Annotated in this window: 55 protein-coding genes (2 of these 55 cut by a window edge); 50 read left to right on the forward strand and 5 right to left on the reverse strand. The window is 69.7% G+C overall.

The genetic code is table 11. From position 1 onward, the window contains the following. From pdxS to LR393_RS03645, 13 genes are all read left to right on the forward strand, one after another. Positions 1-265: the end of a pyridoxal 5'-phosphate synthase lyase subunit PdxS gene (pdxS, locus tag LR393_RS03585; protein ID WP_407937286.1), read on the forward strand. Its footprint begins 665 nt before the window's first position; the window shows 265 of its 930 coding nt (coding positions 666-930); its start codon lies off the left edge, out of view; it ends in the stop codon at positions 263-265. Next, entirely contained in the window at positions 259-876 is a 618-nt protein-coding gene (gene pdxT, locus LR393_RS03590; protein WP_345718922.1) for a pyridoxal 5'-phosphate synthase glutaminase subunit PdxT, read from the forward strand. Before pdxS ends, pdxT begins: the two co-directional genes overlap by 7 nt. 137 nt (positions 877-1,013) lie before the next feature. Next, the gene (locus LR393_RS03595) at positions 1,014-2,495 is read left to right on the forward strand and encodes an MFS transporter (protein ID WP_231481530.1); all 1,482 of its coding nucleotides are present in this window, start codon (positions 1,014-1,016) and stop codon (positions 2,493-2,495) included. A gap of 74 nt (positions 2,496-2,569) precedes the next feature. Beyond that, the gene (locus LR393_RS03600) at positions 2,570-3,328 is read left to right on the forward strand and encodes a YebC/PmpR family DNA-binding transcriptional regulator (protein ID WP_231481531.1); all 759 of its coding nucleotides are present in this window, start codon (positions 2,570-2,572) and stop codon (positions 3,326-3,328) included. Positions 3,329-3,421: 93 nt separating this feature from the next. Next, positions 3,422-4,003 carry a crossover junction endodeoxyribonuclease RuvC gene (gene ruvC / locus LR393_RS03605; RefSeq protein ID WP_231481532.1) on the forward strand — a complete coding sequence of 194 codons (582 nt, stop codon included), beginning with the start codon at positions 3,422-3,424 and terminating at the stop codon, positions 4,001-4,003. A gap of 243 nt (positions 4,004-4,246) precedes the next feature. Next, on the forward strand, positions 4,247-4,882 hold the full coding sequence (ruvA, locus tag LR393_RS03610; protein ID WP_231481533.1) for a Holliday junction branch migration protein RuvA: 636 nt from the start codon (positions 4,247-4,249) through the stop codon (positions 4,880-4,882). An 11-nt stretch (positions 4,883-4,893) separates the two neighbouring features. Next, positions 4,894-6,072, forward strand: coding sequence for a Holliday junction branch migration DNA helicase RuvB (ruvB, locus tag LR393_RS03615; protein ID WP_231481534.1), 1,179 nt, complete (start codon positions 4,894-4,896; stop codon positions 6,070-6,072). 267 nt (positions 6,073-6,339) lie between these two features. Beyond that, complete coding sequence (gene yajC, locus LR393_RS03620; protein WP_231481535.1) at positions 6,340-6,780, forward strand: preprotein translocase subunit YajC; 441 nt, start codon at positions 6,340-6,342, stop codon at positions 6,778-6,780. A gap of 57 nt (positions 6,781-6,837) precedes the next feature. Beyond that, positions 6,838-8,826 (forward strand): protein translocase subunit SecD, encoded by a 1,989-nt coding sequence (secD, locus tag LR393_RS03625; protein WP_231481536.1) that lies wholly within the window; start codon positions 6,838-6,840, stop codon positions 8,824-8,826. Continuing rightward, positions 8,826-9,977: a protein translocase subunit SecF gene (secF, locus tag LR393_RS03630; protein ID WP_231481537.1), complete on the forward strand. Its 1,152-nt coding sequence runs from the start codon at positions 8,826-8,828 to the stop codon at positions 9,975-9,977. The genes secD and secF overlap by 1 nt, the downstream gene beginning before the upstream one ends. A 2-nt stretch (positions 9,978-9,979) precedes the next feature. Further along, the gene (locus LR393_RS03635) at positions 9,980-10,519 is read left to right on the forward strand and encodes an adenine phosphoribosyltransferase (protein WP_345718921.1); all 540 of its coding nucleotides are present in this window, start codon (positions 9,980-9,982) and stop codon (positions 10,517-10,519) included. A gap of 371 nt (positions 10,520-10,890) precedes the next feature. Then, positions 10,891-13,440, forward strand: a complete 2,550-nt coding sequence (locus LR393_RS03640) for a RelA/SpoT family protein (RefSeq protein WP_269326644.1) — start codon at positions 10,891-10,893, stop codon at positions 13,438-13,440. Between the two features lie 230 nt (positions 13,441-13,670). Next, complete coding sequence (locus tag LR393_RS03645) at positions 13,671-13,970, forward strand: hypothetical protein (RefSeq protein WP_231481539.1); 300 nt, start codon at positions 13,671-13,673, stop codon at positions 13,968-13,970. 296 nt (positions 13,971-14,266) lie between these two features. Here LR393_RS03645 and LR393_RS03650 read toward each other — a convergent pair whose 3' ends face one another. The 3 genes from LR393_RS03650 to LR393_RS36150 form a co-directional block, all read right to left on the reverse strand. Next, a complete protein-coding gene (locus tag LR393_RS03650) occupies positions 14,267-14,866 on the reverse strand; it encodes a type IV toxin-antitoxin system AbiEi family antitoxin (protein WP_231481540.1) in 600 nt (199 codons plus the stop codon). Between the two features lie 102 nt (positions 14,867-14,968). Next, the gene (locus LR393_RS03655; protein WP_231481541.1) at positions 14,969-16,219 is read right to left on the reverse strand and encodes a DUF349 domain-containing protein; all 1,251 of its coding nucleotides are present in this window, start codon (positions 16,217-16,219) and stop codon (positions 14,969-14,971) included. A gap of 100 nt (positions 16,220-16,319) precedes the next feature. Then, positions 16,320-17,192: a peptidylprolyl isomerase gene (locus tag LR393_RS36150; RefSeq protein WP_231481542.1), complete on the reverse strand. Its 873-nt coding sequence runs from the start codon at positions 17,190-17,192 to the stop codon at positions 16,320-16,322. 191 nt (positions 17,193-17,383) lie between these two features. On the opposite strand from LR393_RS36150, the gene LR393_RS03665 reads away from it, so the two are divergent. Beyond that, on the forward strand, positions 17,384-18,082 hold the full coding sequence (locus LR393_RS03665; protein ID WP_231481543.1) for an MBL fold metallo-hydrolase: 699 nt from the start codon (positions 17,384-17,386) through the stop codon (positions 18,080-18,082). A 9-nt stretch (positions 18,083-18,091) separates the two neighbouring features. On the opposite strand, the gene LR393_RS03670 is transcribed toward LR393_RS03665, so the two are convergent. Then, complete coding sequence (locus LR393_RS03670; protein ID WP_231481544.1) at positions 18,092-19,405, reverse strand: Rv2578c family radical SAM protein; 1,314 nt, start codon at positions 19,403-19,405, stop codon at positions 18,092-18,094. Positions 19,406-19,639: 234 nt separating this feature from the next. On the opposite strand from LR393_RS03670, the gene aspS reads away from it, so the two are divergent. From aspS to LR393_RS03815, 30 genes are all read left to right on the forward strand, one after another. After that, positions 19,640-21,454 (forward strand): aspartate--tRNA ligase, encoded by a 1,815-nt coding sequence (gene aspS, locus LR393_RS03675; RefSeq protein ID WP_231481545.1) that lies wholly within the window; start codon positions 19,640-19,642, stop codon positions 21,452-21,454. Between the two features lie 110 nt (positions 21,455-21,564). Then, a complete protein-coding gene (locus LR393_RS03680; protein ID WP_231481546.1) occupies positions 21,565-21,885 on the forward strand; it encodes a hypothetical protein in 321 nt (106 codons plus the stop codon). 461 nt (positions 21,886-22,346) lie between these two features. Continuing rightward, complete coding sequence (locus tag LR393_RS03685; protein WP_231481547.1) at positions 22,347-22,538, forward strand: hypothetical protein; 192 nt, start codon at positions 22,347-22,349, stop codon at positions 22,536-22,538. A gap of 10 nt (positions 22,539-22,548) precedes the next feature. Continuing rightward, a complete protein-coding gene (locus LR393_RS03690; protein ID WP_231481548.1) occupies positions 22,549-23,940 on the forward strand; it encodes a replication-associated recombination protein A in 1,392 nt (463 codons plus the stop codon). 153 nt (positions 23,941-24,093) lie between these two features. After that, the gene (locus LR393_RS03695; RefSeq protein ID WP_231481549.1) at positions 24,094-24,450 is read left to right on the forward strand and encodes a DUF948 domain-containing protein; all 357 of its coding nucleotides are present in this window, start codon (positions 24,094-24,096) and stop codon (positions 24,448-24,450) included. 7 nt (positions 24,451-24,457) lie between these two features. Next, entirely contained in the window at positions 24,458-24,772 is a 315-nt protein-coding gene (locus tag LR393_RS03700; protein WP_231481550.1) for a DUF6167 family protein, read from the forward strand. 110 nt (positions 24,773-24,882) lie between these two features. Further along, the gene (gene alaS, locus LR393_RS03705; RefSeq protein ID WP_231481551.1) at positions 24,883-27,549 is read left to right on the forward strand and encodes an alanine--tRNA ligase; all 2,667 of its coding nucleotides are present in this window, start codon (positions 24,883-24,885) and stop codon (positions 27,547-27,549) included. 26 nt (positions 27,550-27,575) lie between these two features. Beyond that, positions 27,576-28,085: a Holliday junction resolvase RuvX gene (ruvX, locus tag LR393_RS36155; RefSeq protein WP_331282904.1), complete on the forward strand. Its 510-nt coding sequence runs from the start codon at positions 27,576-27,578 to the stop codon at positions 28,083-28,085. Positions 28,086-28,098: 13 nt separating this feature from the next. Further along, positions 28,099-29,238 carry an endolytic transglycosylase MltG gene (gene mltG / locus LR393_RS03710; RefSeq protein WP_231481552.1) on the forward strand — a complete coding sequence of 380 codons (1,140 nt, stop codon included), beginning with the start codon at positions 28,099-28,101 and terminating at the stop codon, positions 29,236-29,238. 13 nt (positions 29,239-29,251) lie between these two features. Next, positions 29,252-30,094, forward strand: a complete 843-nt coding sequence (locus LR393_RS03715) for a shikimate dehydrogenase (RefSeq protein ID WP_231481553.1) — start codon at positions 29,252-29,254, stop codon at positions 30,092-30,094. A 267-nt stretch (positions 30,095-30,361) separates the two neighbouring features. Continuing rightward, the gene (locus LR393_RS03720; protein WP_231481554.1) at positions 30,362-31,738 is read left to right on the forward strand and encodes a type IV pilus twitching motility protein PilT; all 1,377 of its coding nucleotides are present in this window, start codon (positions 30,362-30,364) and stop codon (positions 31,736-31,738) included. A gap of 11 nt (positions 31,739-31,749) precedes the next feature. Beyond that, positions 31,750-32,973 (forward strand): type II secretion system F family protein, encoded by a 1,224-nt coding sequence (locus LR393_RS03725; RefSeq protein WP_231481555.1) that lies wholly within the window; start codon positions 31,750-31,752, stop codon positions 32,971-32,973. A 157-nt stretch (positions 32,974-33,130) separates the two neighbouring features. Continuing rightward, positions 33,131-33,586 (forward strand): type II secretion system protein, encoded by a 456-nt coding sequence (locus LR393_RS03730; protein WP_231481556.1) that lies wholly within the window; start codon positions 33,131-33,133, stop codon positions 33,584-33,586. A gap of 110 nt (positions 33,587-33,696) precedes the next feature. Beyond that, a complete protein-coding gene (locus tag LR393_RS03735) occupies positions 33,697-34,965 on the forward strand; it encodes a type IV pilus modification PilV family protein (RefSeq protein ID WP_231481557.1) in 1,269 nt (422 codons plus the stop codon). Further along, entirely contained in the window at positions 34,965-35,639 is a 675-nt protein-coding gene (locus tag LR393_RS03740) for a PulJ/GspJ family protein (protein WP_231481558.1), read from the forward strand. Before LR393_RS03735 ends, LR393_RS03740 begins: the two co-directional genes overlap by 1 nt. A gap of 21 nt (positions 35,640-35,660) precedes the next feature. Next, positions 35,661-37,289, forward strand: coding sequence for a hypothetical protein (locus tag LR393_RS03745; RefSeq protein ID WP_231481559.1), 1,629 nt, complete (start codon positions 35,661-35,663; stop codon positions 37,287-37,289). 122 nt (positions 37,290-37,411) lie between these two features. Further along, positions 37,412-38,218 carry a prepilin peptidase gene (locus LR393_RS36160; RefSeq protein ID WP_231481560.1) on the forward strand — a complete coding sequence of 269 codons (807 nt, stop codon included), beginning with the start codon at positions 37,412-37,414 and terminating at the stop codon, positions 38,216-38,218. A 196-nt stretch (positions 38,219-38,414) separates the two neighbouring features. Further along, a complete protein-coding gene (gene pilM / locus LR393_RS03755) occupies positions 38,415-39,464 on the forward strand; it encodes a type IV pilus assembly protein PilM (protein WP_231481561.1) in 1,050 nt (349 codons plus the stop codon). Next, positions 39,464-40,186 carry a PilN domain-containing protein gene (locus LR393_RS03760; RefSeq protein WP_231481562.1) on the forward strand — a complete coding sequence of 241 codons (723 nt, stop codon included), beginning with the start codon at positions 39,464-39,466 and terminating at the stop codon, positions 40,184-40,186. Before pilM ends, LR393_RS03760 begins: the two co-directional genes overlap by 1 nt. A gap of 56 nt (positions 40,187-40,242) precedes the next feature. Next, complete coding sequence (locus tag LR393_RS03765) at positions 40,243-41,274, forward strand: hypothetical protein (protein WP_231481563.1); 1,032 nt, start codon at positions 40,243-40,245, stop codon at positions 41,272-41,274. 76 nt (positions 41,275-41,350) lie between these two features. Further along, entirely contained in the window at positions 41,351-42,577 is a 1,227-nt protein-coding gene (gene aroC / locus LR393_RS03770; protein ID WP_231481564.1) for a chorismate synthase, read from the forward strand. Next, complete coding sequence (locus tag LR393_RS03775) at positions 42,574-43,098, forward strand: shikimate kinase (RefSeq protein WP_231481565.1); 525 nt, start codon at positions 42,574-42,576, stop codon at positions 43,096-43,098. The genes aroC and LR393_RS03775 overlap by 4 nt, the downstream gene beginning before the upstream one ends. Beyond that, the gene (gene aroB, locus LR393_RS03780; protein WP_231481566.1) at positions 43,091-44,173 is read left to right on the forward strand and encodes a 3-dehydroquinate synthase; all 1,083 of its coding nucleotides are present in this window, start codon (positions 43,091-43,093) and stop codon (positions 44,171-44,173) included. The genes LR393_RS03775 and aroB overlap by 8 nt, the downstream gene beginning before the upstream one ends. 152 nt (positions 44,174-44,325) lie before the next feature. Next, positions 44,326-44,895 (forward strand): Uma2 family endonuclease, encoded by a 570-nt coding sequence (locus tag LR393_RS03785; RefSeq protein ID WP_231481567.1) that lies wholly within the window; start codon positions 44,326-44,328, stop codon positions 44,893-44,895. A 45-nt stretch (positions 44,896-44,940) separates the two neighbouring features. After that, on the forward strand, positions 44,941-45,222 hold the full coding sequence (locus LR393_RS03790; protein ID WP_231481568.1) for a hypothetical protein: 282 nt from the start codon (positions 44,941-44,943) through the stop codon (positions 45,220-45,222). A gap of 8 nt (positions 45,223-45,230) precedes the next feature. Then, entirely contained in the window at positions 45,231-45,482 is a 252-nt protein-coding gene (locus LR393_RS03795) for a Uma2 family endonuclease (protein WP_231481569.1), read from the forward strand. A gap of 26 nt (positions 45,483-45,508) precedes the next feature. Next, on the forward strand, positions 45,509-45,949 hold the full coding sequence (locus tag LR393_RS03800; RefSeq protein ID WP_231481570.1) for a type II 3-dehydroquinate dehydratase: 441 nt from the start codon (positions 45,509-45,511) through the stop codon (positions 45,947-45,949). A gap of 95 nt (positions 45,950-46,044) precedes the next feature. After that, a complete protein-coding gene (efp, locus tag LR393_RS03805) occupies positions 46,045-46,605 on the forward strand; it encodes an elongation factor P (protein ID WP_231481571.1) in 561 nt (186 codons plus the stop codon). A gap of 38 nt (positions 46,606-46,643) precedes the next feature. Then, positions 46,644-47,057: a transcription antitermination factor NusB gene (gene nusB, locus LR393_RS03810; protein ID WP_231481572.1), complete on the forward strand. Its 414-nt coding sequence runs from the start codon at positions 46,644-46,646 to the stop codon at positions 47,055-47,057. 202 nt (positions 47,058-47,259) lie between these two features. Beyond that, entirely contained in the window at positions 47,260-49,008 is a 1,749-nt protein-coding gene (locus LR393_RS03815; protein ID WP_231481573.1) for a GGDEF domain-containing protein, read from the forward strand. Positions 49,009-49,322: 314 nt separating this feature from the next. On the opposite strand, the gene bldD is transcribed toward LR393_RS03815, so the two are convergent. Further along, a complete protein-coding gene (bldD, locus tag LR393_RS03820) occupies positions 49,323-49,820 on the reverse strand; it encodes a transcriptional regulator BldD (RefSeq protein ID WP_231449190.1) in 498 nt (165 codons plus the stop codon). 214 nt (positions 49,821-50,034) lie between these two features. Between bldD and pyrR the strand changes: the two genes are divergently transcribed. The 6 genes in view from pyrR to pyrF are tightly spaced (each overlapping or abutting the next) and all read left to right on the forward strand, a layout consistent with a single transcriptional unit that may run on beyond the window. Next, positions 50,035-50,652 (forward strand): bifunctional pyr operon transcriptional regulator/uracil phosphoribosyltransferase PyrR, encoded by a 618-nt coding sequence (gene pyrR, locus LR393_RS03825; RefSeq protein ID WP_231481574.1) that lies wholly within the window; start codon positions 50,035-50,037, stop codon positions 50,650-50,652. After that, entirely contained in the window at positions 50,649-51,611 is a 963-nt protein-coding gene (locus LR393_RS03830; RefSeq protein ID WP_231481575.1) for an aspartate carbamoyltransferase catalytic subunit, read from the forward strand. The genes pyrR and LR393_RS03830 overlap by 4 nt, the downstream gene beginning before the upstream one ends. Then, a complete protein-coding gene (locus LR393_RS03835; RefSeq protein WP_231481576.1) occupies positions 51,611-52,918 on the forward strand; it encodes a dihydroorotase in 1,308 nt (435 codons plus the stop codon). The genes LR393_RS03830 and LR393_RS03835 overlap by 1 nt, the downstream gene beginning before the upstream one ends. Then, positions 52,915-54,051, forward strand: coding sequence for a glutamine-hydrolyzing carbamoyl-phosphate synthase small subunit (carA, locus tag LR393_RS03840; protein WP_231481577.1), 1,137 nt, complete (start codon positions 52,915-52,917; stop codon positions 54,049-54,051). Before LR393_RS03835 ends, carA begins: the two co-directional genes overlap by 4 nt. Continuing rightward, complete coding sequence (carB, locus tag LR393_RS03845; RefSeq protein WP_231481578.1) at positions 54,035-57,355, forward strand: carbamoyl-phosphate synthase large subunit; 3,321 nt, start codon at positions 54,035-54,037, stop codon at positions 57,353-57,355. The genes carA and carB overlap by 17 nt, the downstream gene beginning before the upstream one ends. Next, positions 57,352-57,671 carry the 5' end (the start) of an orotidine-5'-phosphate decarboxylase gene (pyrF, locus tag LR393_RS03850; RefSeq protein ID WP_231481579.1) on the forward strand. 535 nt of this gene lie beyond the right edge of the window, so only the first 320 of its 855 coding nucleotides appear in the window; its start codon is at positions 57,352-57,354; its stop codon lies beyond the right edge, outside the window. The genes carB and pyrF overlap by 4 nt, the downstream gene beginning before the upstream one ends.

Consider the following 57,671-nt stretch of genomic DNA (forward strand, 5'->3'; position numbering starts at 1 on the left):
CGTGCTGTTCACCGCCGGTGGCATCGCCACGCCCTCCGACGCCGCGATGATGATGCAGCTCGGGGCGGACGGCGTGTTCGTCGGCTCCGGCATCTTCAAGTCCGGCAACCCGGTGGCCCGGGCCGAGGCCATCGTCAAGGCCACCACGTTCCACGACGACCCCGACGTGATCGCCAAGGTGTCGCGCGGGCTGGGCGAGGCCATGGTCGGCATCACCGTCGACGAGATCCCGCAGCCGCACCGTCTCGCCGAGCGCGGCTGGTGAGCGCGCCCGTCATCGGGGTTCTCGCCGTCCAGGGCGATTTTCGTGAGCACCTGGCGGTGCTCGACGGCGCGGGGGTGCCCACCCGCGCCGTACGCCGGCCCTCCGAGCTGGAGGGCCTGTCCGGCATCGTGATCCCCGGCGGCGAGTCCACCACGATCGACAAGCTCACCCGTATCTTCGAACTGCGCGAACCACTGCAGAGGCTTTTGGACGCGGGTCTGCCCGCCTACGGTTCGTGCGCGGGGATGATCCTGCTGGCCGACCGGGTGGTCGACACCGCCCCCGGCCAGCAGACCTTCGGTGGTCTCGACATGACGGTGCGGCGCAACGCCTTCGGGCGCCAGGTCGACTCGTTCGAGGCCGACCTGGACTTCGCCGGGATCGAGGGCGGGCCGGTGCGCGCCGTCTTCATCCGGGCGCCCTGGGTGGAGGAGGTCGGCGCCGGGGTAGAGGTGCTCGCGCGCTCGCCCGAGGGGCACGCGGTCGCGGTCCGGCAGGGGAACCTGCTCGCCACCTCGTTCCACCCGGAGATCACCGGTGACCACCGCGTCCACCATCTGTTCGCGCAGATGGTGACCGAGTACGCGGAGAAGGCCCGCGCGAACAGCTGAGACCTCTCCCGCCGATGTCGCCGGGAGGTCACTTTCCCGGCGACATCCGGTCGGGCGGGAACACGTCCGGCCTGCGCGTGGTTGGTTAGCCAGGGTAACGATGTTTCCGCTGTGCTGATCAGATCGAGAGTCCGTTTATGCCCGACCTGAGTACCCGCCGCCGCTTCCTGGTGCTGGCGATCTGCTGCCTGAGCCTGCTGATCGTCGGGCTCGAGACCACGGTGCTGAACGTGGCGCTGCCCTCGCTGCAGGAAGACCTCGGCGCCTCGGTGTCCGGGCTGCAGTGGGCCCTGGACTCCTACACGCTGGTGCTGAGCAGCCTGCTGATGCTCTCCGGCTCCACCGGCGACCGGATCGGCCGGCGACGCACCTTCCAGACCGGCCTGGCGATCTTCGTGCTCGCCTCGCTGCTGTGCAGTCTGGCCCCGAACCTGGGCTGGCTCATCGCCTTCCGGATGCTGCAGGGCGTCGGTGCCTCCATGCTCAACCCGGTGGCGCTGTCGATCGTCACCAACACCTTCCCCGACCGTCAGGAACGGGCCCGGGCCATCGGGGTCTGGAGCGCGGTCGTGGGGGTCAGCATCGCGCTCGGCCCGATCCTCGGCGGCTTCCTCGTCACCACCGTGGGCTGGCGCTGGATCTTCATCATCAACATCCCGATCGGCCTGCTCGCCATCGTCCTGACCGCGCTGTTCGTGCCCGAGTCGAAGGCGGCCCGGGCCCGGCGCGTCGACCCGGTCGGTCAGCTGCTCGTGGTGCTCACCCTGGCCACCCTGGTCTACGCGATCATCGAGGTGCCGCACCGGGGCTGGAACTCGCCCCTGGTGCTGGGTCTGCTGGTGGTCGCGGTGGTGTCCGCCGTGAGCCTGGTGCTCTACGAGAAGCGCCGCGTCGAGCCCCTTCTCGACGTGCGGTTCTTCCGCAGCGCGCAGTTCTCGGGCGCCACCCTGATCGCCGTCTGCGCGTTCGCGGCGTTCGCCGGCTGCCTCTTCGTCAACACCCTCTATCTGCAGAACGACCTGGGCCTGACCCCGTTCCGGGCCGGGCTGTACCTGTTGCCGATGGCCGTCGTGGTGATGGTGCTGGCGCCGATCTCCGGGCGCTTGGTGGCCAGTCACGGAACCCGCCCGTCCCTGGTGCTCGGGGGTCTGGGCATGACGGCCGGCACGGTCACGCTGACCTTCGTCGATCCCTCGCAGCCGCTGGCCGTGCTCTTCCTGGCCTACGGCCTCTTCGGGGTCGGCTTCGGCATGCTGAACGCGCCGATCACCGCCACCGCGGTCTCCGGCATGCCGCCCTCGCAGGCCGGGCTGGCCGCGGCGGTCACCTCGACGAGCCGTCAGGTCGGTACGGCGATCGGGGTCGCGGTGGTCGGGTCGGTCTACACCGCCCACCTCGGCCGGCTCGGGTCGGTCCCGGACGCGGTCTCACGGGTGGACGCGGCCCACGCCGGTTTCTGGGTGGTCGCCGGGTGTGCGGTACTCGCCCTGGTGGTCGGCTGGGGGTCGTCCGGGGCCTGGGCCCGGCGCAGCGCCGAGCGGGCCGCGCAGCGTCTGGCCGAGCCGATTTCGCCGTCCCCGGGCAGCCCGGACGGCGCTACGGCCACCGCGGTGCGCTGAGGGTGGCCGGCCCATGAGTAGGATTGCTGGCTGAGCTTTGGTTTCTTAATGTATGCGTAACGGGAGGCGACCCGATGTCCGGCCATTCCAAGTGGGCCACCACCAAGCACAAGAAAGCCGTCGTCGACGCCAAGCGCGGCAAGATGTTCGCCAAGTTGATCAAGAACATCGAGGTCGCAGCCCGTACGGGTGGTGGTGACCCGGCCGGCAACCCGACGCTGTACGACGCCATCCAGAAGGCGAAGAAGTCGTCGGTGCCGAACAACAACATCGACAACGCCGTCAAGCGTGGTTCCGGGGCCGAGGGCGGCGGGGCCGACTACCAGACGATCATGTACGAGGGGTACGGCCCCAACGGCGTGGCCCTGCTGATCGAGTGCCTGTCGGACAACCGCAACCGGGCCGCCATGGAGGTCCGCACCGCGATGACCCGCAACAACGGCGCGATGGCCGACCCGGGCAGCGTGGCGTACCTGTTCAACCGCAAGGGTGTCGTCGTGGTGCCGAAGTCCGACGGCCTGACCGAGGACGACGTGCTCGGCGCGGTGCTCGAGGCCGGGGCCGAGGAGGTCAACGACCAGGGCGAGATCTTCGAGGTGGTCAGCGAGGCCACCGACCTGGTGGCCGTGCGCACCGCCCTGGTGGACGCGTCGATCGACTACGACTCGGCCGACGCCCAGTTCGTGCCGACGATGAACGTCCCCCTCGACGAGGAGGGCGCGCGCAAGGTGTTCAAGCTGATCGACGCCCTCGAGGACAGCGACGACGTGCAGAACGTCTACGCCAACTTCGACGTGTCCGACGAAGTGATGGAACTCGTCAACGCCGAGTGACGTCGGTCGTTTCCGGGATTTCGGGGTCGGGTGTGACATGCGTTCCGGGTGTCGCTCCCGGCCCTCGTCCGGTTTGGCTGTGATCGTGGCGTCATGCGCGTTCTCGGAATCGACCCCGGCCTGACCCGGTGCGGGCTGGGTGTGGTCGACGGGCTACCCGGGCGCCGCGTGCAGATGGTGGCCGTCGACGTGATCCGGACGCCGGCCGGCAGCGACCTGGGGGCCCGGCTGCTGGGCATCAGCGACGCCGTCGAGGGCTGGATGGACCAGGTCCGCCCCGACGTGGTCGCGGTGGAGCGGGTCTTCAGCCAGAACAACGTGTCCACGGTGATGGGCACCGCGCAGGCCGCCGGGGTCACCGCGCTCGCCGCGGCCCGCCGGGGCATCCCCGTCGTGATGCACACGCCGAGCGAGGTGAAGGCCGCCGTCACCGGATCCGGCCGGGCCGACAAGGCTCAGGTCACGGCCATGGTGCAGCGCATCCTCCAGCTCGCCGAGGCACCCCGGCCCGCCGACGCCGCCGACGCCCTGGCCCTGGCCATCTGTCACCTGTGGCGCGACGGCACCGCGGCGGTGATGCCGGTGCGGGGGCCGAACGCGTCGAAGGGCGGGGCGACCGCGGCCCAGCAGGCGTGGGTGGCGGCGATCGAGGCGTCGAAGAAGTCCCGGCGCTGAGGTGGAGGCCGCCGGTCTGGTGTCCGGCGGGGTGTCCGGTCCGGTGCCTGACTTGGTGCCTGACTTGGTGCCTGACTTGGTGCCTGACTTGGTGCCTGGCCTGGTGCCTGGCCTGGTGCCTGGCCTGGTGCCTGGCCTGGTTCGGCGGCGCTGATCCGGTTCTGCGTGGTGTCCTGTCCGGTTCTGTCGGTGGCTCCGGCTAGATTTCTCTCTCGTACAGGTGTTCGGAGCTGAGGAGTCACGGTGATTGCGTCGGTGCGTGGGCGGGTGGCGGCCGTCCGGCTGGACTCGGTGGTGATCGAGGTCGGTGGGGTCGGGCTACTGCTCCAGGCCACCCCGGGCACCCTGGCCGAGCTGCGGCCGGGGCAGGAGACCGAACTGGCCACCAGCCTGGTGGTGCGTGAAGACTCGCTGACCCTCTTCGGTTTCGGCACGACCGACGAGCGTGACGTGTTCGAGACGGTGCAGACGGTCTCGGGCATCGGCACCCGGCTGGCCCTGGCCATGCTGGCCGTGCACACGCCCGAGGGCCTGCGCCTCGCCGTCGCCCAGCAAGACCTCACCGCCCTCACCAAGGTGCCGGGCATCGGCCGCAAGGGCGCCCAGCGCATCGTGCTGGAGCTGACCGACCGGCTGGGTGCGCCCAGCGGGGGAGCGACCGTGGCCGCCGCCGTGAAACCCGCCGACACGGGCGGCTGGCGCGACCAGGTGCTCGACGCGCTGACCGGTCTGGGCTGGCCCGCCAAGGCCGCGTCCGATGCCGTGGACAAGGTGGTCGGCGCCCCCGACTCACCCGTGGCGCTCGACGAGAACGGCACCCCGCCCGACATGGCCCAGGTGCTGCGCGCCGCGCTGCGCCAGCTCGGGCGCACGGGCTGAGGCCCGCGACCATGGATGACGACCTGAACGACCTGAACGACCCGAACGACCCGAACGGCCTGGCTGCCACGAACGAGCTTCTCGCCTCGGTCGCCGGGGTGGACGACCGGCTGGTCGAGGGTGCGCTGCGCCCGCAGATGCTCGCCGACTTCGTCGGCCAGCAGGTGGTGCGCGAACAGCTGAGCCTGGTGCTCGACGCCGCCAAGGCCCGCGGCACGACGCCCGACCACGTGCTGCTCTCCGGGCCTCCGGGCCTGGGCAAGACCACGCTGGCGATGATCGTCGCGCACGAGCTGAACGCCTCGCTGCGGGTCACCAGCGGGCCGGCCATCCAGCACGCCGGTGACCTGGCCGCGGTGCTGTCCTCGCTGGGCGAGGGCGAGGTGCTGTTCGTCGACGAGATCCACCGCGTGGCCCGCCCGGCCGAGGAGATGCTCTACGTCGCGATGGAAGACTTCCGGGTCGACGTCGTCGTCGGCAAGGGGCCCGGCGCCACCGCGATCCCGCTCGACCTGCCGCCCTTCACGCTGGTCGGCGCCACCACCCGGGCCGGCATGCTGCCCGGCCCGCTGCGCGACCGGTTCGGCTTCACCGGCCACCTCGACTTCTACTCGCCCGGCGAACTGGAGCTGGTGCTGCGCCGTTCCGCGGAGCTGCTCGGCGTCGAGCTGAGCGCCGAGGCCGCGGCCGAGATCGCCGGCCGGTCCCGGGGCACGCCCCGTATCGCCAACCGCCTGCTGCGCCGGGTGCGCGACTGGGCCCAGGTCCGGGGCGACGGGCGGCTCGACCTCACCGCCGCCCGCGCCGCGTTGCAGGTCTACGCCGTGGACGAGCGCGGCCTCGACCGTCTCGACCGCTCGGTGCTCGAGGCGCTGTGCCGGCGGTTCGGCGGCGGGCCGGTCGGCCTGTCCACCCTGGCCGTCGCGGTGGGGGAAGAGGCAGAGACGGTGGAGACCGTGTCCGAGCCCTTCCTGGTGCGCGAGGGCCTGCTGGGGCGGACGCCCCGGGGGCGTATCGCCACTCCCGCCACCTGGGAGCACCTCGGCCTCACCGCACCCGCCGGGTTCGCCTGGGCCGGTGCGGGTACCGGCGGCGGCACGCTCACCAGCCGCTCGGGCATGGTGCAGGAAACCCTTCCGGAGCCTGCTCCGGACGCACGACCTGATCCACGGCCCGGTACCGACACGTGATCCGTTGGGGGATCGGGCAACGGTCGGCACGACGAACGACCCTGCTCAGAGGTCCTCTGAACGGAGCACCCAGTCCGTTGTGGGAGCATGCGTGCTCACGAGCGGGCCCAGGTCGGGCATGATGGTCGGTCGGTGCCGCGGGCAACCTCGCCGCCGTCCCGGCCGACTGCTTGTCAGAGGGCTTCCCGGCGGAGGGCCAAGGAGGGCACCGGCGGACATGAGAGTTGAGACGATGAGAACAGCATCCGTGACGGAGTGGGTGACGACGTGGAACTGATCATCCTGGCGGTTCCCCTGCTCCTGCTCTGGCTGATGGTGAGCCGTGGGCGCAGGCAGCAGCGTGAGCTGGTGGCCCAGCAGGAGTCGGTCACGCCCGGCACCCGGATCATGACCACGTCCGGCCTCTTCGCCGAGGTCGTCGAGGTCGATTCCGACGCAGTGGTTCTCGAGATCGCCCCGGGCGTGCGCACTCGCTGGAGCAAGCGCGCGATCGGGCAGATCGTCACGGCCGACAGCACCGACGGTGAGCAGGACGGCACCGACGGGGAGAGCGCCGGCGAGAACACCTCCGCCGACAGCCCGAGCACCATCACCGGCACCACTGATCGTACCGGCGCTGATCGTGACGGCATCCGTTCGGAGTCCGGCTACGCGCCGCCGCCGAACTCCGATGTCACCGACGGCAGCACCGGAACCGACGGCCGATAGCCCGGCCCTGACTGCGACGGCCTGAGCCGTCTCGAGAACGAGAAGAGACCCACAACCGTGGCACGATCCAGCAACGCCTCCCGACCAGGTCGGGCACTGCTGTTCATGGTCGCCATCCTGGCCGTCGTGTACGCAGTGGTCGGCATCCGGACGGTGACGTCGAACGGCGGATGGACCCCGTCCCTCGCCCTCGACCTCGAGGGCGGCACCGAGATCATTCTCGAGCCGCGGCCCCTGAACGGCCAGAACATCACGCCGACCACCGAGCAGCTGAACGAGGCCGTGAACGTGATCCGGCAGCGGGTCAACGGCTCCGGTGTCTCCGAGGCCGAGGTCACCACCCAGAGCGGCAAGAACATCGTGGTGTCGCTGCCCGGCAACCCCGACGCGGCGACCCGCAACCTGGTCAAGCAGTCGGCGCAGATGAACTTCCGGCCGGTGCTCTACACGGCGGCCGCCGCCGGTGCGACGAGTACGGCCACGCCGACGCCGACCGCCAGTGGTGACGCGACCTCCACCGCCTCGCCCACGGCCAGCGCGAAGGCGAGCGCCAAGGCCACCTCGAAGGCCGGTGCCAGTGCCACGGCCACCGAGAAGGCCGACACCTCGGACGAGAACAACCGGGTCGTGCCGAAGGCGCTGAAGGCCGAGACGACGCCCAGCGGTTCCGCGACCACCGCGCCCGGCGCGACCTCGTCCGCAAAGTCCTCGGCCACGGCCACGGCCGACGCCAGTGCGACCACCGACGCGGACGCCGCCGCCACGGCCGCTGCCGCGGCAGCTGACGGCACCGCGTCCGACCTGGCGCAGATCACCACCGAGCTGCAGGAGCAGTTCACGGCGGAGACCTGCGCCGACCTGCCGAAGCTGCAGGGCAAGGCCTCAGACCCGAAGAAGGCGATCGTCACCTGCGACGCCGACGGGACGACCAAGTTCATCCTCGGTCCGGTCGAGGTTCCGGGTTCCGACATCAAGACCGCCACCGCGGGCATGGGCCAGAACAGCCAGGGCGCCTCCAACGGTGAGTGGGTCGTCAACCTCGAGTTCAAGTCCGACGGCGCGAAGAAGTTCGGCAACGTCACCAAGCGGCTGATCCAGCTGACCGGTGCGCAGAACCAGTTCGCGATCGTGCTCGACGAGCTGGTCATCTCCGCCCCGACCACCAACGCCGCCATCACCAACGGCGAGGCCCAGATCTCCGGCAGCTTCACCCAGGAGTCCTCGCAGCTCCTGGCCCAGCAGCTGAAGTTCGGCTCGCTGCCGGTGTCGTTCCAGGTGCAGACCGAGAACCAGATCTCCGCGCTGCTCGGCGGTGAGCAGCTCGAGCGGGGGCTGCTGGCCGGCCTGATCGGCCTGATCCTGGTGGTGCTCTACTCGCTGCTGCAGTACCGGGCCCTGGGCCTGGTGACCATCTTCAGCCTCGGCATCGCCGGTGCGCTCACCTACGGGCTGGTCGTGCTGCTGGGTGAGACCGAGGGCTACCGGCTGAGTCTCGCCGGTGTGACCGGTCTGATCGTGGCCATCGGTATCACCGCCGACTCGTTCATCGTGTACTTCGAGCGGGTCCGCGACGAGGTCCGCGAGGGGCGGCCCCTGACCTCCGCCGTCGAGGCGGGCTGGGACCGGGCCAAGCGCACCATCCTGGCCTCCGACACCGTCAACCTGCTCGCCGCGATCGTGCTCTACCTGGTCGCCGTCGGCGGTGTCCGCGGATTCGCGTTCACCCTCGGCCTGACCACCCTGATCGACGTCGTCATCGTGTTCCTCTTCACCAAGCCCGCGGTGACGATGCTGGCCAGGCTGAAGTTCTTCGACGGTGGCCATGCGATGTCCGGCTTCAGTGCCCGGCAGCTCGGGCGCCCGAGCGCGTACGCCGGCCGCGGCCGGGTCCGCCCGACCGCCGAAACCGCCTCCGAGGGTGGCAGCATCGCCGCCCGCCGGGCCGCCGCGGCGCGGGCCGGGACCGAACCCGGTGACCCGGGTGGGACCTCCCCGCAGGACGCGCAGGACTCGGTCACCACGTCGGGCACGGGGAGGAACTCCTGATGTTCAGCTTCGCCACCTTCGGTAACGACCTTCACTCCGGCAAGCGGTCCTTCGCCTTCATCGGGCACCGGCGCTTCTGGTACGGCATCGCGCTCGCCATGACGGTGGCCTCGATCCTGTCTCTCGCGTTCATCCGGCTGAACCCCGGCATCGAGTTCCGCGGCGGTTCCGAGTTCCAGCTGTCCAAGGTCGCCGACACCGACACGATCAAGGCGTCCGACGCGGTCGCCTCCGTGGTGCCCGGTACCGAGGCCCGGGTCACGGTCATCGGCAGCAGCGGCGTGCGGGTGCAGACCGAGACGCTGAGCGACGCCGAGACCACCAAGGTCCGGCAGGCGCTGGGCAAGGCCTACCAGGTCGACGACAGCAACATCACGTCCAGCTTCGTCGGCGCCAGCTGGGGTTCCGACGTCACGAAGAAGGCCGTCCAGGGTCTGCTCATCTTCATCGTGCTGGTCGGCATCATCATCGCCATCTACTTCCGGACCTGGAAGATGTCGGTGGCCGCGCTGGTGGCCCTGCTGCACGACCTGATCATCACGGCCGGCCTCTACTCGCTCACCGGGTTCGAGGTCACCCCGGCGTCCGTGATCGGGTTCCTCACCATCCTCGGGTACTCGCTCTACGACACCGTGGTGGTGTTCGACAAGGTCCGCGAGAACACCGACCGCATCACGCTGTCCACGAAGCGCACCTACGAGGAAGCCGCCAACCTGGCGGTCAACCAGACCCTGGTGCGCTCGATCAACACCTCGGTGGTGGCTCTGCTGCCGGTGGCGTCGATCCTGTTCATCGGTGCGTTCGTGCTCGGCGCGGGCACGCTGAAAGACATCTCGCTGGCGCTGTTCATCGGTATCGCGGCCGGTACCTACTCGTCGATCTTCGTGGCCACACCGCTGCTGGTCGACCTGCGCCGCCGGGAGCCGGAGATCGTCGCGCACACCCGAAAGGTGCTCAAGCGCCGGGCCGAGCTCGCCGCGGGTTCCGCCGCGGAGCCCGAGTTCGGTAGCCCCGAGGGCGACGACGGCGAGCCGGCCACGGTCGGCGCGGGCGTCGGCCCCGACACCGCGGCACCTTCGCGGCGCGGTCCGGCGGTCCGGCGGGAGACGTCCGGTCAGCGGGCGCAGCCGAAGCGGGGCCGGCGGAAGTGACGATCGACAGCGTGCTGTCCGAGCGGCTCGCGGCGGGGCTCCGGGACATCCCGGACTACCCGTCGCCGGGAATCCTGTTCAAGGACATCACTCCGCTGCTGGCCGACCCGGAGCTGTTCGCGGCCTCGGTGGACGCGCTGGCGGCGGCCCACCGGGCGGGCACCGGGGCCGAGGTGGACGTCGTGGCCGGGGTCGAGGCCCGGGGCTTCATCTTCGGCGCGGCGGTGGCCCTGAGCCTCGGGGTGGGCTTCGTGCCGATCCGGAAGAAGGGCAAGCTGCCCCACACCACCGTCTCGGCCGAGTACACGCTCGAATACGGCACCGCGATCATCGAGGTCCATGAAGACGCGGTGCACCCGGGACAGCGGGTTCTGCTGCTGGACGACGTCCTCGCCACCGGGGGCACCGCGGAGGCGGCCGCGGGGCTGCTCGAGGGCATCGGCGCTCACGTGGTGTCGGTGTCGTTCCTCGTGGAGCTCGCGTTCCTCAACGGCCGGGAACGGTTGTCTGGGCGTGATGTGAAAGCTGTCCTGAGTTACTGAGGGCAACTTTTTCTGCACTTTTGGGTAACGTGCCCCTTTTGTTTGACGAAGCGTGATGAAGTCAACACGCGATGCTCGAGTCGAGCACGAAGTCAATATCAAAAGGGGCCGTTTCCCGCTGAACCGGGAATGATCAGGCCCCCGGGTGCGCTCCGATCACTGCCGGGCATGTTCTGATGATGCTCCGAAGATATTCAAGACGGGCACCGGGCTTGTCGAGAGGCCAGGCACGGGAGCAGTACGGGCCCTAGACTCGCCAGCAGAAGTCTCCGTGGCGAGACGTACGACGTCGGGAGGATCAGGTGTCCGAAGAGGTCGGAGCCAGAGTCGTGCAGCATCCGCTGCCCGACGGGCGGCATGGTCGCCCCGCGCTGTCGACCGTCAAGGACCCGGAGACCCAGCCTGCTGCGAGCGCGGCGCCCGGTACCGAGATTCAGTCGACTCCGGCGCGCACCACCCCGCCCGTTCCCGTGCCGGCGGCCCCGACGCTCGTCGCCGCACCAGCCCCGTCCGGTGCTGCTCCGTCCTCGTCCGCTCCAGCCCCGTCCGGTGCTGTCCCACCCGCTGCCGGACTGCCGTCCCCGGACGTCCCCGACCAGCGCCCCGGTGCGGCCGCCAAGGCCGCGTCGGACCCGCGTCCCCGCGTCGCCGAGCCCCTGGTGTCTCCGGTCCGCGTGTTCTCGCGGATCGCCCGCCTGGGCGCCGCGTCCCGTAACCCGAACAGCCCGCTGCTGGAGCCGCTGCTGCGCAGTGTGCGCAGTGCGCATCCCAAGGCCGACGTCAGCATCATCGAGAAGGCCTTCCAGGTCGCCGAGAAGGCGCACTCGGGTCAGAAGCGCAAGAGCGGCGACCCGTACATCACGCACCCGGTCGCGGTGTCACAGATCCTCGCCGAGCTCGGCATGACCCCGGCCACCCTGGCCGCGGCGCTGCTGCATGACACGGTGGAAGACACCGACTACACCCTCGACATGCTGCGGGCCGACTTCGGCGACGAGATCGCCATGCTCGTCGACGGTGTGACCAAGCTCGACAAGGTCAAGTACGGCGATGCCGCCCAGGCCGAGACCGTGCGCAAGATGGTCGTGGCGATGTCGAAAGACATCCGCGTCCTGGTGATCAAGCTGGCCGACCGGCTGCACAACGCCCGCACCTGGCGTTACGTGCCCGCGCACAAGGCCGAGAAGAAGGCCCGCGAGACCCTCGAGATCTACGCCCCGCTGGCGCACCGCCTGGGCATGAACACGATCAAGTGGGAGCTCGAAGACCTCAGCTTCGCCACGCTGTGGCCCAAGGTGTTCGACGAGATCGTGCGCCTGGTGGCCGAGCGTGCTCCCGCCCGGGAGGACTATCTCGCCCAGGTGCGGGAACAGGTCTCCGTCGACCTGCGGGCCGGCAAGATCAAGGCCGTCGTCTCCGGCCGCCCGAAGCATTACTACTCCGTGTACCAGAAGATGATCGTGCGGGGCCGCGACTTCGCCGACATCTACGACCTGGTGGGCATCCGGGTGCTGGTCGACTCGGTGCGTGACTGTTATGCCGTCCTGGGTGCGCTGCACGCGCGCTGGAACCCGGTCCCGGGCCGGTTCAAGGACTACATCGCGATGCCCAAGTTCAACATGTACCAGTCGCTGCACACCACAGTCATTGGTCCCGAGGGCAAACCGGTCGAGATCCAGATCCGCACCCACCAGATGCACCGCCGGGCCGAGTACGGCGTCGCGGCGCACTGGAAGTACAAGGACGACGCGAACGGTGTCGCGCCGGGTGCGGGTCCGGGCAGTGCCACGGACATGACCTGGCTGCGGCAGCTGCTCGACTGGCAGCGGGAGACCACCGACCCGGGCGAGTTCCTGGAGTCGCTGCAGTTCGAGATCCAGGCGCAGGAGGTCTACGTCTTCACCCCCAAGGGGGACGTGGTCGCGCTGCCCGCCGGGTCCACCCCGGTCGACTTCGCCTACGCCGTGCACACCGAGGTCGGTCACCGCTGTATGGGCGCCCGCGTCAACGGTCGTCTCGTGCCGCTCGAGAGTTCGCTCGACAACGGTGACGTGGTCGAGGTTTTCACGTCCAAGACCGATGCCGCGGGTCCCAGCCGCGACTGGCTGAACTTCGTCCACAGCCCGCGGGCCCGCAACAAGATCCGGCAGTGGTTCTCCAAGGAGCGCCGCGAGGAGGCGATCGAGTCCGGGAAGGACGCGATCACCAAGGCGATGCGCAAGCAGAACCTGCCGATGCGCCGCCTGCTCACCCATGAGGCCCTGATGGGCCTGGCGACCGAACTGCGGTTCCAGGACGTCTCCGGGCTGTACGCCGCGGTCGGTGAGAGCCAGATCTCCGCCGCGCACGTCGTGCAGAAGCTGGTCGACTCCGCCGGTGGTGAGGCGGGTACCGAGGAAGACCTGGCCGAGACCGTCACCCCGATGCGTCCCCGCCGCCCGCGCATGGGCGACCCGGGGGTCGTGGTGAAGAACGTCGAAGACGTCTGGGTGAAGCTCGCCCGCTGCTGCACCCCGGTGCCGGGCGACCCCATCATCGGATTCGTCACCCGCGGTTCCGGCGTCTCCGTACACCGCACCGACTGCAACAACGTCACCGGCCTGCGCGAGGAACCCGACCGCATCGTCGACGTCGAGTGGGCCCCGAACCAGGCCAGCGTGTTCCTGGTGCAGATCCAGGTCGAGGCCCTCGACCGGAACCGTCTGCTCTCCGACGTCACCAGCACACTCTCCGACGAGCACGTCAATATCCTGTCGGCGAACGTCACCACCTCGCGCGAGCGGATGGCCATCTCCCGCTTCACCTTCGAGATGGCCGACCCGGCGCACCTCGGCCACGTGATCGCCGCTGTGCGGCGTGTGGACGGCGTGTTCGACGCCTACCGCATCACCGGCCGGCGTTCCGACACCGACCTGGACTGATCGATCCCGCCCGGCCGGCACTGGTCAGCGACGATCAGTGGCCCGTCGTCGCCTGGTTGTGGCAGGCGTTCCGTCACGAGCTGGCCCGCTGACCGGCGCGTTACCCGAGCCCGACGGCCGCTACCGGTCCGTCGCGCCTCGACGCCCTCCCGGGCCCGGACGGATGCGGCTACCTGCTGTGGTGGCCCCATCCCCGGACCAGGGAGCCGGCCCGGATCGGTTTCGCCGTCGTGCGGGGACTCGAGGGCCCGGAACACTCCCTGCTCGCTTTCTGGATCGTCCCCGCCGCCCGCCGTGGAGGCATCGGCCGGCAGTTCGCCCTGGACGTGATCGCCCGTCACCCGGGAGCGTGGGCCATCGCCTACCAGGCCGAGAACAAGCCGGCCGCCCCGTTCTGGTCGGCCGTCGCAGACACCGCAACCGCTCCCGGCGGACGGATGCAGTCAGCCGTCCCGGTGCCAGGCCGCCCGGAACTGCCCCCGGACCAATGGCTCCGGTTCACGACCGATCGGCGGGACACGGTCCGCTGACCGGCTTCGACGATCGACAACCAGAATGGTGGACGCCTGCCCGCACCAGCCCGGGTCGCTCCAGCCCGGGTCGCTCCAGTTCGGGTGGCTTCGGTCGGGGCGTTCCAGCGCGGATGGTTCTGGTTCGGGTCACCCCAGTTGGGGTTGCGCCAGCTCAGCCCACGCAGCTCAGCCCACGCAGCTCAGCCCACGCAGCTCTGCCAGCGCTCGGAGTGACCGTCCCGCTCGGCGACCACGCCGCCGGAAGTGAACACACCGCCGGAGGGTGACCACGACGTCTTTCATCATGTTTCCCCTCACGCCATCTCCGCCCAGTCGCGGACCACGTCGCGGGCCCTCGCGGCGCCGCGGGCGTAGGACATGGCACCGAGCAGCTCGAGAACCTGGGGCGGGTGCACGTCGTGGAACTCCTGCAGCAGGCGCAGCAGCGGCAGGGCCTCGGCCCGGGGGAGGTCACGGGCGATGTCGGCCGACGTGCGAAGGGGATGCGTGACCAGCAGGCCCTCGATGGTCTGCAGGTGCTCGGGCGGCATGTCCACCTGGCGCACCCTCACCCCGGCCAGAGCGGGGGAGCGGCGGTTGCGGCCGATGATCAGGTCGAGCCGCTCCGGAAGAGGGTGACGAGCGCCGGCCGCGGTGTTCGAGCGGGGACAGGCCCCGGTGTGAAGCCAGGCCGCGGTACCGAAACCGACGGAACGGCCCCGCCCGGCGTCGGTCTCCCAGTCGCCGAGTTTCTCCCTGACCGCCCGGGCCCGCAGCTGTCGCGTGACCGGCACGTCGGCGGGAACCAGTACGCCGGGCAGAACCTCGCGGGCCAGGCCGTCGCGCAGCAGGGCTGTGCGCTCACGACCCCCGGCGAGCAGGAACAGGCGGGAGGAGTCGTCGGTCGTCGTCACAGGTCAACGGTGCCCGCTCGACCTCGGTGCCCGCAGGCAGCAGGCCGCACCTGTGGATGACGGTGCGGTCCTGCCGACCTGTGGACAGTGGAACCGGCCGAACTAGTCGGTGAACTCGTTCATCGCCTGCTGGGCCTGGTCGAGCCAGGCGCGGCGAGAGGCGAGGGACTGCTCGAGTTCCTTGATCTTGCGGGCGTTGCCGGACGCCTGCGCCTTGGCCAGATCGGCCTCGGCGTCGGCGATGGTGCGCTCGAGCTGTGTGACCATGTCGTTGGCGCGGGCCCGGGCCTCCGGGTTGGTGCGCTTCCACTTGTCCGACTCGGCGTCCCGCACGGCCTGCTCGACCTTGCGCAGCCGGCCCTCGATGCGCTGCATGTCGTTGCGCGGCACCTTGCCGGCCTCGTCCCAGCGCACCTGGATGTCGCGCAGAGCGTTCTTCGCGGCGTTGAGATTGGTCACCGGCAGCAGCTTCTCGGCCTCGTCGGCGAGCTGTTCCTTCACCGCGAGGTTGCCCGAGAACTCCTCGTCCAGCGCCGAGTTCGCGTCTTGACGGGCGCTGAAGAAGGCGTCCTGCGCGGCCCGGAACCGGGCCCACAGGGCGTCGTCCTCCTTCTTCGCCGCCCGGCCCGCGGTCTTCCAGCGGGTCATCAGGTCGCGGTAGGCGGCAGCCGTCGCACCCCAGTCGGTGGACTTGCTGAGTGCCTCGGCCTCGGCGATGAGCTGCTCCTTGGCCGCCTTCGCCGAGTGCCGCTCCTCGTCCAGCGCGCCGAAGTAGTGGCGGCGCTTACGGTCGAACGAGGTGCGGGCGTGGCTGAACCGCTTCCACAGCTCGTCTTCCGTGTGCTTGTCCAGCCGCTGGTCTTTCTGCAGCCGGCGCCACTCGTCGAACAGCTCGCGGAGCCGGTCGCCGGAGGTCTTCCACGGAATGCGCTGCGGGTCGGCCCCGGACAGCGCCTCCGCCTCCTCCACCAGGACGGTGCGCTCGGCGATGATCGCCGCCCGCGCCTCCTGCTTGGCCTTCTGGTTCTCCTCGCGCAGGTGCTCCACGGCGGGCGCCAGAGCGGTCAGCCGCTTCAGCAGTCCGTCGAGATCACCGACCGCGTTCGCGTCGCGGATCGACGGTTCCAGCCGCTTGATGGTCGTCTCGGAATCCGCGGGGGAGACCTGTCCGGCCTTCACCCTCTGCTCCAGAAGACTCACCTGGGCGGCCAGGTCCTCGTACTTGCGCACGAAGTAGGCCAGCGCCTCGTCCTGGGTGACACCCGGGTACTGGCCGACCTTGCGTTCCCCGTCGGCCGTCCGCACCCAGACGGTGCCGTCCTCGTCCGCGCGGCCCCACTCTTGTCCGGTCACGATCTCACGCCTTCTGCTTCGCCACCCATGTCAACCCCGTCAACCCCGTGTGCCTTGCCAGCCTCGTGCGTGCTGTGGTGCTCGTGCTTCTCGCCCCGGTTCACCCGGAGACCGTCGTCGACTTGATCGACACGGCCGACACCGGGGTGCCGTCCGTGCTTCCGTCGGCGACGCCGCCCTTGGCGACCTTCTTCACCACGTCGAGACCCTTGGTGATCTTGCCGAGCACGGTGTACCCACCCGCGGCGTCGTCCGGGATGTCGGTGTCGCCGTAGACCAGGAAGAACTGGCTCCCCATGCTCTTACCATCGCCGGAGGCCCGCGCCATGGCGACCGTGCCTGCCTCGTAGGTGCGGTACGTGACGCCGTCCTTCTCGAAGGTCTTCGAGGGGGCGTTCTCGACCGGCCCGTAGGTGTACCCCGGGCCACCTGTGCCCGAGCCGGTCGGGTCGCCGCACTGCAGCACCTCGAACGAATCCGCGGTGGTGAGCCGGTGACACGGTGTGCCGTCGTAGAACCCGTCCTTGGCCAGCTGGATCATCGAGGACACGGCCTGCGGGGCGGCCTTGCCGTCCAGGCTGATCGTGATGTCGCCACAGGTGGTCTTCATCCCCAGTGACCAGGTCTTGTCCGCGGCGATCGATGTGGACGGGACCTTGTCGGTCTGCTTCGGGTCGGTCGGTGCCTTCACATCGACCGCGGGGCAGGTGGACTTCGCGTCCGTCGCCGCCGTGGTCGCCGCGGCCGACGCACTGGCCGCGGGAGTACTGCTCGCCGCCGACGTGCTGTCGTCCTTGCCCTCGTTCGCCAGCAGGAACGCCGCGAGGATCACCAGCACCACCACGACCGAGCCGCCACCGATGGCGAGCCGCTGACGCACCTTGCGGGTGTGCGCCTGCTTCTCCACCAGCCGGGACTGCCACTCCTCGTAACGACGCTTGTCGTAGGCGCGCTCCCGATTTTTCGGGGTCACGTGCTGCCCTCCATGCCGTCTTCGCCCCGCCCGGCCACTGCCCACGGGTCACCCGTTAGGCAGTCTAGGGGGTACGAGCTGTGTGTTCGCCGTAGTGAGCAGCCACGACGTGCCGTGCGGCGGGCGGCGGCCCGTGACGCTCCTGATGACTGCCCGATCGTGTCGGGTCCAGCCTGCCCTAGTCTCGGGGGATGCTCGTTCTCGGGTTCCCGTCAGAGGTCTTCGGCACCAACTGCTACATCCTCGCCCCGGCCGCGGGCGAGGAGTGCGTGATCGTCGATCCGGGCGTCAACGTGGTGGGTCAGCTGTCGGACGTGCTGGCCGAGTACCGGCTGAAGCCCGCCGCGGTGGTGGTGACCCACGGTCACATCGACCACGTGTTCTCCGTGACCCCGGTCTGCGGCGCCCACGGTGTCGCGCTCAGCGTGCACACCGACGACCGGTACCGGCTCACCGATCCCGTCGGTTCGCTGCCCGAGGCCTTCGGCGACATGCTGCGCCAGCAGTTCGGCAGCGTCGGCTGGAAGGAACCCGACGAGATCCGGACGATGGTGGACGAGGAGACGCTCGCGTCGGCGGGTCTGGACCTGCGGGTCGTGCACGCCCCCGGCCACACCGAGGGCTCGGTGATGTTCTCGCTGGACGGGGTGCCCGAGGGTACGGCCGACGGTTCCGGCCTGACCTCCACCCTGCTGAGTGGCGACGTGCTGTTCGCCGGCTCGATCGGTCGTACCGACCTGCCCGGTGGCGACTCCGCGGCGATGGACCGGTCGCTGCGTGAACGGGTGCTGCCGCTGGACGACTCCACGCTGGTGCTGCCCGGTCACGGCGCCCCGACCACGATCGGCCGCGAGCGTCGCGACAACCCGTTCCTGCGCGCCGTGATGTAGAAGTCCCGATCACAGCAGCCGGAGCTGCTCGCGTTCCGGTTCCGCGATCGGCGGCAGGCTGCCCTCGGGGTAACGGCTCTCCGGATCCCCGGGAATGCCGTTCAGGCCCGGCCCCCGTGACCGCGCCGCGGCCGGGCGACCGGAACCCGGGCGACCGGGATCCCGGCCACCGGAATCCCGGCCATCAGAAGCGGCCGGCCCGATGCGCCGGATGCCACCACCGGGCTGACCGCCCTCCAGCGCCCCTTCGATCTCCTCACGCCGCTCACTCCTGCGCAGGTCGGCCGGCTCGAGCGATGTCGCGTGCCCGTCCCGCTCCTGCGCCCCGGGCGAGGGCGGAACGATGCCGTGCCGCCGCAGCAGCGGCTGGACCCGCGCGGCCAGCCAGCGGCGGTAGTCCTTCGATGCGTACGCGCCGCTGCCGTACAGCTCGCGATAGCGCCGCACCAGTTTCGGGTGCTCACGCTGCAGCCAGCTGAAGAACCACTCACGGGCCCCGGGCCGCAGGTGCAGGGGCACCACGGTGACGCCGGTGGCCCCGGCCCGCGCGAGCTTCCCGATCGCCTCGTCCAGATGCTCGTCGGAGTCGGTCAGCCAGGGCAGTACCGGGGCCAGGAACACGCCGCACGGCAGCCCGGCCTCGCGGGCCTGCCGCACCACCTCCAGCCGGGCCTTCGGGCTGGGCGTGCCCGGCTCCAGGCTCTGGTGCAGCGCCTCGTCCCAGATCGCGATCGACATGCCCAGGCCCACCGGTACCTCGGCCGAGACCTCTTGCAGCAGAGGCAGATCGCGCCGCAGGAGCCCGCCCTTGGAGAGCACCGAGAACGGGGTGCCGGAGGTCGCCAGCGCGCGGATCACCCCGGGCATCAGCCGGTACCGGCCCTCGGCCCGCTGGTAGGGATCGGTGTTGGTGCCCATCGCCACGTGCTCGCGGTTCCAGGACGGGCGCGCCAGTTCGCGGCGCAGCACCTCGACCAGGTTGGTCTTGACCACGATCTCGCTGTCGAACCCGGCCCCGGTGTCGAGCTCCAGGTAGGAGTGGGTGCCCCGGGCGAAACAGTAAACGCAGGCGTGACTACAGCCTCGGTAAGGATTGACGGTCCAGCGGAACGGCATCGGCGAGTCGCCCGGCACCCGGTTGAGGGCGCTGCGGGCCATCACCTCGTGGAACGTGATCCCCGCGAACTCCGGCGTGGTGACGGTTCGCAGCAACCCGCGGATGGCGGGCGCGTCCAGCCCGGGCAGCGACGGTGTCACCACCGGACCGGACCCTCCGTGCGGTCCGGGGGTGACACCGCTGACCCGCTGTGAATCCCAGCGCATGACTTCATCGAACACCTGTTCGAACGATGGCGCAAGCACCTGCCGGTCCAGGATCGAGGACGACGCGGGACCCATGCGTGGTCGCTACGGAGTGTCACTCACTTCGCGGGATTAGTCGACCCCGAAGGCCTCGGGCGCGCCGCGCGGGGAAACCGGCGTGAACCGCGTGGCGCGCGTCCGTAGAATCGCGGGCGTCCGTATTTCAGGATCAGACAAACTTCGAGAGGCCACACCGTGCTGCGCACCCATACGGCCGGATCCCTGCGTTCCGGTCACGTCGGCGAAACCGTCATCCTCACCGGATGGGTCGCCTCCCGCCGGGATCACGGCGGCGTGGCGTTCGTCGACCTGCGGGATGCCTCCGGCGTCGCCCAGGTGGTCGTCCGCGACGAGAAGGTGGCGCACAACCTGCGCGCGGAGTACTGCCTGCGGGTCACCGGCGAGGTCTCGCCGCGTCCCGACGGCAACGAGAACCCGGCCCTGGCCACCGGCGCGATCGAGGTGATCGCCACCGAGGTCGAGGTGCTCAACGAGTCCGCCCCGCTGCCGTTCCAGCTCGACGACCACATCGACGTCGGCGAGGAGGTGCGGCTCAAGTACCGCTACCTCGACCTGCGCCGCAGCGGCCCGGCCCAGGCCATCCGGCTGCGCAGCAAGGTCAACCAGGCCGCGCGCAACGTGCTGCTCGACCGCGACTTCGTCGAGATCGAGACGCCCACCCTGACCCGCTCCACGCCCGAGGGCGCCCGCGACTTCGTCGTGCCGGCCCGGCTGAAGCCCGGCTCCTGGTACGCCCTTCCGCAGAGTCCACAGCTGTTCAAGCAGCTGCTCATGGTCGGCGGCATGGAGCGCTACTTCCAGATCGCCCGCTGCTACCGCGACGAGGACTTCCGCGCCGACCGCCAGCCGGAGTTCACGCAGCTCGACATCGAGATGTCGTTCGTCGAGCAGGACGACGTGATCGAGATCGGCGAGTCGATCGTCACGGCGCTGTGGAAGCTCATCGGCCACGAGATCACCACGCCGATCCCGCGCATGACCTACGCCGACGCGATGGCCAGGTACGGCAGCGACAAGCCCGACCTGCGCTTCGGCAACGAGCTCGTCGACATGACCAAGTACTTCGCCGCCACGCCGTTCCGGGTCTTCCAGAACGAGTACGTCGGCGCCGTGGTCATGCCCGGCGGTGGCTCCCAGCCGCGCCGTCAGCTCGACGCCTGGCAGGAGTGGGCCAAGCAGCGCGGCGCCCGGGGCCTGGCCTACGTGCTGATCGGTGAGGACGGCGAGTTGTCCGGTCCGGTCGCGAAGAACATCTCCGAGGCCGAGCGCGCCGGTCTGGCGCAGGCCGTCGGGGCCCAGCCGGGCGACTGCGTCTTCTTCGGCGCCGGCGTGACCGCCGAGGCCCGGGCCCTGCTCGGCGCCGCCCGGCTGGAGATCGGCAAGCGCTGCGGCCTGATCGACGAGAGCCGCTGGGAGTTCGTCTGGATCGTCGACGCCCCGCTGTTCGAGCCGGCCTCCGCCGCCGTCGCCAGCGGTGACGTCGCGGTCGGCTCGGGCGCCTGGACGGCCGTGCACCACGCCTTCACCTCGCCCAAGCCGGAGTGGATCGACAAGTTCGAGTCCGACCCGGGCAACGCGCTGGCCTACGCCTACGACATCGTCTGCAACGGCAACGAGATCGGCGGTGGGTCGATCCGTATCCACCAGCGGTCCGTGCAGGAGCGTGTGTTCACGATGATGGGTCTCAGCGACGAGGACGCCCAGGAGAAGTTCGGCTTCCTGCTCGACGCCTTCAAGTTCGGCGCCCCGCCGCACGGCGGTATCGCCTTCGGCTGGGACCGCATCGTCATGCTGCTGTCGGGCGCCGACTCGCTGCGTGAGGTCATCGCGTTCCCGAAGAGCGGTGGCGGCTACGACCCCCTGACCGCCGCGCCGGCCCCGATCACCCCGGCCCAGCGCAAGGAGGCCGGCGTGGACTACACCCCGCCGAAGCCCAAGACCGACGGTGACAAGAGCGAGAAGACGGAGGGCGAGAAGGCCAAGGCCTGACCGTCCGATCGTGCAGAACCCCGGTCGTGTTCCGAACCCGGCCGGGGTTCTGTGCGTCCAATGGGGGGTAGGCCCCGCGGGACGCAGGGCACGAGGCGGAGGAGCCAGGGATGGGTCGGATCGGGCAGGCTCTGTGCGGTGGGCTTCTCGCCGCCGTGCTGGTGGGGATCATCGGGGCGATGCTCGACGGTGAGGGCGGAGCCAAGGCAGGTGTGGTGGTGGGCTTCGCCGGGGGATTCGCGGGCCTGCTGTCGCGGCGGCGCAACCCCGGGCGCTCGCGGTCGTACGGCGACTCGATCGACGGTTCGAGCGGCGGCGGGTCGGGAGATTCCGGCCACCACGGGCACTCCGACGGCGGATCCGACGGCGGTTCGGACGGCGGTGGTTCGGACGGCGGCGGCTCAGACGGTGGGGGCGGCGGGGGCGACTGAGTGAAGGTCGGCGGAACGAGGTGCTTGAGGACGCCGTGGGCCACGGCGCTCGCGGGCCGGGTTCGCGTCGTCCCCGGCTCGGTCGGTGACCGTCCCCGGCTCGGTCGTTGACCGTCCCCGGCTCAGTCGGTGACCGTCCTCGTTCCGTTCGCCGTGACCCGCGTCCACGAGACCGGGGGCCTGCGTTCTCAAGCCGGGGGCCTGCGTCCGCAAGGTTCGTGACCCGCGTCCCCAAGCCTTTCAATCCCGTGACCCACGCCTACGAGACGCGTGACCCGCGTCCACGACACCCGTGACCCGCGTCCACGAGACGCGTAACCCGCGTCCACGACACCCGTGGCCCGCCCTCTGAAGCCCGTGACTCGCGTCCGCACGTTGTGATCGGGAAGGTGAGCAGGCACGTCCCCCGTTCTGGCCACTAATCTGTTACCCATGAGTCACGCAAAGATCGGTGCACAGCGATGACCCCGCGGCAGTGGCGGGGAGCGGCGATCCAGGCCGTGGTCGTGCTGGTGATCTGCGTGATCATGAACCTGGTGCTCGGCAACGGGTTCCTGCCCGGGCTGGTCGTGGGTCTGTCTGCCGCCGTCGTCTCGTTCGTCGTGCAGTGGTTGCTGACCCGCTCGGGCGGGGGACCGGCCGGCGACAGCTAATCTTCTGCTGATGGCCGATCTGTTCTCCTCCGACACCCCCGCCGCCGCCCTCAGCGCCGCCCGCCCGGGCAGTCTCGGGCAGGCCGGCACCGGCGACCGGCCGCCGCTGGCGGTCCGGATGCGTCCGCGTACCCTTGACGAACTGGTCGGCCAGGGGCACCTGCTGGGCCCCGGTTCCCCGTTGCGCCGCCTCGCCGAGGGGGCCGACGGACTGGCGGGACCCGCGTCCGTCATTCTCTGGGGCCCCCCGGGAGCCGGGAAGACCACGCTGGCCCACGTCGTCTCGAACACCGAGGGGCGCCGGTTCGTGGAACTCTCGGCCGTCACCGCCGGCGTGAAAGACGTGCGCCAGGTGATGCAGGAGGCGCGCGAACAGCGCGATCGCCACGACATCCGCACCGTGCTGTTCCTCGACGAGATCCACCGGTTCACCAAGTCCCAGCAGGACGGCCTGCTGCCGGGCGTGGAGAACCGCTGGGTGATCCTGGTGGCGGCCACCACCGAGAACCCCTCGTTCAGCATCATCTCCCCGCTGCTGTCGCGCTCGCTGCTGCTGACGCTGCGCCAGCTCGAGGACTCCGACATCGAGGGGCTGCTGCGGCGCGCGGTCGAGGACGAGCGCGGGCTGAATGGCACGGTGACGCTGGGCGAGGAGGCCGTCGAGGGCCTGGTACGGCTCTCCGCCGGCGATGCCCGCCGCGCCCTGACCTCGCTGGAGGCGGCGGCCGGCAGTGCGCTCAGCCGGGGTGAGAACACCGAGATCACGGCGCCGGACGTCGAGCAGGCCGTGGACACGGCGATGGTCCGCTACGACCGGGAGGGCGACCAGCACTACGACATCACCAGCGCGCTGATCAAGAGCATCCGCGGGTCCGACGTGGACGCGGCGCTGCACTACCTGGCCCGGATGGTCGAGGCGGGGGAGGACCCGCGGTTCCTGGCCCGGCGGCTGATGATCTCGGCCTCGGAAGACATCGGGATGGCCGACCCGACGGCTCTGCCGGTGGCGGTCGCGGCGGCCCAGGCGGTGCAGATGATCGGCATGCCCGAGGGCCGGATCGTACTGGCCCAGGCCACGGTTCACCTGGCGATGGCCCCCAAGTCGAACGCCTCGTACATGGCGCTGAACACGGCGGTCCAGGACGTGCGCGGCGGGCTGGGCGGGCCGGTGCCACCCGATCTGCGCGACGCGCACTACACCGGGGCCAAGAAGCTGGGCCACGGGCGCGGTTACAAGTACGCGCACGACCATCCGCACGGGGTGGTGCAACAGCAGTACCTGCCCGACGACCTGGCCGGGCGGGAGTACTACGTGCCGACCGACCGGGGCGCGGAACGCGGGATGACGGAGCGGCTGGCGCGGTTGCGCTCCGTGCTGCGGGGCGGTCTCAAGCGCCGCTGAAAGGCCTTTCACACGCCTGTGCGGAACCACCAGGACTGCGGTACTGCCGGACCACGATAGGGTCAACCCCGTTCGGCAGGGATCCGGCCGGTTTTCCGCGTCGGAGAAGCCCGGACAACTCACACCGCAGCGCGCGATGAAAGGGAACATCTCATGTCGGTGGGCGGTATCGCCGGACTCATCGCGGCCGTAGCCTTCGTCCTCCTCGTCGGCGCGCTCGCGTACCCCCTGATCAAGCTGGGCAAGGTGCTGGATGAGACCCGCGTGACCGTACGTGGCCTCTCGGACGGTGCTCTTCCGCTGCTGGCGGAGGTCACCACGACCGTGGCGTCGACCAACGCACAGCTCGGCAAGGTCGACACCATCACGAACAACGTGGCCCAGGTGTCGACCAACGTGTCGGCACTGACGGCGCTGTTCGCCGCGACGCTCGGTTCGCCCGTGGTCAAGGTCGCGGCGTTCAGCTACGGCGTCCGCCAGGCGGTCAGCGGCCGCAAGCGGAAGAGGTGAGCTGAGGATGGCGAGGCTCTTCTGGATCGCGGTCGGGGCCGGCGCGGGCGTGTACGTCGTGCACAAGTTCACCAAGACCGTCGAGCAGTACACACCGGCCGGGCTGAGCAGCTCGCTCAGCTCCGTCGGTGACGGCCTGCGCGAGATGGCCGAGGTCATCCGTGAGGGAATGGCCGAGCGGGAGCAGGAGTTGCGGATCGCACTGGGTGTCGACGCCGGGACTCTCGACCCGCAGGCCGCACAATCGCTGATGCAGGACCCCACCGGTCCGAGGCGTTACGACGACCCGGACAGTCCTGAGAACGACCCCCGGTACTACTGAGCTCCCGGTAATTCCCTGGCCGTCCACGGTGCCGACCCGGCACCGTGGACGTTGCAGGTTAACCACCGGAACGCGATGCGAATCGCACTGTGACGCGAAAGGTCAGATCCATGGAGACGGCAGAGATCCGCCGCCGCTGGCTGCGGTACTTCTCGACTCGTGGGCACACGGTCGTGCCGAGTGCTCCGCTGCTGTACGACGACCCGACCCTGCTGTTCGTCAACGCCGGCATGGTCCCCTTCAAGCCCTACATGCTGGGGCAGGAGACACCGCCGTACGAGCGCGCCACCAGCGTCCAGAAGTGCATCCGGACCCTCGACATCGACGAGGTCGGCAAGACCAGCCGACACGGCACGTTCTTCCAGATGAACGGCAACTTCTCCTTCGGTGACTACTTCAAGGAGAAGGCGATCGAGCTGGCGTGGGAGCTGATCACCCGCGACCAGTCCGACGGCGGCTACGGCCTGGACGAGTCCCGTCTGTGGGTCACGGTGCTGCAGGGCGACGAGGAGTCGCGACAGCTGTGGAAGCGCATCGCCGGCCTGCCCGACGAGCGCATCGTGCAGCGCGGCCTGGCCGACAACTACTGGCACATGGGCGTTCCCGGTCCGGGTGGCCCGTGCAGCGAGATCTACTTCGACCGCGGCCCGCAGTACGGCCCGGACGGTGGGCCGGAGGCCGACGAGGACCGCTACCTGGAGATCTGGAACCTCGTCTTCATGCAGGAGATGCTGAGCGAGGTCCGCACCAAGATCGATTTCGACGTCGAGGCACCGCTTCCGTCGAAGAACATCGACACCGGCATGGGCCTGGAGCGCATGGCCAGCCTGCTCCAGGGCGTCGACAACCTGTACGAGATCGACGAGGTCTTCCCGGTCATCGCCCGGGTCGAGGAGATCACCGGCAAGCGTTACGGCGCGAACCCGCAGGACGACGTGCGCATGCGCGTCATCGCCGACCACGTGCGCTCCGGCCTGATGCTGATCGGCGACGGCGTGACACCGTCGAACGAGGCGCGCGGCTACGTGCTGCGCCGGCTGCTGCGCCGCGTCACCCGCTCGGTGCGGCTGCTCGGCGTGCAGGACCCCTCGATGGTCGACCTGCTGACCGTGTCCAAGGACCGGATGGGCGCGTCGTACCCCGAGCTGGAGACCAACTTCGCCCGCATCAGCCAGATCGCGCTGGCCGAGGAGCAGGCGTTCACCCGCACGCTGAGCTCGGGCACGACGATCCTCGACACCGCCGTGGCGAGCGCCAAGTCGGCGGGCGAGACAACGCTGTCGGGCGACCGCGCGTTCCAGCTGCACGACACCTACGGCTTCCCGATCGACCTGACCCTGGAGATGGCGGGCGAGCACGGCCTGACCGTCGACCACGACGGTTTCCGCCGGCTGATGGCCGAGCAGCGCAACCGGGCCAAGGCCGACGCGAAGTCGAAGAAGGTCGGTCACGCCGACACCTCGGTCTACCGCGCGCTGCGTGAGCCGGGCATCACCGAGTTCACCGGTTACCGCGAGCTGTCCACCGACTCGACCGTGCGGGGCCTGATCCTCGACGGCTCGCCGATCGAGGTCGCGGACAAGGGCCAGACCGTTCAGGTCGTGCTGGAGCGCACGCCGTTCTACGCCGAGTCCGGTGGCCAGATCGCCGACGAGGGCGAGATCACCGCCGACGGGGCGCGCCTGCGCGTGCTCGACGTGCAGCGCCCGGTCAAGGGCCTGATCGTGCACACCGTGGAGGTCACGGAGGGCACGATCAGCTCCGGCGCCGACGTGCTCGCGAGCGTCGACCGCGAGTGGCGGCTCTCGGCCTGCCAGGCGCACTCCGGCACCCACGTGGTGCACGCGGCGCTGCGGCAGGTGCTCGGCCCCACGGCTCTGCAGAGCGGTTCGTTCAACCGGCCCGGCTACCTGCGCCTGGACTTCGCCTGGACCTCCGCGCTGGAGTCCACGGTGCGCGACGAGCTGGAGCAGGTCGCGAACCTGGCCCTGCGGTACGACTACCCGGTCTCGGCGACCTACATGCCGATCGAGAAGGCCCGTGACCTGGGCGCGCTGGCGCTGTTCGGCGAGACCTACGACGAGGAGGTCCGCGTCGTCGAGATGGGCGGGGCCTGGTCGCGGGAGCTGTGCGGTGGCACGCACGTCGAGCACAGCTCGCAGATCGGTGCGATCACGCTGATCGGCGAGTCGTCGATCGGTGCGGGCACCCGCCGTGTGGAGGCCTACGTCGGCCTCGACGCCCTGCGGTTCCTGGGGCGTGAGCGGGCGCTGGTCAGCCAGCTCACCGAGGCGCTCAAGGTGCGCCCGGAAGAGCTGCCCGAGCGCGTCAACTCGCTCGTCGCGCGACTGCGCGAGGCCGAGAAGGAGCTCGAGAAGGGCCGCCGCACGGCGCTGCTCAACGCGGCGTCGTCGCTGGTGGACTCCGCGGCCGACGTGAACGGCATCGCGGTCGTCACGCACGACGCGGGCCCGGTCGACCCGGCCGACGCGCGGGCGCTGGCGCTCGACGTGCGGGGCCGGATCGCCGGTTCGCGGGCGGGCGTCGTCGCGGTCGCGGCCGTGGCCAAGGAGCGGCCGGTCGTGGTCATCGCCACCAACGAGGAGGCCCGCGCCCGCGGTGTCAAGGCCGGCGAGCTGGTGCGTGAGGCGGCCAAGGTCCTCGGTGGCGGCGGCGGTGGCAAAGACGACGTGGCCCAGGGCGGCGGTACCGACGCGACGAAGATCGCCGAGGCACTTCAGCGCATCCAGTCCGTCGTGGCCGAGCGATCGGTCTGAGCATGTACGGCAGTACCGGCGCCGGGATGCGTCCCGGCGTGCGGCTGGGTGTGGACGTCGGCAGCGTCCGGGTGGGTCTCTCCCTCTCGGACGGTGCCGGGCTCCTCGCGACGCCGCTGGAGACCGTTCAGGTCGTCGAGGGCAGTAATGCGCACTATGAGCGAATTGCACTCCTCGTGACCGAACTGTCGGTATGTGAGGTAATCGTAGGACTTCCGCGGTCACTTTCGGGGGCTGAGGGGGCAGCGGCAGGCCTCGCGCGCGCGTACTCTGTCGAAGTCGCCCGTCGCGTTGCCCCGGTACCGGTTCGCCTCGTGGACGAGCGGCTCAGTACCGTGACCGCACACCAGCGGCTTCGCGAAGCTGGTGTGAAAGGACGTAAACGCCGACCGGTCGTGGACCAGGCGGCGGCAGTGGTGATCCTTCAGTCGGCACTGGACGGCGAACGCTCGTCCGGCCGGCCCCCGGGGTCCCCGGTCGTCCTGGAATCGGGTCCGGATGGTCCGGGCCCTGGCCATGGAGAGGCACTGACGTGAGCGAGGCTGCGGCGTGAGCGATGTGTCGTCGCTGCATGACGTGCTCCCTGGTGGATTCTCCGGACCACCACCGAGCCGCCGCCGGCGTGACCGGCAGATGCGCAAGCGCCGGAAGAACCGGCGCCGCCGCACCACCACCGTCCTCCTGGTGTCCCTGCTCGTCGCCGCCGGTGGTGTCTACGGTGCGTATCTGGCACTGGCTCCCATCGTGTCCCGGCTGACCGAGCCCAAGGACTACGCCGGCCCGGGTTCGGGCGCGGTCAAGGTGGTCGTCCCCGAGGGCGCCTCGGGCCGGGTCATCGCGCAGGTTCTGACCGAGGCCGGGGTCACCAAGACCGCCGTCGCGTTCGTCGACGCCGCCGCCGAGGACAAGCGGGCGAACGGCATCCAGCCCGGCACGTACGAGCTGAAGAAGAAGATGTCCGGTGCCGGTGCGCTGGAGATCCTGGCCGACCCGGACAACCGGATCACCCGCCAGGTCACCATCCCCGAGGGCACCCGGGTCGCCGACGCGCTCACCAAGATCTCCAAGGGCCTGGAGCTGAAGCGCTCCGACCTGGGCAAGGCCGCCAAGTCCGGTGAGATCGGCCTGCCGAAGGCCGCCAACGGCAACCTCGAGGGCTTCCTCTTCCCGGCGACCTACCAGTTCGGTCCGGACGTGACCGCCACCGAGGCGCTGACCGCCATGGTCGCCCGCGGCAAGCACACCTACGACGAGCTCGGCATCCCCGACTCGCAGCTGCGCGAGACCGTGATCAAGGCCAGCATCATCGAGGCCGAGGCCGGCAACGAGAAGTACATGGGCAAGGTCTCCCGCGTGCTCACGAACCGTCTCGACATCGGCATGAAGCTGCAGCTCGACTCGACCGTCAGCTACGCCACGGGCAAGTTCAACGTCACCACCACGTCGGCCGACCGCGCCAGCGACAGCCCGTACAACACGTACATGTACGCCGGGCTGCCACGCGGGCCGATCAGTAACCCGGGCAAGGCCGCCCTCGCGGCGGCGCTGAAGCCGACGCCCGGCGAGTGGTTGTTCTTCGTCGCCACGAACCCCACCACCGGGGAGACGAAGTTCGCCAGGACGATGGCTGAGCACGACATGTACGTCAAGGAGTTCCAGGCCTGGCTGCGCGCCAATCCCGGTAACTGAGACCGTGCCGCACGTGTCCACGAGCACGGCCGCGCACCGCGCGGCCGTGCTCGGCAGCCCGATCGGTCATTCGCTGTCACCCGTCCTGCACGGGGCCGCGTACGCCGCTCTCGGGCTGTCGGGGTGGTCGTACGAGGCGGTCGAGCTCGACGAGTCGTCGTTCCCGGCCTGGTTCGCCGGTCTGGGGCCGGAGTGGTCGGGCCTGTCGCTCACCATGCCGCTCAAGCGCGTCGTGATTCCGTTGCTGGCCTCGGTCACACCGCTTGCGGACGCGGTGGGCGCGGTGAACACGGTGACGTGGACTCCCGAACGGTACCCGGTGGGTCACAACACCGATGTGCACGGGATCGTCCAGGCGCTGCGCTCGACCGGGTTGTCGTCCGCCACCGTGGGCTGTGTCGTCGGGGCGGGTGCCACCGCGGCCTCGGCCGTGGCGGCGCTGGCCGGGCTGGGGTGCTCGTCCGTGGTCGTGCAGGCCCGGTCGGCCCGGCGGGCCGGTCCGGTACTGGAGGTCGCGGCGAAGCTCGGGGTGGCGGCAAGAATCAGTGATCTAACTGCCTTTGAGGACGTGGCGGCAGCTGACGCTGTCATCGTCACCCTCCCGGGGGAGGCGGCTTCGTCCTGGTCCGCCGGTCTCACCGTGACGGATCCCCCACGCGGCGCGATGCTCGACGTCTCCTACCACCCGTGGCCGACCGATGCCGCCTCACGGTGGAGTTCGGCCGGGGGTGCGGCCGTCGGCGGGTTCGAGATGCTGCTGCACCAGGCCGCCGAGCAGGTCCGGCTGATGACCGGACTGGACGCCCCACTCGACGACATGCGGGCCGCGGGCGAGAAAGCCCTCGCCGAGCGCTGAGCCGCCCGAATCGCCGTCGGCGACCGTCATGCCAACGCCCCTCCACCTCGTCCGTGATCAGGCAAAACCTCCCCCCACTGCTCCGGGGCCGGAAGGGGCCTCACGTCTTGCGCCTTGATCGTGTACAGATCCGGCCGGTGGCTCTCAGCTGTCGTCGTGACTCAAGCGGGAGCCCCTTTCCGCCGAAAGGCCTACGGACCGGTGGCCCGTACGTGCGCCGCCGGGCGTGACCGCGGACCGCCCCGGCACGGTGCCTAGGAGGATCCGGTGGAGAACAGCTATCCCGGGCAGCCCGCAGCTCAGCCGGCGACCCCCGGGCTTCTCCCTCCCCAGCACGTTCCGCAACCGGTGGCCCGACCCGCCGGTCAGCCGGGAAGTCAGCCCGGGCTGATGCCGCCCACCGAGCCGGGTCTGATGCCCGCGACGGCACCCGGGAAGCACTCCGCGCCGGCCGGCCACAGTGCCCCCCAGCCGGCCTCGATACCGCAGCAGACCCAGCGTCAGCCCGCACATCACTCTCAGCCCCCACAACAACAGCCCCCGGTTCCGCAGCAGCAGACCCGGGGCCATGAAACACCCGGGTTCGACCTGCATGCCGTGCTCGCTTTCCTGGTCCAGCAGGGCGGTTCCGACCTGCACCTGGCCAACGGCGCCCCGCCGCTGGTCCGGATCCGCGGGCACCTGGCGCCGGTCCCGAACCACCCGCCGCTGAACGCGAACGCGATCCAGTCGACGATCTACGCGATCCTCACGCAGAAGCAGCGCGAGCGGTTCGAGGAGAACCTGGAGCTCGACTTCGCCTATGCCGTGCCCGGCGCCTCGCGGTTCCGCGTGAACGTGTACCGGCAGCGGGAGGCGATGGGGGCCGTCCTGCGGGTGATCCCGTTCGAGATCAAGACTCTGGAACAGCTCGGCATCAACCCCCGGGTTGCCGCCATGGCGGCCCTGCCGCGCGGGATGGTGCTGGTCACCGGCCCCACCGGCTCGGGCAAGTCGACGACCCTGGCCGCGGTGATCGACCTGGCCAACCGCACCCGGCACGACCACATCATGACCGTCGAGGACCCCATCGAGTTCCTCCACCCGAACAAGAACTGCCTGGTCAACCAGCGCGAGGTGGGGGAGGACACGCACTCGTTCGGAGCTGCTCTCAAACACGTGCTGCGCCAGGACCCGGACATCATCCTGGTCGGTGAGCTGCGCGACCTGGAGACCATCTCGGTGGCGCTGACCGCGGCCGAGACCGGTCACCTGGTGTTCGGCACCCTGCACACCCAGGACGCCGCGCAGACCGTGGACCGCATCATTGACGTGTTCCCGCCCGAGCAGCAGCAACAGGTACGGGTGCAGCTGGCCGGCGCTCTGCAGGGCGTGGTCTGCCAGACCCTGGTGCGCTCGGCCGACGGCAAGGGCCGGGTCGCGGCCACCGAGGTCATGTTCGCCACCGGTGCCATCCGGAACCTGATCCGGGAGGGCAAGACCCACCAGATCTACTCGTCGATGCAGGCCGGTGCCCAGCACGGCATGCAGACGATGGACCAGTGTCTGGCCGAGCTGGTGAAGACCCACCGGGTCACGTACGACCAGGCCCTGGAGAAGGCGCACCACGCCGACGACTTCCAGCGGCTCACCGGCCGGGCCTGAGGGGCGGCGTCATGGCGACCGCGACGAAGCGGTATGAGTACTCCTACCGCGACAAGCAGGGAAAACTCCTCAAGGGAAAGCTGGAGGCACCCAGCGAGGAGGTGCTGGTCCAGCGCCTGCGGCAGCAGGGCTTCGCGCCGCTGAAGGTGAAACAGGCCAACACCGGCCTGAGCGTGGAGATCAAGCTCCCCGGCAGCAACAAGGTCGACCTCAAGGACCTGGCGATCATGAGCCGCCAGTTCGCCACGATGATCGACTCCGGCCTGTCCCTGCTGAAATCCCTGAGCATCCTCGCCGAGCAGACCGAGAGCGTGCCGCTGGCCAAGGTGCTCAACGAGGTACGGGCGGACGTCGAGGCCGGCGGGGCGCTCTCGTCGGCGATGGCCAAGCACGCGAGGGTCTTCCCGCCCCTGATGGTGAACATGTGCCGGGCCGGTGAGGTCGGCGGTTTCCTCGACCAGGTGCTGTTGCAGATCGCCCAGAACATGGAGTCGGAGGTCAAACTCCGAGCCAAGATCAAGTCGGCGATGACCTATCCCGTGGTCGTTTTCGTGATCTCCATCGTGGCCGTCATCGGCATGCTGCTGTTCATCGTGCCGACCTTCAGCAACATGTTCGCCACCCTCGGCGGCACCCTGCCGGCGCCGACGCGGGCTCTGGTCTTCCTCTCCTCGGCGATGAAGGTCGGGGCCCCGATCCTGATCGTGGTGGCGATCCCGGCCTCGATCGTCTGGGGCCGGATCAAGGGCAAGGAGAGTGTGCGCCAGATCGTCGACCCGTTGAAGCTGAAGGTCCCAATCTTTGGCGACCTCTTCAGAAAGGTTGCCATCAGTCGCTTCTCGAGAAATCTGGGCACCATGCTGCATGCCGGGGTGCCGATCCTGCGAAGCCTCGAGATCGTCGGTGAGGCGGCGGGCAACGTGGTCATCCGGGACGCGGCCAAGGCCGTCGAGGAGAGCGTGCGCCAGGGTAAACCGCTGGCGGCGCCCCTGTCGGAACACAAGGTGTTCCCGCCGATGGTCGTGCAGATGCTGGCGGTCGGCGAGGACACCGGCGCGATGGACAACATGCTGCACAAGATCGCCGAGTTCTACGACCAGGAGGTCGAGGCCACCACGGAGGCCCTGACCAGCATCATCGAGCCGCTCATGATCGCCGTCCTGGGATCGATCATCGGCGCCATGATCGTGGCCCTCTACATGCCCATCTTCTCCGTGTTCAACCTGATCTCGTAAATCAAAAGCGTTAAGGGCCAGTAAGTTCTAATTTCTGGTACCTCAAGTTCCGCTCAGGGCAGCCGATACCACGAAGGTCATCGAGTCGCGCCAGGTCAACCGGCCGGGCGGCGCGCTCAGAACACAGCCGCTTTCGTCAGATCAGAAGGAGCACTCGATGCTCGCTCGCATCCGTAAGTCGATGAAGGAGAAGGACCAGGGCTTCACCCTGATCGAACTCCTGGTCGTCATGATCATCATCGGCATCCTGGCTGCCATCGCCATCCCGGTCTTCCTCAGCCAGCGCAAGAAGGCCCAGGACAGCGCGACCAAGTCGGACGTCTCCACGCTCGGCAAGGAGATCGCCTCCTACTACGTCGACGCGGGGACCGCTCCGACCGTCGCCATCACGAGCAGTCAGTATTACGTGAACGGGGCGTCGGTGGGCAAGGTCAGCAGCAACGTCTACTTCACCGGTAGCGCCAACAAGGCCGGCGTGGACTCCACCTGGACCACCACCGCCTGGACCAGCTCCTCCTGGTGCGTTTCGCTCGCCAACGACAGCGGCAGCAAGGTGTGGAGTTACTCCGCCGCGAACGGTTTGCAGTCTCCGGCCGCCGGTACCGGTTGCTGATCGCACCGCGTGTCTGACGCACGAGGGCCGGCCGGTGACACCCGGTCGGCCCTCTGCCGTCCCACCGCTGTGCCCATCCCATGAGGAACGACCGAGGAAGAAGGGTGGCCGTGAGGGCAAACGCACGGCTGCGCCGGGCCCGTACGTCGGACGCGGGGATGTCGCTGCTCGAGGTGGTGATCGCCATGGCGATCTTCGCCATCGGGGTGACGGCCATCCTCGGCATCTTCGTGAAGACCGGTGGGGTCGCGGGTGACAACATCCGGCGCACGACGGCCGCCAACCTGGTGAATCAGCAACTGGAGGCGGCGCGTTCGCTGACCGCCCAGCAGATCCCCAGCGGCCGGAGTGTCACCAGTCAGGTGGTTGGCAACATCACCTACACGATCACCCAGACCGCGGGCTATCTGACCTCGAACGCCGTGGCCAGCGTCTGCTCGAGCACCGGTTCGGCCCTCGCCTACAAACTCGTGCGGGTCAGCGTGACCTGGACGAACATGGGCCAGACCAAACCCGTCACCGGCGACGTGCTGCGGGCGGTTGGCGTAGGCTCCGACGACGCGGCGAAAGGCACACTGGCCGTTCTTATCTCCGGCGCGACGGGACTGCCGATGTCGGGAGTCGCCGCCACCCTGGTCGGATCCACCGCCCAGCAGACCACGGGCGACGACGGGTGTGTCGTCTTCACCGGCCTCGACGACGGCAACTACTCGGTCTCGGTCAACCAGACCGGCTACGTGGGAACCGCGAACACCCAGATAGCGCAGTCCGCCGCGCAGAGCGTCGCCGCCGGCGCGGTGAGCCGGGGAACCCTGCTCTACGCCACCTCGCGCACCCTGAACTACGTCTTCGACGCGCCGGTCACCGGATACGTGATCCCGTCCGGCCTGCCGATCCGGATCGGCAACACCTACCTGAGCGAGACCACCCTCAGCACCACCTGCACGGCGTCCAGCACGTCGGCGTGCCTGACCGGGGTGCCCGGAACCCTGCGCAACCTCTTTCCGGAGAAGTACACGGTCAAGGCCGGGACGTGCGTGAGCAGCGACCCGTCGCAGGGCTTGATCGACATCCGCTCGGCCACGGCCGACAACTCGACCGTGGCCGTGCCGATGGGGGCCGTCACGGTGACGGTGAAGAAGAGCAGTACCGGTGCCGCGATCACGGGCCGCACAGTGACGTTCACCTCGAGCGGCTGCTCCACGACCGAGACCTACACCGTGGCCAGCGGTTCCACGCTCCTCTTGCCCTACGGCACGTGGAACATCTCGGTGCCCGCCTTCAGTCTGGGCGGGGTCCAGCTCGCGAATGCCACCGGGTCGGCGGCGATCGGCAGCTCGGCCCGGTCGGCGGCCGTCACCATCACGGTGGCCAACTGATGTCCCGGATCGTCGGCCGGCGGCGCCGCAGCGCCGCGCGTCGCGACGACGGGGTCACCCTCGTCGAGCTGTCCGTGGCCATGGGCGTCGCCTCGATCCTGATGGTTGCCATCGGTGTGGTGTTCTTCAGCACCCTGCGCGGGGTCACGACGGTCAACACCAAGACATCGACGACGGCCGACGGGCGGATCGTGATGGAGGCGATGACCCGCACGATGCGCGTCGCCGTGCGACCGGCCCAGTTCGACAGCGCCTTCGTCTCGGCCGGGACCGGCCAGGTGTCGTTCTACTCGCTGCTCAACCGGACCGGCACCCCGGCCACGGTCACCCCTCTGGCGACACTGGTCAGCTATTCCTACGACGGCACGTGCATCAACCAGACCCTGACGCCGCCGCGCACGGACAGCACCGGGAACCAGGTCTGGGACACCGGTGCCGTCACCACCTGTCTGGGCCGGACCACGACCCCTCCGGTGTTCACGTACTACGGCGCCGGATCCGGGACCACGTCGAAACTGTCCGCGACCCCATTGAGCAGCAACAACCAGAAGCTCGTGCGCAGTATCCAGATCGACTTGAGTATCCAGGACTCCGCGCAGCCGTCGGTCGCCCCCGTGATCCTGACCGATCGCGTCACCCTGAGCAATCTCCAGAAGAGCGCCTCCAACTCCTGAACGCAGAGAAGGGCCGGATCCGTGGTCGGACACCGCATCTCCGGGAAGATCGAAAAGTCGCAGGCCGAGCAGGGATTCGCCCTGGTCGCGGTGGTCATGTCGATCGCGGTGCTGAGTGCCTTCCTGCTCACGGCGCTGGCCTACACGCTGAACGCCCAGGCGCCCTCCCGGCGTGACCAGGATGCCAAGGCGGCCGAGCAGGCTGCGCTGGCGGGTGTGGACGAGTACATCTCCCGGCTCAACGCCAACGACAACTACTGGAAGCTCGGCAGCACCGATGCGGACAACCCCGCCTTCAGCGATGACGGCCAGACAATCCAGGGCACCGGAGGTGCCGGGAACTCCACCGCCGCCCGCTACCAGTACACGCTGCTGAGCCTTCCGGGCCAGATCACCTCGACCGGCGTCATCCGGTTGCGGGTGACCGGGATGAGCGGTCCGGCCGGCCGCGCGTCGACAGTGAAGCGCACCGTCCTGGCCGAGCTCAACCGGGCCGGCCTGCTGAACTACGTGTATCTGACCGACTACGAGGTGACCGACCCGGACCTGGCCGGTCAATCGAGCAGTTGTGCGCGTTACTACTACGCCTCGGGCGGCACTCCCGCGCGGCCCCGCAACACCTGCTCGGAGATCCAGTGGGGTGGTAACGACGCGGTGAAAGGTCCCCTGCACTCGAACGACGCGCTCCAGATCAACGGTGCGGTGAACTTCACCGACCCGCAGGTCGAGACCGGCTGGCCCGCGGCCGCCACGGCGACCGACGGGAAGACCTGGTGGGGCACGCAGTCCCCGCCGCTGACCAACGCGCCGCAGTACACCGGCATCATCCCGCTGCCGGAGAGCAACAACGACCTGCTCAAGAGCGTGACCCCGGACGTCGACGGCGACGGCGACGTGGGGCCCGGGTGCTATTACACCGGCGCGACCCGGATCATCCTGCAGGGCAAGACGATGAAGGTACTCAGCCCGTCCACCAAACGCTCCGACACTCCGTCCCGGTGCTACAACACCTCCATCTCCGGCAGTGAGCAGACCGTCACCATCCCTCCGGTGATCTATGTCGATTCCTCGACCGCGAGCTGCAGCGTCGGTGCCGTCGGATATCCGGCCACCAACGAGAAGTACACGACCGGCACGTCCACCGCGGTCTCCTGGGGAACCAGCACCAACTACGCCTGCACCCGCGGCACCGCCTACGTGTCCGGTACCGCCAACACCCAGGTGACGGTCTCCGGTTCGGACGACGTGGTGGTGGTCGGCGACCTGAAGCCGGATGCCACGAACGGCACGAACGTCGTGGGGCTGATCGCCGGCAACTGCGTGTGGGTCTACCACCCGCTCAAGACCGGTACGAACAGCAACCTCAACAGCAGCGCGAACGTCACTACGGTCCAGGCCGCGATTCTCTCGTTGCGGCACAGTTTCGTGGTGCAGAACTGGGGCTACGGCAGCGCTCTGGGCACCCTGAATGTCTACGGAGCGATCGCTCAGAAGTTCCGGGGGCCGGTCGGGACCGGAACAGCCACCGCCATCTCGACCGGTTATTCGAAGAACTACGAGTACGACGGCCGCCTGACCTTCACGCAGCCCCCCTACTTTCTCAAGGCCAGCAACTCGCCCTTCCAGATCCTCACGCTCACCGACGGATGACGCCGGGGAGAGCGAAGGTTGACGGCCATCCGGAAGATCCGACAACTCTCCCTTCAAGCTGTCCAAGATCAGCGACATCTGAACCGGGTCACGGACAGATGGCGGGACGGTACGGTCTGTAGGTGATCGCGTCCGAGCTTCCGCCCGTCGCCGTGCTCGCCGTCGTGGCCGCCGGGTTCGGTCTTCTCGTCGGCTCGTTCCTGAACGTGGTGATCATCCGCGTCCCCCAGAACCTTTCCGTGGTGACCCCGCGCAGTGCCTGCCCGACCTGCGGGCGGCCGATCAGCGGCTTCGACAACATCCCGGTGCTGAGCTGGCTGCTGCTGCGGGGGCGCTCGCGGTGCTGCGACGAGCCGATCAGCCTGCGGTACCCGGTGATCGAGGCGGTCACGGCCGGGGCCTTCGCCGCGGTGGCGGCCTGGAAGGGCTGGTCGTGGGAGGTTCCCGCGCTGCTCTTCCTCGCCGCGATCAGCATCGCCCTGGCCGTCATCGACCATGACGTGCACCGGCTGCCGAACGCCCTCGTGCTGCCCTCCTACCCGATCGCGGCGGCTCTGCTGGTCCTCGCGGCGCTCGCCGAGGGGAAGCCCGGTCGGCTGGCCGGCGCGGCGATCGGTGCGGCGGCGCTGTACGCCTTCTACTTCGTGCTGATGTTCATCCATCCGAACGGGATGGGCTTCGGCGATGTGAAACTCGGCGGTGTGCTGGGTCTTTACCTGGGCTTCTACGGCTGGGAGGAGACGGTCGTCGGTGGTTTCGCGGCCTTCGTCATCGGTGCCGTCGTGGGCCTGGCGGCGATCGCCTTCGCCGGTGCGACGCGCAAGAGCATGATCCCGTTCGGCCCGTTCATGCTCGCCGGTGCCTGGCTGGGGCTGGTCCGGGGATACCCGCTGGTCGACTGGTACCTGCGGCTCAACGGCCTGCGCTGAGACGTTCCGGCTCCCTGACGCGAGCGTTCGTGCGTCCCCCATCGGCCGTCACCCAAAGGTGACCCGCACGTATACCTGCCGTTGAGACTCAAGACCGGCTTCACCCCTCCCGATCACGCTTTTGGGCGATCGACGCAACGGACGCGTCCAACCATTAGCACCAGCACCACGCTCCCCACGGGAAGGGACTGACGGCATGGCACGACGCACGGCCATCGGACTGGACATCGGTACCTCGGTCGTCCGCGCCGTGGAGCTGTCCTTCGGACGCGACGGGGTCACGCTGGATCGTTTCGGGCAGGTGGTCCTGCCCGAGGGGGCGGTCCGCGACGGCGAGGTGGTGGACCCCGAGGCAGTCACGGCAGCCATCAAGACCCTCTGGACCGCAACGCGTTTTGGCACGAAGCGAGTGGTGCTCGGGGTCGCCAACCAGCGGGTCATCGTGCGCCAGCTCGATCTGCCCTGGATGGAGCAGAGCGAGTTGCGCAAGACGCTCGCCTTTCACGTGGCCGACTTCCTGCCGATCTCGGTGGAGGACTCGGTGCTGGACTTCTACCCGCTGGAAGAGGTCACCAGCGACGAGGGTGCCCGTCAGTTGCGGGGGCTGCTGGTCGCGGCCCAGCGCGACACCGTGCTGCTCAACGTGCAGTGCGCGGAGAAGGCCGGGCTGCGGGTCGAGAGCGTCGACCTCACCTCGTTCGCCGTCCTGCGCGCGATGGGCCGGCAGACCGACCTGACCGTCGGCACCGAGGCCCTCATCGATGTCGGCGCCCGCGTCACCAACATCGTCGTTCACTCGGCCGGTGTGCCGCGCTTCGTGCGCATCCTGCTGATGGGAGGCCAGGACGTCACCGACGCGGTGTCCGAGCAGCTGGGTGTGCCACTGGACCGGGCCGAGGGCCTCAAGCAGAACTTCGCCCAGTGGGGCTCCGACGACCAGATGACGATGGTGTCCCGGACCGTCGCCACCACCGCACAGGACTTCGTCGACGAGATCCGGGGTTCGCTCGACTACTACGCGGCCTCCTCGCCGGCGCAGCACGTGGAACGAATCGTCATCTCCGGCGGTGGTTCCCGGCTCGAAGGACTGGCCGAGACACTGGCCGCGGGCACCCGGTTACCGGTCGTGCTCGGTGACCCGTTCTGGCCGCTGAAGCTGGGCCGCACCGGGCTGGACGCCGAGCAGATCGAGTTCATCAAGCCGCTCGCCGCGGTCCCGGTCGGGCTCGCGCTGGGGGCGATCTGATGAGCGAGTCCACGACCGAGGTACCACCGGCCGTCGCCACCGGGCCGAAACCCGTCAGCTGGGCGCCGGTCCCGAAGGTCAATCTGCTGCCGGTCGAGATCCTCGAGGACCGCTCGTTCCGGCGCACCCAGCTCGTGCTGATCGGTGTGGTCGTGCTGGTCGTGGGGGCGATCGCGGCCGGTACCGTGATCGAGAAGAGGGCGGTGGACGACGCCCAGGCCGAGGCCGACGCGGCCCAGGGGCGGGTGACCGTGCTCCAGCAGCAACAGTCCGAGTACGCCGAGGTACCGAAGATCTACGCCCAGGTCGAGGCGGCCACGGCGGCCCGGAAGCAGGCCTACGTCGGGGACGCCCCCTGGTACCGGTACCTGCGGGAGCTCGACAAGGCACGGCCCGGCGAGGTGGAGTTCACCAGTGTCGTGATGACCCTGTCGGTGGCCGGCGCGTTGCCGGTGAACCCCCTCACGCCAGTGGCGTCCGCCTCGCTCAGCATCGAGGGAACCAGCCCTGACTACAGGCGGGTCGCGCAGTGGATGGACAACTTCGACGCGGTCCCCGGGCTGCAATCGGCCACCCTGGCGAACGCCGCCCAGCCGGACGAGGACGGCGCGGAGACGACGTTCAGCACGACCGGGGTGGTCGGGGCGAGCGCGCTCTCCGGTCGATATCAGACCGATGACGACCAGCCGGCCACCCAGGATTCGCAGAGCTCCACGTCGTAGCGCGGTGGATCGCTGCCGCACCCCGTTCTCCGTCATCGAGGGATGAGTCGCCTGTCATGTTTGCCAACCGGACCGTCCGATGGTCGCTCGGGGCCGCGGCCCTGTGCCTGGTGCTGATCGCCGCTGCCTGGTTCCTCCTGCTCAGCCCCCGCCGGGCCGACGCCGCAGCGTTGAGTGACCAGGCCGACGCGTCCGACCAGCAGGCCCAGTTACTGCAGATCAAGCTCGCCCAGCTGAAGAGCCAGGCGGCGGATCTACCCCGGCAGAAGGCGAAACTGAAGCAGATCGCCGCCGAGCTGTCACCGGACGCCGACATCCCGAAATACCTGAATGTGCTGCAGGAAACCACTGCGGCGTCCGGCACCGTCCTGACGAGTGTGGCTCCGGGTACGCCGGCGCTGGTGACCCTGAGCGCCGCCGCCGGAACCTCGGCCGCGAGCGGACTCGGCGCTCCCGGGGACCTGGTCTCGATCCCCATGAACATCCAGGTGAAGGGCGACTACCCCGAGCTGACCCAGTGGCTGCAGCAACTCCAGACCAAGGTCAGCCGGTCGTACCTGGTCAACGGCTTCACCCTGACCCCTCCCAACGGCAGCGGGGGGAGCACGACGGAAGAATTGTCCGGGGCATCCATCGACGAGGGCGGTTCATTCGGGTCTGCGGCGACCAGCGAGCCTACCTCGACCTCGAAGGGCCAGGAGGGGGTGACGCCCACGGCGACCGCGACGGTTGCCCCGGGCGCCACTGCCACCGGCAGCGCGAACACATCCACCGGCGGAACCGGCGGAACCGGCGGAACCGGCGGAACCGGCGGAACCGGGGGAACCGGGGGAACCGGGGGAACGACGGACGGGAGCACCACGAGCGATACCCAGTGGACGCTTTCCCTGACCGGCGTGGTCTTCGTCCTCCTGACCGATGACTCCACCCTGGAGAAGGTCCAGGCCGACGCGGCCGCAGCCCAGGCCTCGCTGGCCGGCACCTGGACCGAGGTGACCCCCAGCGCGACCGCGACCTCCCCGGCCGGGGCGACCTCGTCGTCCACTGCTACCACCGCACCGAACAGCAGCGGGACCGGGACCAACTGACCGGCACCACCGACCGGCTTCCCAGGAGCAGCCGCCCGTTTCCGGCCCCGCCGCGGGCTCGTGGGAGTATCACTCCATGCTTCGTTGGCTCACTGCGGGCGAGTCCCATGGCCCCCTGCTGACCGGCGTCCTCGACGGGCTGCCGGCCGGTGTTCAGATCACCACCTCCCAGATCCAGGCCGCTCTGGCCCGGCGCCGGCTGGGCTACGGCCGCGGTGCCCGGATGAAGTTCGAGCAGGACGAGGTGCGGGTGACCGGGGGGCTGCGCCACGGCCTGTCCCAGGGCGGGCCGTTCGCGGTGCAGATCGGCAACACCGAGTGGCCCAGGTGGGAGTCCGTGATGTCGGCCGACCCGCTGGTCACCGAGGTCACCGACGACCCGGACGACAAGCCGCTCGACGGCCAGGGCCGCAGCGCCCCGCTGACCCGGCCCCGGCCGGGCCACGCCGACCTGGCCGGCATGCAGAAGTACGGCTTCGACGACGCCCGCCCGGTGCTGGAGCGCGCCTCCGCCCGCGAGACCGCGGCCCGCGTCGCGCTCGGCCAGGTGGCGGCGAACTTCCTGGAGCAGGCCGCGGGCATCCGGCTGGTCAGCCACACCGTCTCGGTCGGGCCGGTGGGCACGCCCGACGACGCGCCACTGCCCGGCCCGGACGACGTCGAGGCCCTCGACGCCGACCCGATGCGCAGCTTCCACGGCCCCACGAGCGCGGCGATGGTCGCCGAGATCGACGACTGCCGCAAGGCCGGTGACACCCTCGGTGGTGTGGTCGAGGTGCTGGCCTACGGTCTGCCGCCGGGCCTGGGCAGCCACGTGCACTGGGACCGCCGCCTCGACTCCCGGCTGGCCGGGGCCCTGATGGGCATCCAGGCGATCAAGGGCGTCGAGGTCGGCGACGGCTTCCGCACCGCCGCCCGCCGCGGAACGGTCGCGCACGACGAGATCGAGCGCGGCGACGACGGCCTGCTGCGCCGCCGCACCGACCGCGCCGGTGGCGTCGAGGGCGGCATGAGCACGGGCGAGATCCTCAAGGTCCGCGCCGCGATGAAGCCGATCTCCACGGTGCCCCGCGCCCTGGACACGGTCGACGTGGCCACCGGCGAGAAGGCCGTCGCGATCCACCAGCGCTCCGACGTGTGCGCCGTGCCCGCCGCCGGCGTGGTGGCCGAGGCGATGGTGGCGCTGGTGCTGGCCGAGGCCCTGGTCGAGAAGTTCGGCGGCGACAGCGTGCCCGAGACGGCCCGCAACGTGCGCAGCTACCTGGAGTCGATCCCCGAGCTCCAGCGGTCGGACATCCGGTGAACCGTCCGCTCGCCATCCTGATCGGCCCGCCCGGGGCCGGGAAGACGACCGTCGCGCACGCGCTCGCCGAAAGGCTGGGGCTGTCCGTGCGCGACACCGACGAGGACATCGTCGCGAGCACCGGCCGGACCATCGCCGATATTTTCGTCGACGACGGTGAGGCCCACTTCCGCGAGCTCGAGCACGCCGCTGTGGCCCAGGCCCTGGCCGAGCACGTGGGGGTGCTCGCCCTGGGCGGCGGCGCCGTGCTCGACCCGCGCACGCAGGAGGCGCTGACCGGGCACACCGTGATCTTCCTCGACGTGCGCATCACCGATGCCGCGCGGCGGGTCGGCTTCAACCGCGACCGCCCGCTGCTGCTCGGCAACCCCCGCGCCCAGTGGACGATCATGATGGACCACCGCCGGCCGATCTACACGCAGATCGCCACCCACCGCGTCGCCACCGACGGTCTCACCCCCGAAGAGGTGACCGAGGCCGTGCTCTCGGCCCTGGAGCTGAAGGGGAGTGCCGTTGACTGACACCGCCGCGAAGATCACCGTGGGCCGGGACGAGGTGTACGAGGTCACCATCGGGTCCGGCGTGCTGGCGGGCCTGCCCGCCGCCCTCGGCCCGAAGGTCACCCGGGTCGCGATCGTCCACCCGCGCACGCTGCGGGCCCTCGGGCGCACCGTGAACCAGCAGATCACCGACGCGGGCCTGCGTCCTCTGCTGATCGAGGTGCCCGACGGCGAGGCCGCCAAGACCGCCGAGACGCTGACCATGTGCTGGGCGCTGCTCGGGCAGGCCGGGTTCACCCGGTCCGACGCGGTCGTCGGGCTGGGCGGGGGAGCGGTCACCGACCTCGCCGGGTTCGTCGCCGCCAGCTGGCTGCGCGGTGTCGCGGTGGTACAGGTGCCCACCACGCTGCTCGGCATGGTCGACGCCGCGGTCGGGGGCAAGACCGGCATCAACACCGCCGAGGGCAAGAACCTGGTCGGCGCCTTCCACCCCCCGCGCGCCGTGATCTGCGACCTGGACGCGTTGCGCACCCTGCCGCACGCCGACCTGGTGGCCGGTCTGGCCGAGGTGGTGAAGTGCGGCTTCATCGCCGACCCGGCCATCCTCGACCTGGTCGAGCGCGATCCGTCCGCCGCCACGTCGTGGGACTCGGACGTGCTGCGCGAGCTCGTCGAGCGCGCGATCGCGGTCAAGGCGAAGGTCGTCACGAACGACCTGAAGGAGTCGGGGGAACGCGAGTTCCTTAACTACGGGCATACTTTCGCGCACGGGGTGGAGCAGGTCGAGCAGTACACCTGGCGGCACGGCGAGGCCGTCGCGGTCGGGATGATGTACGTCGCCCGCCTCGGTGAACTGGCCGGCCGCACCCCGCCCGAACTCGTCGCCCGGCACAGTGCAGCCCTGGCGAGCCTCGGCCTTCCGCGCACCTACCGCGGCGACCGGTGGCCCGCCCTCCTCACGGCGATGGGTCGCGACAAGAAGAACCGCGGCGACCTCATGCGTTTCATCGTGCTCGACGACCTCGCCGCCCCCGGTCGTCTCGAGGGCCCCGAGCCCGCCCTGCTCGAAGAGGCCTACCGGCTGATCAGCGAGTAGTCACACCAGCTTTCGGCGCCGCCCCGGGCTTCGGTCCGGGGCGGCATCAGTGCTTTTGGACGTCTTCGACTGTTTGGTTTTTCGCCGTATCTTTCGGGATTATCGGGTATTGTGGCCGTGTTGCCGCGAGAACGTCAGAAGGGGGCATCGCGATGACACTGGCCTGGCTGGACGTACTGAAGGCCTACGAAGAGGTCGACGTGCCGCAGGGGTGGCGGCTCTCGCACGTGACGGTGAGCGAGATGCTGATCTATCCGGTACTGGAATCGCCCTACGCGGTGATGGTCGACGAGCTGATCGCGCACTGGCGGCACGCACATCTGGGTGGCGCCTTCCTGCTGGAGCCGGAACTCCCGGTATCGCTGGGCCGGGCCGGCATCTTCGTCCCCGATCTGTGCGTGGTCCATCGGGAGGTCGTGAACGGGAGAACTCTCCGCATCCCGTTGAACGAGTTGCTCCTGGCGGTCGAGATCACGAACACGGGCAGTGCCGTGGCCTCGCGCAACCGGAAACTGCGGGCCTACGCGAAAGGCGGTGTGCCGCAATACCTGCTCATCGACGCGCACGATCCGGGCGGCCCGACGGTCACGCTCCACACCGACCCCGCTGAAGACGGCTACCTGGATTCGGTGCGGGTGCTGTTCGGGGAACCGATCACGCTCCGGGATCCGCTGGCCATGACGATCAGCACCGCGAACTTTCCCGTGCCGGATCCGGACTGAGTCGGCGTGCACATGTCTTCTCCCTGGTGAGAGGAGGGTTTCGCCATGACGATTCCTGTCGAGCGCCCGCACCGCCGGGGCGACGCTGAGTGCCGCACCGTTCCGGGACAGGGCACAGGAGGACTTCCCCTGGTCGAGACAACTGCCGGCCGGAGTGGGCTCGAGCAGGTCCTTCGTATCTGGAACGAACTTGATGTCCCGGAGGGCCTCCGGGTCGTCCAGGTGACCCTGGAAGGTGTTCTGATGACGCTGGCACCCGGCCCGCGCCACCGCAATACGGTTGAAGAGCTCCACCGCGTACTCGTCGCCGCCCTCGAAAAGACGTAGCCGTCGAGGTGACATCACCCGGCAACCCGGACAACGATCGGGAGAGGAAATATCGGGCCTACGCCAGGGGTGGGGTGCAGCAGTGCCTGCTCATCGATCCCGTTCCGAAGAAGGTGAAGACGGCGACGCTGTTCACCCAGCCGGTCGGCGACGAGTACACGAAGTCGGTACGGGTTCTGTACGGCGAATGCCTCACCGTCGAGTACCCCGTCCCGATCGTCATCAACACCCGTGAATTCCCCCTCCACGACGGAGACTGAGCACCCGACTCGGTAATCTCGCCCCCATGACCACCGTCCTCGTCCTCAACGGTCCCAACCTCGGCCGCCTCGGCGTCCGGGAGCCCGACGTCTACGGCAGCGACACCCTCGCCGACCTGGCGAAGGCCTGCGAGGAGCAGGGTGCCGCACTGGGGCTCGAGGTGGAGGTCCGGCAGACCGACGACGAGTCGGAGATGATCGGCTGGCTGCACGGGGCCGTCGACGCGGGGGCCCACGTGGTGCTCAATCCCGCCGCCTTCACGCACTACTCCTACGCGATCCGCGACGCCTGCGCGATGGTGACGAAGGCCGGGCTGACGCTGGTCGAGGTGCACCTGTCCAACCCGGCGGCCCGAGAGGTGTTCCGGCACACCAGTGTGGTGGGAGCGGTGTCGACGGGCACGATCGCCGGTTTCGGCCGGGAGGGCTACCTGCTGGCCCTGCGGGCGGTCGCCGCGCGAGCGTGACCTCGCGCAGAGGCTAGACTTCACCGAACTCCAGACCATCGCGCGGGCGGCACCCCCGGCCCGCGCGTCCGCTTGCAGACGAGAGAGATCCACACGTGGCATCGACGAACGACCTGAAGAACGGCCTGGTGCTGAACCTCGACGGGCAGCTCTGGGCCGTCGTCGAGTTCCAGCACGTGAAGCCCGGCAAGGGGCCCGCCTTCGTGCGCACCAAGCTGAAGCACGTGCTGAACGGCAAGGTCGTCGACAAGACGTTCAACGCGGGCACGAAGGTCGAGACGGCTAACGTCGACAAGCGCGACATGCAGTACCTGTACAAGGACGGCGAAGACTTCGTCTTCATGGACAACGACACGTACGACCAGCTGTACGTCCCGGGGGCCACGGTCGGCGACGCGGCGAACTTCATGCTGGAGAGCGATCAGGCCGTGGTCGCGACGCACGACGGCACCCCGCTCTACGTCGAGCTCCCGACCTCGGTCGAGCTGCTCATCAGCTACACCGAGCCGGGCCTGCAGGGCGACCGCTCCACGGGCGGCACCAAGCCGGCCACCCTGGAGACCGGGGCCGAGATCCAGGTCCCGCTCTTCGTCGTGACCGGCACCAAGGTCAAGGTGGACACCCGCTCGGGTGACTACCTCGGTCGCGTCAACTGACCGCCGTCACAACAGCCGGAAGCGAGCAGCACAAGCGCATGGGAGCACGGAGCAAGGCCCGGAAGCGGGCTCTCGACATCCTGTTCGAGGCCGACGTCCGCGGGGACGACCCGCTGACGATCATGGCCGGCCGGAAGGACGACGAGGATCCGAACCGGGCGCTCCCGGAGTACACGGTGGAGCTGGTCCAGGGCGTGACCGCGCAGACCGAACGCATCGACGAGCTGCTCTCGACGTACTCGCACGGCTGGACCGTCGACCGCATGCCCGCGGTCGACCGCGCCGTGCTCCGGCTGGGCACCTGGGAACTGCTCTACAACGACGACGTGCCCGACGCGGTCGCGATCGACGAGGCGGTCGAGCTGGCGCGCACGCTGTCCACCGACGACTCGCCGAACTTCGTCAACGGCCTGCTGGCCCGCCTGCTCGAGGTCAAGACGTCGTCCTCCTGAGTTGCACCCGTCCGCCCTGTCGCAGCGTCATCACCGGTTACGCCGATCAGGCGTTTCTGGGGCAGCACGGAGAGAAACGCGCACACAGAGACATCATTCCTGCCCAGGACCTCTGTAGCGTGTCACCTCCACTGCCGATGGGGCCGGTACCTGGCTCCTGTCGGTGTCAGGGTCGGTGCTCGTCTGGTGCGGAGGGGGCGCGATGGATTCGTCCGACGGCCTGCGCGCCGGTGCTACCACGCACCGGCACCCGGACGAGGCGGTGCGCCTCGGTGAGCTGCTGTCCTCGTCCGTCGCCGCGCTCGACAACGGCCGCTGCGAGCGGGGCATCGACCTCTCGCGGGAGGCGATCACGCTGTCGGGCCGGCTCGGCGACCGGCGGGCCGAGGCCGCCGCTCTGGGGCTGCTGGCCCGGCACCTGAGCCGGGCCGGCGACAACGAGCGCTGCAGCGACGTCTGTGACCAGGCCGCCCAGGCCCTGCGGGCGCTGAACGACGAGACCGGGCTCGGCGAGATCCTCGTCGTGCAGGCCCTGGCGCTCAACGAGCTGGGGCTCTCCGAAGAGGCGCTGAACCGCCTGGCCGTCGCCCGCGAGGTGGCCGCCCGGCTGAACGACCGGCAGCTGCTGTTCTGGGTGCTCAACCGGATCGCGGTGGTGCACTCGGGCATGCAGGACTTCGCCCGGGCCAAGGAGTTCCAGCTCCGGGCCCTGGAACTGGCGTCCAGCCTGAACGTCGACGCCCGGTTCTGCATCGTCAACAACATCGCGGACAACTCGATCGGGCTGTACCGGCGGCTGCTGGCCGACGGCGGCGCGGGCACCGCCGAGGCCGCGACGGCGCTGCGCGAGGGTCTCGACCACTCGGTGCGGGCCCTCGAGCTGTCGCAGCACCCCACCTCCGGCACGCCCTACCGGCAGTCGCTGGCCTGGGACAACCACGGCATGCTGCTGGCGCTGTCGGGTGACACGCGGGCCGGTCTGGCCGCCATCCTGCAGGCCCGGCGCATCGCTGTGGAGCACGGCTTCCAGTCCATGGAGGTCGCCACGCTGCACCACGGCGCCTTCGTACAGCTGGAGCGGGGCGACGCCGCGCAGGCGGTCGGCGAGCTCACGGTCGCGCTGGCGCGGGCCACGGCGATGGGCGAGCTGGCCACCCGGATGGAGATCGCCCAGGAGCTGTCCCGCGCGCTCGAGGCGACCGGGCAGTTCGAGAAGGCGCTGCACCACTACAAGGAGTTCACGGCGCTGGAGCGCCAGGTGAGTTCCGCCGTCGCCGCCACCCGGGCCCGGCGCCTGGAGCAGCTCGTCGAGGTGGACCACGCCCGGCTCGACGCCGCGGACGCCCGCACCGAGTCGCAGCTGTACCGCGAGCGCAGCCGGGCCCTCGAGATGGAGATCCAGGCGCTCGAGCGGCTCGCCGCCGACCTGGACCGGCGGGCCAACGCGGACTCGCTGACCGGGCTGTCCAACCGGCACCACATCGAGCACGAACTGCCCCGGCTGATCGACGAGGCGGCGGCGCAGGGCCGTCCGCTGAGCCTGGCGGTCGTCGACATCGACCACTTCAAGCACGTCAACGACACCTGGGGTCATTCCGTGGGGGACGAGGTGCTGGTGGCCCTGGCGGCGCTGCTGCAGCGCTCCAGCCGCGGCGGTGACCTGGTCGGGCGGCTGGGCGGCGAGGAGTTCCTGATCGCCCTGACGGACCTCACCGAGCAGTCGGCGGTGGACGTGTGCCAGCGAGTGCGACGCAGTGTGCAGGACCACGACTGGTCCGTGGTTCGGCCGGGGCTGCGCGTCACGATCAGTATCGGGGTGTGCGACCTGGTGGTCGGTGACGATGTGCGGGCCCTGATCGACCGGGCCGACGAGCGGCTCTACCGGGCCAAGCGGGCCGGTCGCAACCGCGTCGAGTCGTATCCGGGCCGGGTGGGGAAGGAAGCCTCCTAGGAGGCCCCTGGAGTGCCCTCAGAGGCTGCTTGAGGACGATGTGGTGCGCGGGGATGCCCGGTCGCCTTTGCGGGCCCCTGGGCCCCGGACCGGGAAGGCCCGAAAGCGTGATGTGACGGTGCCAGCCGCTCCTAGGTCCTCTCACGGACCAGGGGCTGCTCGCACCGCCACATCATTGGTGGTTCGGGTGGAACCTAGGTGGAACGGTTGGGTCGAGGACGCCGGCCGCCCCGGCGTCCTCTGCGGTGGAACTCCGCCCCTCCCTCACTCAGGGCGGAGGTGGTGCCGTGGGCAGCGTTCCCAGGGTTCCTGGATCAGTCTTCCTGGGCGACCGCGCGGCGGGCGTCCGCGTTGAGGACCCCCCACGTGATCAGCTGCTCGGCCAGTACGGCCGGCGGAACGTCGTAGATCACCGCGAGCGTGCGCAGGTCATCGGTCCGGATCGAGAGGACCTTGCCGTTGTAGTCGCCGCGCTGACCCTGGATCGTCGCCGCGTAACGGGCCAGGGGGCCCGCCTTCTCCGCCGGGACGGACTGCAGCCGCTCGAGGTCGAGCACGAGCTTCGGCGGGGGTTCACTGCTCCCCGTCGGAGCCGCGTCAGGCAACAGGGCCTGGACCGGGACGCCGTAGAAATCAGCGAGCTCCGCGAGCCGCTGAACCGTGACCGCCCGGTCGCCGCGCTCGTACGATCCGACCACGACCGCCTTCCAGCGACCTTCGGACTTCTCTTCCACCCCATGAAGGGACAGCCCCTGCTGGGTGCGGATCCCACGCAGGCGGGCGCCGAGCGCCCTGGCGTAATCAGATGCCATGCCGATGATAGTCACGGAGAGTCACTGACTCCGTCAAGTCACATTGGGAAAGTTTTCGAAGGAATTCGCCACTCGGCGTAGGCGAAGAGGGTCCGAGCTACACGGCCGGTCACCGGCTGGTAGCCTCCGGGGGCCGAAAGGCGCTCCAAAACGCCATCAGCGACCAGTCCTTTAACGATCCGTCCCGTGAGGCGGAGAAGGAGGGGGTCGACACATGTCGCCCGCACGCCCTGCCCAGAGCTCACCCAGCGCACCGGAAGATCCACCCGTCGTGAACGACGGGGTGGAGGTCGTCCGGGCCGTCCTGGAACCCGCCGAGATCAGCCGCGCCCTGTCCCGCATCGCCCACGAGGTGCTGGAGCGGAACAAGGGTGCCGAGCACCTCGTCCTCCTGGGGATCCCCACCCGAGGTGTGACCCTCGCCCACCGTCTCGCCGCGCGCCTGGCCTCGATCGAGGGCACCGAGGTCCCGGTGGGCACCCTCGACGTCACCATGCACCGCGACGACCTGCGCCGGCAGGCCTTCCGCACGATCGCGCGCACCGACCTGCCCGAGGGCGGCATCGACGACCAGATCGTGGTGCTGGTGGACGACGTGCTCTACTCCGGCCGCACGATCCGCGCCGCCCTGGACGCGCTGTCCGAGTTCGGCCGCCCGCGCGCCGTGCGCCTGGCCGTGCTGGTCGACCGGGGCCACCGCGAGCTGCCGATCCGCGCCGACCATGTGGGTAAGAACCTGCCCACGTCCACGCTGGAACGCGTGCGGGTGCGGCTGAGCGAGGTCGACGGGGGAGAGGACGTCGTGAGCATCACCGGAGGTGTGGCCAAGTGAGGCACCTGCTCTCCACCGCCGATCTGTCGCAGGCCGAGGCCATCCAGATCCTCGACGTCGCCGACCAGATGGCGGCCACGCAGAAGCGCGAGATCAAGAAGCTGCCGACCCTGCGCGGCCGCACCGTGGTGAATCTCTTCTACGAGGACTCCACGCGCACCCGGATCTCGTTCGAGGCCGCGGCCAAGCGCCTGTCGGCCGATGTGATCAATTTCTCGGCGAAGGGATCGAGTGTCTCCAAGGGCGAGAGCCTCAAGGACACGGCCCTGACCCTGAAGGCCATGGGGGCCGACGCGGTCGTCGTCCGCCATTCGGTCTCCGGGGCACCGCACCGGCTGGCCCACGCGGGCTGGATCGACGGCACCATCGTCAACGCCGGCGACGGCACGCACGAGCACCCCACCCAGGCCCTCCTGGACGCCTACACGCTGCGCCAGCGGCTGGTGCCCGACGCGATCGGCGCCGACCTCAAGGGCAAGCGGGTCGCGATCGTCGGCGACGTGCTGCACAGCCGGGTGGCGCGCTCGAACGTGACCCTGCTGAACACCCTGGGCGCCGAGGTGGTGCTGGTCACGCCACCGACGTTGCTACCGGTGGGGATCGATCACTGGCCGTGCACGACCTCGTACGATCTGGACGACGTGGTGAACGGTGGCCACGGCGACCTGGACGCGGTGATGATGCTGCGGGTGCAGCGGGAGCGCATGCACGACGCGTTCTTCCCCAGCGCCCGCGAGTACTCCCGCCGCTACGGGCTCGACGCCCGCCGGATGAACCGGCTGCCCGAGGGCGCGCTGGTCATGCACCCCGGGCCGATGAACCGCGGCCTGGAGATCACCGCCGAGGCGGCGGACTCGCCGCGCTCCACCATCGTCGAGCAGGTGGCCAACGGGGTCGCCGTGCGGATGGCCGTTCTCTACCTGCTCCTGTCCGGGCAGGCCGAAGGAAAGGACGCCTGATGGGCTCCTACGTGATCAAGGGCGCCCGTCCGCTGGGCGGTCCGGCGACCGACATCCTGATCGAGGACGGTCTGGTCACCCAGGTCGGCCCCGTCACCGCGAGCGGTGCCCAGGTGATCGACGCGGACGGGCTGATCGCCCTGCCGGGTCTGGTCGACCTGCACACCCACCTGCGCGAACCCGGCCGGGAAGACGCCGAGACGGTCGAGACCGGCACCCGGGCCGCCGCGATGGGCGGCTGGACGGCCGTGCACGCCATGGCCAACACCGATCCGGTGGCCGACACCGCCGGCGTGGTCGAGCAGGTCTGGCGGCTGGGCCGCGAGTACGGCTGGGTCGACGTCCGCCCGGTCGGCGCGGTCACCGTCGGACTGGCCGGTGAGCGCCTGGCCGAGCTCGGCGCGATGGCCGACTCCGCCGCCGGCGTGCGGGTGTTCTCCGACGACGGCCACTGCGTCTGGGACCCGGTACTGATGCGCCGCGCCCTGGAGTACGTGAAGGCCTTCGACGGGGTCGTCGCCCAGCACGCCCAGGAACCGCGCCTGACCGAGGGCGCGCAGATGCACGAGGGGTCGGTGTCGGCCGAGCTCGGCCTGACCGGCTGGCCGGCCGTCGCCGAGGAGGCGATCATCGCCCGCGACGTGCTGCTGGCCGGGCACGTCGGCTCCCGCCTGCACGTCTGCCACGTCTCCACCGCCGGGTCGGTCGAGATCCTGCGCTGGGCCAAGGGCCGCGGCATCGACGTCACGGCCGAGGTCACGCCGCACCACCTGCTGCTGACCGACGAGCTGGTGCGCAGCTACGACCCGGTGTTCAAGGTCAACCCGCCGCTGCGCACCGCCGCCGACGTCCAGGCCGTGCGCGAGGCCCTGGCCGACGGCACGATCGACATCGTCGCCACCGACCACGCCCCGCACCCGGTCGAGGCCAAGGACTGCGAGTGGGGCGTCGCCTCGATGGGCATGACCGGCCTGGAGACCGCGCTGTCGATCGTGCAGGAGGCCATGGTCGACACCGGCCTGCTGACCTGGGACCAGGTCGCGGACCGGATGTCGGTCAAGCCCGCCCGGATCGGTCGGGTCGCGAGCCAGGGCCGCCCGATCGCGGCCGGCGAGCCCGCCCACCTGACCCTGGTCGACCCCACCGCCCGGTGGGAATGCGATCCTGCAACCCAGGCCACGATGGGCCGTAACTCTCCGGTGCGGGGCCGGACGATGCACGGTCGTGTCGTGGCGACCATCTACGCGGGACGCCCGACCGTTCTGGACGGCGTCCTCAACGAGGCTCTTTCGGAGGTGCCGCTGTGACATCCGTCCCCGCAGTCCTCGTGCTCGAGGACGGGACCAGCTGGCGCGGACGCGCCTACGGTGCCGTCGGCAGCACGGTCGGCGAGGCGGTGTTCTCCACCGGGATGACCGGTTACCAGGAGACGCTGACCGACCCGTCGTACCACCGCCAGGTGGTCGTCATGACCGCGCCGCACATCGGGAACACCGGTGTCAACGACGAGGACAACGAGTCCTCGAAGATCTGGGTGGCCGGGTACGTCGTCCGTGACCCCGCGCGCCGTTCCTCGAACTGGCGCGCGCAGCGCGAGCTGCCCGGCGAGCTGTCCGCGCAGGGGGTCGTGGGCATCTCCCACGTCGACACCCGCGCCATCACGCGTCACCTGCGCGAGCGGGGCGCGATGCGGGTCGGGATCTTCTCGGGCCCCGACCTGCCCGCCGACGACGCCCTGCTCCAGCAGGTGCGTCAGGCCCCGGAGATGAGCGGCGCCTCGCTGGCCGACCAGGTCAGCACCGCCGAGCGCTACGTGGTGCCGGCCGTCGGCGACAGGCGGTTCACCGTGGCCGCGATCGACCTCGGCATCAAGGCGATGACGCCGCACCGGATGTCGCAGCGCGGCATCGAGACCCACGTGCTGCCCTCGACCGCCACCCTGGACGACGTGCTCGCCGCGAACCCCGACGGCGTGTTCTTCTCCAACGGCCCGGGCGACCCCTCGACCATGCAGGAGCAGATCGGCCTGCTGAAAGAGGTGCTGGACCGGCGGATCCCGTTCTTCGGCATCTGCTTCGGCAACCAGATCCTGGGCCACGCCCTCGACCTGGGCACCTACAAGCTGGGCTACGGCCACCGCGGCATCAATCAGCCGGTGATGGACCGCACCACCGGCCGGGTCGAGGTCACCGCGCACAACCACGGTTTCGCCGTCGACGCGCCCCGGGACGGCACCTTCGCCACCCCGTTCGGGTCGGCGCAGGTGAGCCATGTCTGCCTCAACGACGACGTCGTCGAAGGTCTCAATCTTGTTGACGGGCCTGCATTCTCGGTGCAGTACCACCCCGAGGCGGCAGCCGGCCCGCACGATGCGGGCTACCTGTTCGACCGTTTCGCCGATCTGATGGGGGAGCACAGCGCCGATGCCCAGAAGAACTGATCTCTCCAGCGTCCTCGTCATCGGCTCCGGACCGATCGTCATCGGCCAGGCCTGCGAGTTCGACTACTCCGGCACCCAGGCCTGCCGGGTGCTGCGCGAGGAGGGCCTGCGGGTCGTCCTGGTGAACTCCAACCCGGCCACGATCATGACCGACCCGGAGTTCGCCGACGCCACCTACGTGGAGCCGATCACCCCCGAGGTGATCGAGGCGATCATCGCCAAGGAGCGTCCCGACGCCCTGCTCGCCACCCTGGGCGGCCAGACCGCGCTGAACGCCGCGATGGCCCTGCACGCGGCCGGCGTCCTGGAGAAGTACAACGTCGAGCTGATCGGCGCCAACGTCGCGGCGATCGAGGCCGGTGAGGACCGTCAGCTGTTCAAGGGCGTCGTCGACCGGGTGCGTGAGAACCACGGCCTGGACGCCACGGTGTCGCGCAGCTTCGTCTGCCACACCATGGACGACTGCGTCGCCGCGACCGGCGAGCTCGGCTACCCGGTCGTGGTGCGCCCCAGCTTCACCATGGGCGGCCTCGGCTCCGGCATCGCCTACGACCGCACCGACCTGGACCGGATCGCCGGCGCCGGCCTGCACTACTCGCCGACCACCGAGGTACTGATCGAGGAGTCGATCATCGGGTGGAAGGAGTACGAGCTCGAGCTGATGCGCGACCACAACGACAACGTGGTGGTCGTCTGCTCGATCGAGAACCTCGACCCGATGGGCGTCCACACCGGTGATTCGATCACCGTCGCGCCCGCCCTCACCCTGACCGACCGCGAGTACCAGAAGCTGCGCGACATCAGCATCGCGGTCATCCGTGAGGTCGGCGTGGACACCGGCGGCTGCAACATCCAGTTCGCGGTGAACCCCGCCGACGGCCGCGTGGTCGTCATCGAGATGAACCCGCGGGTCTCGCGCTCCTCGGCCCTGGCGTCCAAGGCCACCGGCTTCCCGATCGCCAAGATCGCGGCCCGCCTGGCCGTCGGGTACTCGCTCGACGAGATCCCGAACGACATCACCGAGAAGACCCCGGCCAGCTTCGAGCCCAGCCTCGACTACGTCGTGGTCAAGGTGCCCCGGTTCGCCTTCGAGAAGTTCCCGGCGGCCGACCCGACGCTGACCACCACGATGAAGTCGGTCGGCGAGGCCATGGCCATCGGCCGGAACTTCACCGAGGCCCTGCAGAAGGCGCTGCGCTCGCTGGAGAAGAAGGGCGCGGCGTTCCACTGGGACGGCCCGGTCCCGGCCCTGGAGCCGCTGCTCGAGCAGATGAAGATGCCCACGGAGGACCGGCTGCTGAAGGTGCAGCAGGCGATCCGGGCCGGTGCGAGCATCGAGCAGCTGTTCGAGGCCACGAAGATCGACCCGTGGTTCCTCGACCAGCTGATGCTGATCCAGGAGATCGCCCTGTCGGTGTCGCAGGCCGAGGCGCTCACGCCCGACCTGCTGCGCGAGGCCAAGCGGCACGGCTTCTCCGACGTCCAGCTGGCCGCCCTGACCGGGATGGCGCAGGACGTCGTGCGCGGCGTGCGGCACGCGCTGGGGGTGCGGCCGATCTACAAGACGGTCGACACCTGCGCGGCCGAGTTCGCCGCCAGCACGCCGTACTACTACTCCAGTTACGACGAGGAGGACGAGGTCACCGCGTCCGACCGGCGCAAGGTGATCATCCTCGGCTCCGGCCCGAACCGGATCGGCCAGGGCGTCGAGTTCGACTACTCCTGCGTGCACGCCTCGTTCGCGCTGCGCGAGGCCGGGTACGAGACCATCATGGTCAACTGCAACCCGGAGACGGTCTCCACCGACTACGACACCTCCGACCGGCTCTACTTCGAGCCGCTGACCCTCGAGGACGTCCTCGAGATCGTCCACGCGGAGCGCCGTTCCGGTGAGCTCGTCGGTGTGATCGTGCAGCTCGGCGGCCAGACCCCGCTGGGTCTGGCAGCAGCGCTCAAGGCCAACGGGGTGCCGATCGTCGGCACCAGCCCGGAGGCCATCGACCTGGCCGAGGACCGGGGCCTGTTCGGTGAGGTGCTGGCCGACGCCGGCCTGCTCGCGCCGAAGCACGGCACCGCCATCAGCTTCCCCCGCGCCAAGCAGATCGCCGACGGCATCGGCTACCCGGTGCTCGTGCGTCCCTCGTACGTGCTCGGCGGGCGGGGCATGGAGATCGTCTACGACGAGACCCAGCTGGCCGACTACCTCGAGCGCGCCACCGAGATCGGCCCGGGCCGCCCGGTCCTGGTCGACCGGTTCCTCGACGACGCCATCGAGATCGATGTCGACGCGCTGTTCGACGGCGACGAGATGTACCTGGGCGGCGTGATGGAGCACATCGAGGAGGCCGGCATCCACTCCGGCGACTCGGCCTGTGTGCTGCCGCCCGTGACCCTCGGACAGCGCGACATCGAGCGGGTCCGGGAATCCACCTTCGCGATCGCGAAGGGCGTCGGCGTGCGGGGACTCCTGAACGTCCAGTTCGCCCTGGCCGCCGGCGTCCTCTATGTGCTCGAGGCCAACCCGCGGGCCAGCCGCACGGCGCCGTTCGTGTCCAAGGCCACCGCGGTGCCGCTGGCCAAGGCCGCGGCGCGGATCATGCTCGGCGCGACCGTCGCCGACCTGCGCGCCGAGGGCATGCTCCCGGCCCAGGGCGACGGCGGCACGATGCCGGCCGAGTCACCGGTGTCGGTGAAGGAGGCCGTGCTGCCCTTCAAGCGGTTCCGCACCGCCGAGGGCAAGATCGTCGACACCCTGCTCTCGCCGGAGATGCGCTCCACCGGTGAGGTCATGGGCATCGACACCGACTTTCCGCACGCGTTCGCCAAGTCCCAGTCGGCGGCGTTCGGCGGTCTTCCCGACACCGGCACGGTGTTCGTGTCGGTCGCCGACGTGGACAAGCGGGCGATGATCTTCCCGGTCAAGCGCCTGGTCGACCTCGGTTTCACCGTCCTGGCCACCGACGGCACCGCGGACGTGCTGCGCCGCAACGGCATCGCCTCCACCCGCGTCCGCAAACTCGGTCTGGGCAGCGGCTCCACGGGGGAGCAGACGATCGTGGACATGATCGCCGCGGGCGAGGTGGACATGGTGGTCAACACCCCGTCCGGCCCGGCCGCGCGCATGGACGGTTACGAGATCCGGGCCACCACCACGGCCGTGGACAAGCCGATCATCACGACCATCCAGCAGTTCTCGGCCGCCGTGCAGGCGATCGAGGCGGCGCGCAACGAGCCGGTCCGGGTGGCGTCGCTCCAGGAGCACGCCGCGCGTCTGGGTGAGTTGCGCGCGGAGCAGCAGCTGTGACCTCGTCGCCGGCTGTTTCCTTCGGGTCGAGATTGAGGACGTCGGTCGGCTCGCGGGGGGCTCTGTGTGTCGGGATCGACCCGCACCCGGCGCTGCTGGCGCAGTGGGGTCTGTCCGACGACGTGGCCGGGCTCGAGCGTTTCACCCTGACCGTGGTGGAGGCCCTGGCCGACCGGGTCGCGGTGATCAAGCCGCAGGCCGCGTTCTTCGAGCGGTTCGGCTCGGCCGGCGTGGCGGTGCTGGAGAGGGCCCTGGTGGGCATCCGGGACGGCGGTGCGCTGAGCATCGTCGACGCCAAGCGCGGCGACATCGGATC

Origin of the sequence: Kineosporia mesophila (assembly GCF_021129235.1) — a bacterium.
In the GTDB taxonomy this organism is placed as follows: Bacteria; Actinomycetota; Actinomycetes; order Actinomycetales; family Kineosporiaceae; genus Kineosporia; species Kineosporia mesophila.

Coding starts and splice junctions, on each gene's coding strand:
- LR393_RS03595 (WP_231481530.1), top strand. CDS start 1,014: ATGCCCGACCTGAGTACCCGCCGCCGCTTCCTGGTGCTGGCGATCTGC.
- LR393_RS03600 (WP_231481531.1), top strand. CDS start 2,570: ATGTCCGGCCATTCCAAGTGGGCCACCACCAAGCACAAGAAAGCCGTC.
- ruvC (WP_231481532.1), top strand. CDS start 3,422: ATGCGCGTTCTCGGAATCGACCCCGGCCTGACCCGGTGCGGGCTGGGT.
- ruvB (WP_231481534.1), top strand. CDS start 4,894: ATGGATGACGACCTGAACGACCTGAACGACCCGAACGACCCGAACGGC.
- secF (WP_231481537.1), top strand. CDS start 8,826: ATGTTCAGCTTCGCCACCTTCGGTAACGACCTTCACTCCGGCAAGCGG.
- LR393_RS03665 (WP_231481543.1), top strand. CDS start 17,384: ATGCTCGTTCTCGGGTTCCCGTCAGAGGTCTTCGGCACCAACTGCTAC.
- LR393_RS03670 (WP_231481544.1), bottom strand. CDS start 19,405: ATGCGCTGGGATTCACAGCGGGTCAGCGGTGTCACCCCCGGACCGCAC.
- LR393_RS03680 (WP_231481546.1), top strand. CDS start 21,565: ATGGGTCGGATCGGGCAGGCTCTGTGCGGTGGGCTTCTCGCCGCCGTG.
- LR393_RS03685 (WP_231481547.1), top strand. CDS start 22,347: ATGACCCCGCGGCAGTGGCGGGGAGCGGCGATCCAGGCCGTGGTCGTG.
- LR393_RS03690 (WP_231481548.1), top strand. CDS start 22,549: ATGGCCGATCTGTTCTCCTCCGACACCCCCGCCGCCGCCCTCAGCGCC.
- LR393_RS03695 (WP_231481549.1), top strand. CDS start 24,094: ATGTCGGTGGGCGGTATCGCCGGACTCATCGCGGCCGTAGCCTTCGTC.
- LR393_RS03700 (WP_231481550.1), top strand. CDS start 24,458: ATGGCGAGGCTCTTCTGGATCGCGGTCGGGGCCGGCGCGGGCGTGTAC.
- alaS (WP_231481551.1), top strand. CDS start 24,883: ATGGAGACGGCAGAGATCCGCCGCCGCTGGCTGCGGTACTTCTCGACT.
- ruvX (WP_331282904.1), top strand. CDS start 27,576: ATGCGTCCCGGCGTGCGGCTGGGTGTGGACGTCGGCAGCGTCCGGGTG.
- LR393_RS03725 (WP_231481555.1), top strand. CDS start 31,750: ATGGCGACCGCGACGAAGCGGTATGAGTACTCCTACCGCGACAAGCAG.
- LR393_RS03730 (WP_231481556.1), top strand. CDS start 33,131: ATGCTCGCTCGCATCCGTAAGTCGATGAAGGAGAAGGACCAGGGCTTC.
- LR393_RS03740 (WP_231481558.1), top strand. CDS start 34,965: ATGTCCCGGATCGTCGGCCGGCGGCGCCGCAGCGCCGCGCGTCGCGAC.
- pilM (WP_231481561.1), top strand. CDS start 38,415: ATGGCACGACGCACGGCCATCGGACTGGACATCGGTACCTCGGTCGTC.
- LR393_RS03760 (WP_231481562.1), top strand. CDS start 39,464: ATGAGCGAGTCCACGACCGAGGTACCACCGGCCGTCGCCACCGGGCCG.
- LR393_RS03765 (WP_231481563.1), top strand. CDS start 40,243: ATGTTTGCCAACCGGACCGTCCGATGGTCGCTCGGGGCCGCGGCCCTG.
- aroC (WP_231481564.1), top strand. CDS start 41,351: ATGCTTCGTTGGCTCACTGCGGGCGAGTCCCATGGCCCCCTGCTGACC.
- LR393_RS03785 (WP_231481567.1), top strand. CDS start 44,326: ATGACACTGGCCTGGCTGGACGTACTGAAGGCCTACGAAGAGGTCGAC.
- LR393_RS03790 (WP_231481568.1), top strand. CDS start 44,941: ATGACGATTCCTGTCGAGCGCCCGCACCGCCGGGGCGACGCTGAGTGC.
- LR393_RS03800 (WP_231481570.1), top strand. CDS start 45,509: ATGACCACCGTCCTCGTCCTCAACGGTCCCAACCTCGGCCGCCTCGGC.
- nusB (WP_231481572.1), top strand. CDS start 46,644: ATGGGAGCACGGAGCAAGGCCCGGAAGCGGGCTCTCGACATCCTGTTC.
- LR393_RS03815 (WP_231481573.1), top strand. CDS start 47,260: ATGGATTCGTCCGACGGCCTGCGCGCCGGTGCTACCACGCACCGGCAC.
- bldD (WP_231449190.1), bottom strand. CDS start 49,820: ATGGCATCTGATTACGCCAGGGCGCTCGGCGCCCGCCTGCGTGGGATC.
- pyrR (WP_231481574.1), top strand. CDS start 50,035: ATGTCGCCCGCACGCCCTGCCCAGAGCTCACCCAGCGCACCGGAAGAT.
- LR393_RS03835 (WP_231481576.1), top strand. CDS start 51,611: ATGGGCTCCTACGTGATCAAGGGCGCCCGTCCGCTGGGCGGTCCGGCG.
- carB (WP_231481578.1), top strand. CDS start 54,035: ATGCCCAGAAGAACTGATCTCTCCAGCGTCCTCGTCATCGGCTCCGGA.